This window comes from Bradyrhizobium sp. S69 (assembly GCF_009766005.1).
Lineage (GTDB): Bacteria > Pseudomonadota > Alphaproteobacteria > Rhizobiales > Xanthobacteraceae > Bradyrhizobium.
The window spans coordinates 286,469-344,139 of the sequence record NZ_LMUK01000042.1 but is presented as its reverse complement, the minus strand read 5'-3'; the positions used below and the strand labels follow the sequence as shown (position 1 = coordinate 344,139).

General features: G+C 62.9%; 49 protein-coding genes. 22 read left to right on the top strand and 27 right to left on the bottom strand.

Annotated features, from left to right (window positions below):
* Positions 1-75: 75 nt before the first annotated feature.
* Positions 76-306, top strand: coding sequence for a hypothetical protein (locus tag GSQ88_RS21730; RefSeq protein ID WP_159009797.1), 231 nt, complete (start codon positions 76-78; stop codon positions 304-306).
* Between the two features lie 338 nt (positions 307-644).
* Entirely contained in the window at positions 645-998 is a 354-nt protein-coding gene (locus GSQ88_RS21725; protein WP_159009796.1) for a hypothetical protein, read from the top strand.
* Positions 999-1,044: 46 nt separating this feature from the next.
* On the opposite strand, the gene GSQ88_RS21720 is transcribed toward GSQ88_RS21725, so the two are convergent.
* Positions 1,045-1,524, bottom strand: coding sequence for a hypothetical protein (locus GSQ88_RS21720; protein ID WP_159009795.1), 480 nt, complete (start codon positions 1,522-1,524; stop codon positions 1,045-1,047).
* Here GSQ88_RS21720 and GSQ88_RS21715 point away from each other — a divergent pair.
* Positions 1,507-2,886 (top strand): cation-efflux pump, encoded by a 1,380-nt coding sequence (locus GSQ88_RS21715; protein ID WP_159009794.1) that lies wholly within the window; start codon positions 1,507-1,509, stop codon positions 2,884-2,886. The two genes, GSQ88_RS21720 and GSQ88_RS21715, sit on opposite strands and share 18 nt — an antisense overlap.
* 416 nt (positions 2,887-3,302) lie before the next feature.
* Positions 3,303-5,627: a PAS domain-containing sensor histidine kinase gene (locus tag GSQ88_RS21710; RefSeq protein WP_159009793.1), complete on the top strand. Its 2,325-nt coding sequence runs from the start codon at positions 3,303-3,305 to the stop codon at positions 5,625-5,627.
* A gap of 1,636 nt (positions 5,628-7,263) precedes the next feature.
* Here GSQ88_RS21710 and GSQ88_RS21705 read toward each other — a convergent pair.
* On the bottom strand, positions 7,264-8,157 hold the full coding sequence (locus GSQ88_RS21705) for a LysR family transcriptional regulator (protein ID WP_159009792.1): 894 nt from the start codon (positions 8,155-8,157) through the stop codon (positions 7,264-7,266).
* Between the two features lie 246 nt (positions 8,158-8,403).
* Here GSQ88_RS21705 and GSQ88_RS21700 point away from each other — a divergent pair, with 246 nt between their 5' ends.
* The 6 genes from GSQ88_RS21700 (at position 8,404) to GSQ88_RS21675 (ending at position 16,902) form a co-directional block, all read left to right on the top strand.
* On the top strand, positions 8,404-8,880 hold the full coding sequence (locus tag GSQ88_RS21700) for a formate dehydrogenase subunit gamma (protein ID WP_159009791.1): 477 nt from the start codon (positions 8,404-8,406) through the stop codon (positions 8,878-8,880).
* Positions 8,877-10,433 carry a formate dehydrogenase beta subunit gene (locus tag GSQ88_RS21695; RefSeq protein WP_159009790.1) on the top strand — a complete coding sequence of 519 codons (1,557 nt, stop codon included), beginning with the start codon at positions 8,877-8,879 and terminating at the stop codon, positions 10,431-10,433. Before GSQ88_RS21700 ends, GSQ88_RS21695 begins: the two co-directional genes overlap by 4 nt.
* Positions 10,434-10,444: 11 nt before the next feature.
* Positions 10,445-13,321 (top strand): formate dehydrogenase subunit alpha, encoded by a 2,877-nt coding sequence (gene fdhF, locus GSQ88_RS21690; RefSeq protein WP_159009789.1) that lies wholly within the window; start codon positions 10,445-10,447, stop codon positions 13,319-13,321.
* Positions 13,322-13,324: 3 nt separating this feature from the next.
* On the top strand, positions 13,325-14,176 hold the full coding sequence (gene fdhD, locus GSQ88_RS21685; protein ID WP_159009788.1) for a formate dehydrogenase accessory sulfurtransferase FdhD: 852 nt from the start codon (positions 13,325-13,327) through the stop codon (positions 14,174-14,176).
* Complete coding sequence (locus GSQ88_RS21680) at positions 14,160-14,378, top strand: formate dehydrogenase subunit delta (protein ID WP_159009787.1); 219 nt, start codon at positions 14,160-14,162, stop codon at positions 14,376-14,378. The genes fdhD and GSQ88_RS21680 overlap by 17 nt, the downstream gene beginning before the upstream one ends.
* A gap of 214 nt (positions 14,379-14,592) precedes the next feature.
* Positions 14,593-16,902, top strand: a complete 2,310-nt coding sequence (locus GSQ88_RS21675; RefSeq protein WP_159009786.1) for an FdhF/YdeP family oxidoreductase — start codon at positions 14,593-14,595, stop codon at positions 16,900-16,902.
* Here GSQ88_RS21675 and GSQ88_RS21670 read toward each other — a convergent pair.
* From GSQ88_RS21670 to GSQ88_RS35040, 18 genes are all read right to left on the bottom strand, one after another.
* Positions 16,899-19,865, bottom strand: a complete 2,967-nt coding sequence (locus GSQ88_RS21670; RefSeq protein WP_159009785.1) for a bifunctional [glutamine synthetase] adenylyltransferase/[glutamine synthetase]-adenylyl-L-tyrosine phosphorylase — start codon at positions 19,863-19,865, stop codon at positions 16,899-16,901. The two genes, GSQ88_RS21675 and GSQ88_RS21670, sit on opposite strands and share 4 nt — an antisense overlap.
* On the bottom strand, positions 19,862-21,328 hold the full coding sequence (locus GSQ88_RS21665) for a sensor histidine kinase (RefSeq protein ID WP_159009784.1): 1,467 nt from the start codon (positions 21,326-21,328) through the stop codon (positions 19,862-19,864). Before GSQ88_RS21665 ends, GSQ88_RS21670 begins: the two co-directional genes overlap by 4 nt.
* 230 nt (positions 21,329-21,558) lie before the next feature.
* Complete coding sequence (locus GSQ88_RS21660; protein WP_159009783.1) at positions 21,559-22,764, bottom strand: adenylate/guanylate cyclase domain-containing protein; 1,206 nt, start codon at positions 22,762-22,764, stop codon at positions 21,559-21,561.
* A gap of 93 nt (positions 22,765-22,857) precedes the next feature.
* On the bottom strand, positions 22,858-23,952 hold the full coding sequence (locus GSQ88_RS21655) for an OmpA family protein (RefSeq protein WP_159009782.1): 1,095 nt from the start codon (positions 23,950-23,952) through the stop codon (positions 22,858-22,860).
* 60 nt (positions 23,953-24,012) lie between these two features.
* Complete coding sequence (locus GSQ88_RS21650; RefSeq protein ID WP_159009781.1) at positions 24,013-25,026, bottom strand: hypothetical protein; 1,014 nt, start codon at positions 25,024-25,026, stop codon at positions 24,013-24,015.
* A 3-nt stretch (positions 25,027-25,029) separates the two neighbouring features.
* Positions 25,030-25,866, bottom strand: coding sequence for a hypothetical protein (locus GSQ88_RS21645; RefSeq protein WP_159009780.1), 837 nt, complete (start codon positions 25,864-25,866; stop codon positions 25,030-25,032).
* Complete coding sequence (locus GSQ88_RS21640) at positions 25,859-27,313, bottom strand: hypothetical protein (RefSeq protein ID WP_159009779.1); 1,455 nt, start codon at positions 27,311-27,313, stop codon at positions 25,859-25,861. Before GSQ88_RS21640 ends, GSQ88_RS21645 begins: the two co-directional genes overlap by 8 nt.
* Positions 27,314-27,730: 417 nt before the next feature.
* Positions 27,731-28,411 carry a response regulator transcription factor gene (locus tag GSQ88_RS21635; RefSeq protein ID WP_159009945.1) on the bottom strand — a complete coding sequence of 227 codons (681 nt, stop codon included), beginning with the start codon at positions 28,409-28,411 and terminating at the stop codon, positions 27,731-27,733.
* Positions 28,412-28,734: 323 nt separating this feature from the next.
* The gene (locus GSQ88_RS21630) at positions 28,735-30,333 is read right to left on the bottom strand and encodes a Do family serine endopeptidase (protein ID WP_159009778.1); all 1,599 of its coding nucleotides are present in this window, start codon (positions 30,331-30,333) and stop codon (positions 28,735-28,737) included.
* 186 nt (positions 30,334-30,519) lie between these two features.
* Complete coding sequence (locus GSQ88_RS21625; RefSeq protein ID WP_159009944.1) at positions 30,520-30,981, bottom strand: cytochrome c-type biogenesis protein; 462 nt, start codon at positions 30,979-30,981, stop codon at positions 30,520-30,522.
* A gap of 55 nt (positions 30,982-31,036) precedes the next feature.
* Positions 31,037-33,019, bottom strand: a complete 1,983-nt coding sequence (locus tag GSQ88_RS21620) for a heme lyase CcmF/NrfE family subunit (RefSeq protein WP_159009777.1) — start codon at positions 33,017-33,019, stop codon at positions 31,037-31,039.
* On the bottom strand, positions 33,016-33,510 hold the full coding sequence (ccmE, locus tag GSQ88_RS21615) for a cytochrome c maturation protein CcmE (protein ID WP_159009776.1): 495 nt from the start codon (positions 33,508-33,510) through the stop codon (positions 33,016-33,018). Before ccmE ends, GSQ88_RS21620 begins: the two co-directional genes overlap by 4 nt.
* A gap of 27 nt (positions 33,511-33,537) precedes the next feature.
* The gene (gene ccmI / locus GSQ88_RS21610) at positions 33,538-34,641 is read right to left on the bottom strand and encodes a c-type cytochrome biogenesis protein CcmI (protein WP_159009775.1); all 1,104 of its coding nucleotides are present in this window, start codon (positions 34,639-34,641) and stop codon (positions 33,538-33,540) included.
* Positions 34,642-34,799: 158 nt separating this feature from the next.
* Positions 34,800-35,069, bottom strand: coding sequence for a hypothetical protein (locus GSQ88_RS21605; protein ID WP_159009774.1), 270 nt, complete (start codon positions 35,067-35,069; stop codon positions 34,800-34,802).
* Between the two features lie 70 nt (positions 35,070-35,139).
* Positions 35,140-36,528, bottom strand: coding sequence for a hypothetical protein (locus GSQ88_RS21600; RefSeq protein WP_159009773.1), 1,389 nt, complete (start codon positions 36,526-36,528; stop codon positions 35,140-35,142).
* 146 nt (positions 36,529-36,674) lie between these two features.
* On the bottom strand, positions 36,675-38,048 hold the full coding sequence (locus GSQ88_RS21595; protein ID WP_159009772.1) for a sensor histidine kinase: 1,374 nt from the start codon (positions 38,046-38,048) through the stop codon (positions 36,675-36,677).
* Between the two features lie 147 nt (positions 38,049-38,195).
* The gene (locus GSQ88_RS21590) at positions 38,196-38,867 is read right to left on the bottom strand and encodes a response regulator transcription factor (protein WP_159009771.1); all 672 of its coding nucleotides are present in this window, start codon (positions 38,865-38,867) and stop codon (positions 38,196-38,198) included.
* Between the two features lie 365 nt (positions 38,868-39,232).
* Complete coding sequence (locus GSQ88_RS35040; protein WP_174248076.1) at positions 39,233-39,385, bottom strand: hypothetical protein; 153 nt, start codon at positions 39,383-39,385, stop codon at positions 39,233-39,235.
* A 354-nt stretch (positions 39,386-39,739) separates the two neighbouring features.
* Between GSQ88_RS35040 and ku the strand changes: the two genes are divergently transcribed.
* A complete protein-coding gene (gene ku / locus GSQ88_RS21580; RefSeq protein ID WP_159009769.1) occupies positions 39,740-40,735 on the top strand; it encodes a non-homologous end joining protein Ku in 996 nt (331 codons plus the stop codon).
* 52 nt (positions 40,736-40,787) lie between these two features.
* Here the strand turns inward: ku and GSQ88_RS21575 are convergent, their stop codons facing one another.
* A complete protein-coding gene (locus tag GSQ88_RS21575) occupies positions 40,788-40,952 on the bottom strand; it encodes a Flp family type IVb pilin (protein ID WP_159009943.1) in 165 nt (54 codons plus the stop codon).
* A 357-nt stretch (positions 40,953-41,309) separates the two neighbouring features.
* Between GSQ88_RS21575 and GSQ88_RS21570 the strand changes: the two genes are divergently transcribed.
* Positions 41,310-41,489: a hypothetical protein gene (locus GSQ88_RS21570; protein ID WP_159009768.1), complete on the top strand. Its 180-nt coding sequence runs from the start codon at positions 41,310-41,312 to the stop codon at positions 41,487-41,489.
* Positions 41,490-41,675: 186 nt separating this feature from the next.
* A complete protein-coding gene (locus GSQ88_RS21565) occupies positions 41,676-43,310 on the top strand; it encodes a thiamine pyrophosphate-requiring protein (protein ID WP_159009767.1) in 1,635 nt (544 codons plus the stop codon).
* 267 nt (positions 43,311-43,577) lie between these two features.
* Here GSQ88_RS21565 and GSQ88_RS21560 read toward each other — a convergent pair whose 3' ends face one another.
* Both GSQ88_RS21560 and GSQ88_RS21555 read right to left on the bottom strand, forming a co-directional pair.
* Positions 43,578-45,158, bottom strand: a complete 1,581-nt coding sequence (locus tag GSQ88_RS21560; protein WP_159009766.1) for an MDR family MFS transporter — start codon at positions 45,156-45,158, stop codon at positions 43,578-43,580.
* 146 nt (positions 45,159-45,304) lie between these two features.
* A complete protein-coding gene (locus GSQ88_RS21555) occupies positions 45,305-45,835 on the bottom strand; it encodes a YcgN family cysteine cluster protein (protein ID WP_159009765.1) in 531 nt (176 codons plus the stop codon).
* Between the two features lie 296 nt (positions 45,836-46,131).
* Between GSQ88_RS21555 and GSQ88_RS21550 the strand changes: the two genes are divergently transcribed.
* The 3 genes from GSQ88_RS21550 to GSQ88_RS21540 are packed head-to-tail and all read left to right on the top strand — an operon-like array spanning position 46,132 to position 49,645.
* Positions 46,132-48,477, top strand: coding sequence for a transglycosylase domain-containing protein (locus GSQ88_RS21550; protein ID WP_159009764.1), 2,346 nt, complete (start codon positions 46,132-46,134; stop codon positions 48,475-48,477).
* A gap of 2 nt (positions 48,478-48,479) precedes the next feature.
* Positions 48,480-49,058, top strand: coding sequence for a DUF1214 domain-containing protein (locus GSQ88_RS21545; protein ID WP_159009763.1), 579 nt, complete (start codon positions 48,480-48,482; stop codon positions 49,056-49,058).
* Positions 49,055-49,645: a DUF1254 domain-containing protein gene (locus tag GSQ88_RS21540; protein WP_159009762.1), complete on the top strand. Its 591-nt coding sequence runs from the start codon at positions 49,055-49,057 to the stop codon at positions 49,643-49,645. The genes GSQ88_RS21545 and GSQ88_RS21540 overlap by 4 nt, the downstream gene beginning before the upstream one ends.
* Positions 49,646-49,930: 285 nt before the next feature.
* Here the strand turns inward: GSQ88_RS21540 and GSQ88_RS21535 are convergent, their stop codons facing one another.
* Positions 49,931-50,761, bottom strand: a complete 831-nt coding sequence (locus GSQ88_RS21535; protein WP_159009942.1) for an MBL fold metallo-hydrolase — start codon at positions 50,759-50,761, stop codon at positions 49,931-49,933.
* 92 nt (positions 50,762-50,853) lie between these two features.
* Between GSQ88_RS21535 and GSQ88_RS21530 the strand changes: the two genes are divergently transcribed.
* Positions 50,854-51,714 carry a LysR family transcriptional regulator gene (locus GSQ88_RS21530; protein ID WP_159009761.1) on the top strand — a complete coding sequence of 287 codons (861 nt, stop codon included), beginning with the start codon at positions 50,854-50,856 and terminating at the stop codon, positions 51,712-51,714.
* Between the two features lie 48 nt (positions 51,715-51,762).
* Here the strand turns inward: GSQ88_RS21530 and GSQ88_RS21525 are convergent, their stop codons facing one another.
* A complete protein-coding gene (locus tag GSQ88_RS21525) occupies positions 51,763-52,230 on the bottom strand; it encodes a ferritin-like domain-containing protein (RefSeq protein WP_159009760.1) in 468 nt (155 codons plus the stop codon).
* A 229-nt stretch (positions 52,231-52,459) separates the two neighbouring features.
* Between GSQ88_RS21525 and GSQ88_RS21520 the strand changes: the two genes are divergently transcribed.
* From GSQ88_RS21520 to GSQ88_RS21510, 3 genes are all read left to right on the top strand, one after another.
* Positions 52,460-53,650 carry an NAD(P)/FAD-dependent oxidoreductase gene (locus tag GSQ88_RS21520; RefSeq protein ID WP_159009759.1) on the top strand — a complete coding sequence of 397 codons (1,191 nt, stop codon included), beginning with the start codon at positions 52,460-52,462 and terminating at the stop codon, positions 53,648-53,650.
* A 197-nt stretch (positions 53,651-53,847) separates the two neighbouring features.
* Complete coding sequence (locus GSQ88_RS21515) at positions 53,848-54,507, top strand: phosphatase PAP2 family protein (RefSeq protein ID WP_159009941.1); 660 nt, start codon at positions 53,848-53,850, stop codon at positions 54,505-54,507.
* Positions 54,473-55,363, top strand: a complete 891-nt coding sequence (locus GSQ88_RS21510) for an SDR family oxidoreductase (RefSeq protein ID WP_159009758.1) — start codon at positions 54,473-54,475, stop codon at positions 55,361-55,363. The genes GSQ88_RS21515 and GSQ88_RS21510 overlap by 35 nt, the downstream gene beginning before the upstream one ends.
* 21 nt (positions 55,364-55,384) lie before the next feature.
* Here the strand turns inward: GSQ88_RS21510 and GSQ88_RS21505 are convergent, their stop codons facing one another.
* Both GSQ88_RS21505 and GSQ88_RS21500 read right to left on the bottom strand, forming a co-directional pair.
* Positions 55,385-55,525 (bottom strand): hypothetical protein, encoded by a 141-nt coding sequence (locus tag GSQ88_RS21505; RefSeq protein WP_159009757.1) that lies wholly within the window; start codon positions 55,523-55,525, stop codon positions 55,385-55,387.
* Between the two features lie 131 nt (positions 55,526-55,656).
* Entirely contained in the window at positions 55,657-56,241 is a 585-nt protein-coding gene (locus GSQ88_RS21500) for an exopolysaccharide biosynthesis protein (protein WP_159009756.1), read from the bottom strand.
* A gap of 376 nt (positions 56,242-56,617) precedes the next feature.
* Here GSQ88_RS21500 and GSQ88_RS21495 point away from each other — a divergent pair, with 376 nt between their 5' ends.
* Positions 56,618-57,139, top strand: a complete 522-nt coding sequence (locus GSQ88_RS21495; RefSeq protein ID WP_159009755.1) for a hypothetical protein — start codon at positions 56,618-56,620, stop codon at positions 57,137-57,139.
* Between the two features lie 113 nt (positions 57,140-57,252).
* The gene (locus GSQ88_RS21490) at positions 57,253-57,603 is read left to right on the top strand and encodes a hypothetical protein (protein WP_159009754.1); all 351 of its coding nucleotides are present in this window, start codon (positions 57,253-57,255) and stop codon (positions 57,601-57,603) included.
* The last annotated feature ends 68 nt before the right edge of the window (positions 57,604-57,671 follow it).

The window sequence follows — 57,671 nt, the reverse complement described above, 5'->3', positions numbered from 1 at the left end:
AATTACCTCGGACCAGGCCGGATATCTTCGGAACGATGCGGGTCAGCCGGCCTTATCTACCGAGGTATCCAAACCATGGCTGATCCAATGCAAATTGTTCCCGTTGACCGCTCGCTTCCCGTGGACCGCGCGTTGAGAATATATGGCGTGCTCGCCAATCGCGCGGAGACCACAGGCGCGCGTGAAAAGCTCTCGAAGCACCTGATGCAGATGTTCAACGAAGGCGAAAAGGACCAGCATCGCCTGACGGTGAACGGCTTATCGTACCTTCAGAAGCTTGACCGGGAACGCGACTCCCGAAATTGAGCCCGCTATTTTTGCAGCGCGTTGGCCTTTTGCGCTTTCCGCTGTTTCCGCAGCGAATTTTGCCGCGAGATTTGGGCGCTCTCCGGGCTCAGCGGTTGATGATGGCGAGGCTGGCCCTTGCCGACTGGCGGTTTTGGCGCAGCGGTCGGCTGCCTGCCAGCTGCTGGCATCACGGGTTGCGTTTGAGTAGGGATCGTTTTCCAGTTCGCAGCAGGTTGCGTGGTCATGGGGCCGCAAAGCGGTTTGCGCTTGGACATTCGAGGTAACGCGCCCGAGACGTTTTAGTTCGAAGTCTTTTCAGTTCGAAGCTGCTTTGGAACAGCGTAAGGCGAGGCCGAATGACGACCCCGATCCGCGAAAACCGATATTCAGGGCTGCGGCATCACGCGAGGGTTCACTCGTTCCGAATCTTTACCGTGGTGCTGGCCTGGCTATGCATCGGCGCGGCATTTTACCAAAAGCCTGAACTGCTGACCGGACTTCAGCGCGCCATCCAGCGCGGCATGGAGACCGTTGGCGATACCATCCCGCCGCCATGGGGACCGCGCATCGAGTTTGTGTTCCGGGAAATCGGCGGCTTTATCTGGCTGCAGATCACCCTGATCGTTGTGTTCCTGCGAATGCTGCTGTCCGGGATCGCGGCGTTGTGGCGTTTGCTGCGAAGCAGAGATACCGAGCCAAATGACGCCTGACCCACGCAGCATTTTCAATTTGATCAAGGATATCGCTTGAAAGCATTTATCGCGGGTTTTCGGGGGTCGCTTCCGACGGGCTGCTGGCTGGAGGCGGCACCGGATTTATGATGGTTGATTCCGGCATTCCGGCCGGCCCCGGATTGCTTGCAACATGAGTTGTGCTCCCGGGTCCCAGTGCGAAAATGGCGAATGCCACGATAAACACAGCGACAATTGCAACTAACGTTCGACCACCTAGCCTGCCTTCGCGATCGTTGTTCGGCATGCAGCTTTCCTTCATTTTGAACGAAGCGCCTGTTTGGCGCCGGCACCCCTCCAGGGTTAAAGGTTGAGTTCGTCCATCGTTCCACCGCTGTGCCGCGCGCGGCTTCATGCCTGCCGCCAACTTCGCTGCTTCAAACTTAAAATCGGAACAATTCGCAACAATTTCGCTTCTGCAAATGAGTAGCGATTGCGTGGTGGATGCGAGCTTTGACGTGACATGATCGGCTGCTAAAGCATCGCCATGAGCCGATTTGTTCACTCCGAAAAATCCCGCGTCGCCGCGATCTCGATGATCGCCAGCGCCAGCATGGCCGCGGCCAAATTCGTCGTCGGTATCTCGATCGGCAGTATCGCGCTGATCTCCGAGGCGCTGCATTCCTCGGTCGATCTCGCCGCGACCATCGTCACCTGGATGGTGGTGCAGGTGTCCGACAAGCCGGCGGACGAGGAACATCATTACGGCCACGGCAAGATGGAGAGCCTGTCGGCGCTCGGCGTGATCGCGATGCTGTATGTGCTGGCGGGCGGCATCCTGGTCGCCTCCTATGGCCGGTTGCGCGACGGCGCGCCGCCGCCGACCCTCTCGGTGATCCCGTTCGCGGTTCTCCTGATCGACATCGCGGTCAATCTGTGGCGCGCTTTGGCGCTCCAGCGTACCGCGCGCGCGACCAAAAGCCAGGCGCTGGCCGCCGATGCGCTGCATTTTGCGTCCGACGTACTCGGCTCGATCGCCGTCATCGCCGGGCTCGCGCTGTCCGCGCTTGGATATCGCTGGGGCGACGCGGCGGCCGCGATCGGCGTCGCGGTGGTGATTTCGGCGCTCGGCCTGCGGCTGGCGCGTTCCACCGTGGAAACCCTGCTCGACCGCGCGCCGGACGGCGTCGCCGAGAAGGCGACGGCCGCGCTCAAGGCGGTGCCCGGCATCGTCGATGTCGAGCGGCTGCGGGCGCGCATGGTCGGCCCGACCCATTTCATCGACGCCACCGTCCAGGTGCCGCGCACCTTTCCGATCGATCGGGTCGAAGCCATCAAGCGGCAGGCGCAGGACGCGGTCACCGCAGCGCTCGGCGATGCCGATCTGACCTTCACCCCGGTTCCGATCGCGCGCGACAATGAGAGTGTGCGCGAACGCATCATGGTGATCGCGCGCAATTCGGGCCTCGCCGTCCATCATGTCACCGTCCACGATCTCGGCGGCAAGCTGACCGTCAGCATCGACCTCGAAGTCGACGGCGAGATGGCGCTCGATGCGGCCCACGACATCGCCCACGCATTCGAACACGACATCCGCGAGGAGTTCGGCGACGACGTCGAAGTCGATACCCATATCGAACCGCTGGAACCGGAATTGCCTGTCGGCACCGATGCCGCGCCCGATCGGGTCGAAACCATCCGCTCCGCGTTGGCGGGTTTTGCCGCCGACGGCGCCATCCATGACATCCATAATGTGCGGGTGCGCGACACCGATGCCGGTGAAATCGTCAACTTCCATTGCCGCGCCGCGCCCTCGATGAGCGTGATCAAGGTCCACGAGAACGTCGATGAGATCGAACGCGCCCTGCGCCGCGCATTCCCGACGGTCAAGCGCGTCATCAGCCACGCCGAACCGCCGAAGGCGTGAGGTGGCGGCGACGAGATTGCAAACGTCATCGCGAGGAGGAGCTTGCGAAGCTATTTCCGTCGTCATCCTGAGGTGCGAGCTCTTGCGAGCCTCGAAGGATGGCCGCCGGCACTGCGCTGAACACCATCCTTCGAGGCCCGCCGAAGCCGGCGGGGCACCTCAGGATGACGTCGGAGACAGCTTCACATCCTATCAGGATGAGGTCACAACCGCGAAGCACCCCGCGCGTTCCCGTTTCGGACTCACTTTGTGACATCGTTGACGCCCCGATTCTCCGTTGGACAACATTTATTTGAAATTAACGAATCGTTGACTCTCGACAGCCCGGCAAAACTGGATTCAAATCGCTGTGATTCGGAAGCGAGCGGGGTGCTTCCGGACGTGTTCATTTTGATTTTTATTTGGGGGTGTTAGGCATGGCGCGCGCACACGCGGCGAGCGCGTGCGTCCAATCCGATTCGATCAAGGGATTGGCGCAGTCGATCGCGAAACCGGCCTACCATAGACTGCTGATAGCGGAGCCTGCGCTCCGCCGCGCGGTGCCTACCCTGATCATCGCGTTCCTGATCACCATCTGCCTTGGCGCCTTCGTCCAGGTGGTCGATCAGAACCGGCAAAAGCGCGCAGCCATGAGGCGCGATCTCGCCGCCGTGGCCGACATTCTCGCCGAGCGTATCGACCGCCTCGCGGCCGTGCCACAGCAGCCCCCGGCGTCGTTCGAGCGCCTGCAACTGCTGCTCGCCGATCTCATTCCGTCCTGGGGCCGGGCCAACGGCCGCCATGTGTTCGTCACCAGCGGAAGCCAGCACGTCCTCGCCCGCGCGCCGATCGACGGCGACATCGGCGATACCGCCAATGTCCTTGATATCGTCGGCGCCGCACTGCCGCTGGCCGGCCCCGATCAGCCGTCGGCTGCGACCGATGTCATCCTGCCCAACGGCAACAGCGCATTGGTCATTTCGCGCGTGATCAAATCGCTGGCAGGCCAGGTCATCGTGATCCAGGAAAAGGTCGATCCGCTCTGGGGGTCGGACGCGGCGCTGTCGGTGACGCTTTCCGCCACCACCGGATTTGTCGTGCTGATCCTGGGCTTTGCCTTTCACTGGCAATCGACCCGCGCCCGCGAAGGCGATCTCATCAATGACGCGGTGCGCGGCCGGATCGATACCGCGCTCAACCGCGGGCGCTGCGGCTTGTGGGATTGGGATCTGTCGCGCGGACGAATTTTCTGGTCGCAATCGATGTTCACCCTGCTCGGCCTCGACAGCCGCAGCGACCTCCTGACCTTCGGCGAGGTCAACGCGCTGGTGAAGTCGGACGATATCGACCTGTTCGAGATCGCCAACCAGTTGATCTCCGGGAAACTCGACCACATCGACCAGACCTTCCGCATGCAGCACACCGACGGCCACTGGATCTGGCTGCGGGTGCGCTGCGAGCTCAGCCACGGCCCCAGCGATGCCGGCCTGCATTTGATCGGCATCGCGGTCGACATCACCGAACAGAAGAGTCTCGCCGAGAAAACCGTCGAGGCCGATCTGCGGCTGCGCGATGCGATCGAGACCATTCCGGAAGCCTTCGTGCTCTGGGACGCCGAAGACCGGCTGGTGTTGTGCAATTCGCACTTCCAGCGCCTGCACAAGCTGCCGGATTCGGCGGTCGCACCCGGCACCTCCTATGAGACCGTGATCGAGGTCGGCAGCATGCCGGAGGTCCGCACCCGGTTGCAGGAGACCTCGGCGCAGGCGCCGGGCGCGCGCACCTTCGAGGCCCAGATCGAGGACGGCAGCTGGCTGCACATCAGCGAGCGGCGCACCAAGGACGGCGGTTACGTCTCGGTCGGCACCGACATCACCCGCATCAAGGAACACGAACAGAAGCTGGTCGACAACGACCTTCGGCTGCGCGCCTCCGTGATCGACCTGAAGCGTTCGCAAACCGCGCTGGAACGCCAGGCCATCGAGCTTGCCGACCTCGCCGAAAAATATTCCGACGAGAAGACCCGCGCCGAGGAAGCCAACCAGACCAAATCCAAATTCCTGGCCAATATGAGCCACGAGCTGCGCACGCCGCTCAACGCCATCATCGGCTTCTCCGAGATCATGGGAAGCGGCATGTTCGGGACGCTCGGCTCGGAAAAATACCAGGAATATTGCCACGATATCCTGACCAGCGGCCGCTATCTGCTCGAAGTCATCAACGACATCCTGGATATGTCGAAGATCGAAGCCGGCCGGATGCAGCTCGACATGGAGCCGCTCGATCTGTCGAAGACGCTGCAGGAATCCATGCGCGTGGTCTCCGGGCGCGCCGAGCACAAGAACCTCGTGCTCGACGCCGACATCGAAGGCACCCTTGCGATGGTGGCGGATCGCCGCGCGATCAAGCAGATCATGGTCAATCTGCTGTCGAACGCCGTCAAATTCACGCCCGACGGCGGCAGGGTGGTGGTGCGCGGCCGGATGCGCGAGGATTCCATTCACCTGATGATCGCCGACACCGGCATCGGCATCGCCCCGCAATCGCTGACGCGGCTGGGCCGGCCGTTCGAGCAGGTCGAGAGCCAGCTCACCAAGACCTATCACGGCTCCGGGCTCGGACTTGCGATCGCCAAGTCGCTGACCAATCTGCATGGCGGATCGATGCGGCTGCGTTCGCGGCTCGGCACCGGCACCGTGGTGTGCGTGTCGTTGCCGCGCGACGCGCGGAAAGTGAAGGCGGAGATCTCGGCTGCGGCGTAAGTGGCCAAGACCCTGGATGAGCGTTGCGATTTGAATTTTCAAGCGACCCATCCATAGCTCGTCATTGCGAGCGTTAGCGAAGCAATCCAGGACCAAAGAAAGAGCTGGATTGCTTCGTCGCAAGCGCTCCTAGCAATGACGTTGATGACGATGCTCCACCCATCACCGTCGTCCCGGCGAACGCCGGGACCCATAATCCCTGGCGTTGGTTATTAAAGAAAGCATTCGCCTCAATGCCGAAAACGCGAGTCCTCGCCCTCGCGATGAGCGCAATTGCGCTCACGCTGGGGTCCCGGCGCGGGGCCGGGACGACGTGGGTGGATTGTTCGGATTTCAACATTCAACAAACAACGCTGCTAAGAGACACAGCCTCGCGATCTCACCGCGCGTTGCGCCCGAGGTTTGCAAATTTGTTTCGCCCCGAAAAGAGAGGGCGCAGTGCGATCCCAAGAGGGACGCAGGCGACCCTCAAGAGAGGGCGCAGGGAAGACCGGGTGCGCGCTGCACCCGCGGTCTCATGTGCAAAGCAGATAGCAAAAACGCACATGAGCATACAGGTTCAGCGGAAGCAGTCCGGCCTTCCCTGCGCAATGGTTTTAACGGCCTGTTTCGTGCTCTCCTCGGCGAGACCATGCTTTGTTGTCACCGTCGCCAGCGTGATGCGAAGCATCATCACCGACTTGATGCCGGCATCGGGGCATCAGGACCACACGACTTAACCGTCCGCCTCACGCGCCGTTCGTCAAAAGCGCATCGGCGTCCACCGCTCCCCGCCCCAACGTCAGTGACGATGGCCAACGCCCCCTCTACTTCAGGACGGGATGGGAGGAATAGGCAGGTGATTTGGGTCTGGAGTCAAGGATAATTTCTGAAAATCAGAAATAACGTGGAGATGTGAAGGGATAGTCAGGGCAAATCAGATTAAATCGCTTCAACAAATTCGATTTTGCGCGCATCGGGTTTTTCAGCCACGCGGTCCGTCAACCTATCCTAGGGCGGATTAGCGCAGCGTAATCCGCCACTACCGCTGCAACGGCGGATTACGCCTTCGGCTAACTAATCCGCCCTACGAGCTACGAGCTAAAATTCCGAATTGCTACCGGCTAACAGATTCCCGTCTTAAGTCGAACTCCAAGGGTGACGAGGCTCCAATGGTCAATCTCGCACCTGCATTCCACGCTACCCGCGCCTCTGATCCAACAAGAAATCCCTGCTGCTTTGTGAGGTGCTTACGAAAAGCTCTTGCGACAACGGCAAATAGCCTTTTCGATTCAGGGCCCTCAGATACGGTCCCTATCATCCCGCATAAGACGTCGTTGCCGTACCATCCACCAGGGCGCAAGACGATGCTGTCTGGATTCTCCAGCTGATCAATTGCAAAGCGAATCCCGCCGGCTTTCTGTGGGACATCTCGCACTTTGATTTGTATCGCGGGGCTCGAAAGAAGATACATCGGATTTCCCACCGCGTTAGGGTGAGCCCGTAGGGCGGATTAGCGGAGCGTAATCCGCCATTGCAGCACCTGGGCGGGCGACGTCGAGGAAAGTGGGGCGTTTGGCGAGCGGTGAAACAAGACGGCGGATTACGCTCCGCTAATCCGCCCTACAAGCTAACTCGCCGTCGTGCCACGATCGCCTCACGGCTCCAGCGTCGGCGCGACCTCGCGGGCGATCTGCGCCAGCGCGGCGATCAACGGCGTCAGCGGATCGCGCTGCGGCACCACCAGGCCAACGCTGTAGGTCACCGTGGGATCGACGATGGGGATCATTCGCACCGCGTCCGACAGGCCCAGCGTCTGCGCCAGCTTGGCCGGCATCACGCTCGCCCAGCGCCCGGTCTTGACGTGGGTGTAGAGCACGATGATCGAATTCGACGTCAGCGTCGGGGTCGCCTCCGCGCCGGCGGCTTTCAGCGCGCGATCGATGATGCGGCGGTTTTGCATATCGGGCGTCAGCAGGCACAGCGGCACCTGGCCGACTTCCTTCCAGGTGACCTGATCGCGATCGCCGAACATGCCGTCCGGCGAGGTCAGCAACAGGTAGCTCTCATTGTAGAGCGGGATCGAGCGGACCTTGCCGAGCGGTTCATTCTCCAGATAAGTCAGGCCGGCATCGACCTCGAGGTTTTCCAGCAACCCCAGCACCTCGATCGAGGTGCAGGACACGATGCGGAAGCGCACATCGGGATGGCGGGCGCGGAACGGCGTGGTCAGCGAAGCGACCATGCCGAGCGCGGTCGGGATCGCGGCCAGGGCGATCTCACCGGAAAGGCCTTCCTTGAGCGCGTTGATCTCCTGCCGCATCGCGCGGGCGTCGCCGACGATCCGCCGCGCCCAGTCGAGCGTCCGCTCGCCTTCGGGCGTAAAGCCCTGGAACCTCGAACCGCGTTGCACCAGCATGACGCCGAGGATTTCTTCGAGCTGCTTGAGGCTCGTCGACATCGTCGGCTGGGTCACGCCACAGGCCTCCGCGGCGCGTCCGAAGTGGCGTTCCTTGGCCAAGGCCAGCAGCAATTCAAGCTTGTCGATCAAAAAACGCCCTCACCTCACGAGTCCCCGCGGTGAGCGTATCACGCCCGCTCGCGGCCCAGTACGCCTAAAGGCCGCATCCAATGGGCCCGCCACCGCCGGAATTAGCCATTATTCAGATTTGCGATCAAACGATTTCATATCCGGATCGATCCGGTTTCCGTATCGCAGCATGAGACAGCTTTATTGATGTTTAAATCGATTCCAGCTTTCATAGGTTTACAAATAAGCCTCTGACAGAGAAGGCAAATGGCGCCAGTTTACGAACCATGGAATGCGGACCGGGGCGCGGACATCATCGCCGAGCATGCGCGCCTGGAAGGCGCGACATTGGTGATCCTGCACGCGCTGCAAGAAGCCTTCGGCTATGTGCCGGAGCCCGCGATACCGATGATCGCGCAGGCCCTCAATCTGTCGCGCGCCGAGATCCATGGCGTGTTCACGTTCTATCATGATTTCCGTCATCGGCCCGCCGGCCGGCACGTCCTGAAATTATGCCGCGCCGAAGCCTGCCAGGCCGCCGGCGGCGATGCGCTGGCCGCGCGCGCCGAAGCCAAACTCGGCATCGCGCTCGGCAACACTACCGCCGACGATCGCGTGACCCTGGAGCCGATCTATTGCCTCGGCCTGTGCGCCACTGCGCCATCGGCGATGCTCGATGGCCGCGTGGTCGGTCGTCTCGACGAGGCGCGCATCGACGCGCTGGTGGCGGAGGCGCAGCGATGAAAATGCGGATTTTCGTTCCCCGCGATGCCGGCGCGATTGCCGTCGGTGCAGATGACGTCGTTGCCGCACTCGAGCAGGCAGCCGAACAGCGCGGCCTGCCGATCACCATCGTGCGAACCGGATCGCGCGGGCTCTATTGGCTGGAGCCGATGGTCGAGGTGGCGACCTTGAAAGGCCGCGTGGCCTACGGCCCGGTGAGCCCGGGGGATGTCTCCTCGCTGTTCGAAGCTATCGCCAGCAATGGCCCGCACCCGCTGCGGCTTGGCATCACCGACGAGATTCCCTGGCTGAAGCGCCAGACCCGCCTGACGTTTGCGCGGTGCGGCGTGGTCGATCCGCGTTCGGTCGAGGACTATCGCGCCCATGGCGGCTATAAGGGCCTGGAGCGGGCGTTGACGCTGACCAGCGATGCGATACTGGCCGACGTCACGACGTCAGGATTGCGCGGCCGCGGCGGCGCCGGATTCCCGACCGGCATCAAATGGAAAACCGTGGCGCAAGCCAGCGCCGACCGGAAATATATCGTCTGCAACGCCGACGAAGGCGACAGCGGCACCTTCGCCGACCGCATGATCATGGAAGGCGATCCCTTTGTCGTGATCGAGGGCATGACCATCGCCGGCATCACGGTGGGCGCCACCAAGGGCTATATCTACATCCGCTCGGAATACCCGCATGCCGTCGCAGCGATGAACGCGGCGATCGCGGCTGCCAAACGCGCGAATTTCCTCGGCGAACGCATCTGCGGCTCGGCGCACGATTTTGATCTCGAAGTCCGGGTCGGCGCCGGCGCCTATGTCTGCGGCGAAGAAACCTCGCTGTTGGAAAGCCTCGAAGGCCGCCGCGGCATCGTCCGCGCCAAGCCGCCGCTGCCGGCGCATAAGGGCCTGTTCGGCAAGCCGACCGTGATCAACAACGTGCTGTCGTTCGCCGCGATCCCCTTCATTCTCGCCGGCGGCGCCAAGGCCTATGCCGATTTCGGCATGGGCCGCTCGCGCGGCACGATGCCGATCCAGCTCGCGGGTAATATCAAGCATGGCGGCCTGTTCGAGATCGCCTTCGGCATCACGCTCGGCGAACTGATCGACGATGTCGGCGGCGGCACTTTTACCGGACGCCCGGTTCGCGCGGTGCAGGTCGGCGGCCCGCTCGGCGCATATTTTCCGCGCGAGCTGTTCGACACCCCGTTCGACTATGAATCCTTTGCCGCGCGCGACGGCCTGATCGGCCATGGCGGCATCGTGGTATTCGACGACAGCGTCGACATGTCGAAGCAGGCGCGCTTTGCGATGGAATTCTGCGCCGTGGAATCCTGCGGCAAATGCACGCCGTGCCGGATCGGTTCGACCCGCGGCGTCGAGACCATCGACAAGATCCGCGCCGGCGAACGCGTTGCGGAAAATATCGCTGTCATCGAAGACCTCTGCAACACCATGAAATTCGGGTCGCTGTGCGCGCTGGGCGGCTTCACCCCCTATCCCGTCTCGAGTGCGTTGAAACATTTCCGGGAAGATTTCGGCCCCGCGCCCACGCGCCTGCAGGCCGCGGAATAAAGGAAACAGTCATGTCGCTGATTCAGGAAACCGATTTCGGCACGCCGCGCTCCAAATCCGAAACCATGGTCACGCTGACCATCGATGGTCAGAGCGTCACGGTGCCCGAGGGCACCTCGATCATGCGCGCGGCGATGGAAGCCGGCACGCAGATCCCGAAACTCTGCGCCACCGACATGGTCGATGCGTTCGGCTCCTGCCGGCTATGCCTGGTCGAAATCGAAGGCCGCGCCGGCACGCCGGCCTCCTGCACTACGCCTGCGATGAACGGCCTCGTGGTTCACACCCAGAACGATCGGCTCAAGAAGCTGCGCAAGGGCGTGATGGAGCTCTATATCTCCGATCACCCGCTGGACTGCCTGACCTGTGCGGCGAACGGCGACTGCGAATTGCAGGACATGGCGGGCGCGGTCGGCTTGCGCGACGTCCGCTACGGCTATGAAGGCGAAAATCATGTGTTCGCCAAATCAAGCGGCACGCCCAACGCGGCCTGGATGCCGAAGGACGAGTCCAACCCTTATTTCACCTACGATCCCTCGAAATGCATCGTCTGCTCGCGCTGCGTCCGGGCCTGCGAGGAAGTGCAAGGCACCTTCGCGCTGACGATCTCCGGACGCGGTTTCGACAGCCGGGTGTCGCCCGGCATGAGCGAGAGTTTTCTCGGCTCCGAATGCGTGTCCTGCGGCGCCTGTGTTCAGGCTTGCCCGACCGCGACGCTGACCGAAAAATCCGTGATCGAGATCGGCCAGCCCGAACATTCGGCGGTGACGACCTGCGCCTATTGCGGCGTCGGCTGCACCTTCAAGGCGGAAATGCGCGGCGAGGAAGTGGTGCGCATGGTGCCGTACAAGGACGGCAAGGCCAATCGCGGCCATTCCTGCGTCAAGGGACGCTTCGCCTGGGGTTACACCAACCACAAGGAACGCATCCTCAATCCGATGATCCGCAACAAGATCACCGATCCCTGGCGTGAAGTGTCGTGGGATGAGGCGTTCGACTATGCGGCTTCCGAGTTCAAGCGGATCCAGGCCAAATATGGCCGCGACTCCGTCGGCGGCATCACCTCGTCGCGTTGCACCAACGAGGAAACCTATCTGGTGCAGAAGCTGATCCGCGCCGGCTTCGGCAACAACAACGTCGATACCTGCGCCCGGGTCTGCCATTCGCCGACCGGCTACGGCCTGTCGGCCACGTTCGGCACCTCGGCCGGTACTCAGGATTTCGACTCGGTGGAAGAAACCGATGTCGTCATGATCATCGGCGCCAACCCGGCCTCGGCGCATCCGGTGTTCGCCTCGCGTCTCAAGAAGCGGCTGCGCCAGGGTGCCAAGCTGATCGTGGTCGATCCGCGGCGCACCGAGATGGTGGAATCGCCTCACGTCAAGGCACTGCATTTGCCGCTGATGCCGGGCACCAATGTCGCGGTGCTGACCGCGCTGGCTCATGTCATCGTGACCGAAGGCCTCGTCGACGAAGCCTTTGTGCGCGAACGCTGCGACTGGAGCGAGTTCGAGGAATGGGCGACCTTCGTCGCCGATCCCAAGAACAGCCCGGAAGCAACCGCGATCATGACCGGCGTCGACCCAAAGGCCTTGCGCGAAGCCGCGCGGCAGTTCGCCACCGGTGGCAACGGCGCGATCTATTATGGGCTCGGCGTCACCGAGCACAGCCAGGGCACCACCACCGTGATCGCGATCGCCAACCTCGCAATGGCGACCGGCAATATCGGCCGTCCCGGCGTCGGCGTGAATCCGCTGCGCGGGCAGAACAACGTGCAGGGCTCCTGCGACATGGGCTCGTTCCCGCATGAGCTGCCGGGCTATCGCCACATCGCCGGCGATGCGGTGCGCGAACAGTTCGAGGCGATGTGGAACGTCAAGCTCAACCCCGAGCCCGGCCTGCGCATTCCCAATATGTTCGATGCCGCGATCGAAGGCACCTTCATGGGCATCTACGTGCAGGGCGAGGATATCCTGCAGTCCGACCCGAACACCAAGCATGTGGTGGCGGCGCTGTCGTCGATGGAATGCGTCGTGGTCCACGATCTCTTCCTGAACGAGACCGCGAACTACGCCCACGTTTTCCTGCCCGGTTCGACCTTCCTCGAAAAGGACGGCACCTTCACCAACGCGGAACGCCGTATCCAGCGCGTGCGCAAGGTGGTGTCTCCGCGCAACGGCCTGGCCGATTGGGAAGTCACCATTCGCCTCGCCAAGGCGATGGGCCTCGACATGCCCTATAATCATCCTTCCGAGATCATGGACGAGATCGCGGCGCTGACGCCGACCTTCGCCGGTGTTTCCTTTGCCAAGCTCGACGAGCTCGGCTCGGTGCAATGGCCCTGCAACGAAAAGGCGCCCGAGGGCACACCGGTGATGCATATCGGCGGCTTCGTGCGCGGCAAGGGCAAGTTCATCATCACCGAATACATTCCAACCGACGAGCGGACCGGTCCGCGCTATCCGCTGCTGCTGACCACCGGGCGCATCCTCAGCCAGTACAATGTCGGCGCGCAGACCCGCCGCACCGAGAACGTCGTCTGGCATAGCGAGGATATGCTGGAAATCCACCCGCACGATGCCGAGCAGCGCGGCGTGCGCGATGGCGATTGGGTACGGCTCAAGAGCCGCGCCGGCGAAACCACGTTGCGCGCGGAGATCACCGACCGGGTCGCGCCGGGCGTGGTCTACACCACCTTCCACCACCCCGACACCCAGGCCAACGTGATCACGACCGATTACTCCGACTGGGCGACCAATTGTCCGGAATACAAGGTCACGGCGGTGCAGATATCGCCGTCGAACGGCCCGTCCGAATGGCAAAAAGCCTATGACGAGCAGGCCCGCCATTCGCGCCGCATCGCGCCCGTCGTCGAAGCCGCGGAGTAGTCGTTGCGCGATCCGGTTCGCACAGTCGATCGCAAGGTCTGGCGCGATGGCAGCCTTAATCAGGGCAGCTTTGGCGAAGGCACGCGCATCATTCCGGAAGAGACCGCGCTGGCGCTGACCTATAATGGCGGCACCTATGCGGTGATGATGGCGACGCCACGCGACCTCGAGGATTTCGCGATCGGCTTTGGCCTCAGCGAAGGCATCATCCAGTCGCCCGCCGATATCGACTCGCTCGATATCGTCGATCTCGACGACGGCGTCGAATTGCGGATGTGGCTGGCGCAGTCCAAGGCCGACCGGCTGAGCGAACGGCGGCGGCATATCGCGGGCCCCACCGGCTGCGGCCTCTGCGGCATCGATTCGATCGCGGAAGCCATTCGCCCCGCCGCCACCGTCGCGCCAGGCCGATCCTTCTCGCCGCGCGACATCATGGCGGCGATGCAGAGCATCCCGCCGCTGCAAACCATCAATATCGAGACGCGCGCGGTCCACGCCGCGGCGTTCTGGACGCCGGCGCGCGGCGTCGTCGCCCTGCGCGAGGACGTCGGCCGCCACAATGCGCTGGACAAGCTCGCCGGCGCGCTGGCGCATCAAAAGTTCCCGGCCAGCGAGGGCATGGTGCTGCTGACCAGCCGGGTGTCGGTCGAAATGGTGCAGAAGACGGCCGCGATGGGCGCTCCATTGATGGTCGCGGTGTCGGCGCCGACCGCGCTGGCGGTGCGGATGGCGGAGGCCGCCGGCATTACGCTTGCCGCCATCGCGCGTGCCGACGGATTCGAGATTTTTACCCACCCTGAACGAATTAACTTCGGCGTTGCCGCCGACGGAGCGATCCATGACGTCGTCGCATGACCGGTTGATCTATATGGCCAATCAAATCGGCTGGTTCTTCCGAAGCCAGGGCCACGCGCACGCGGTCTCGGGCATCGCCGACCATATCCATAAATTCTGGGACCCTCGGATGCGCAAGGCGATCTTCGCCCATCTCGATGCCGGTGGCGCGGGCCTCGATCCGAACGTGCGCGAGGCCCTGGAGTCGCTGAAGACCGCCTGAGGCGCCTCGCGCGAGGCCCCGCGCGGCCAATCTCCCGTTAGCCAATTCTGGCTGAGCATCGTCTCATACCTGTGGTCGGTCGACAGCGCCGCCGCAAGCGCGATAGGCTTGCCCTGGTTTCAAGGTGGAACCCACAGGGCAGGCCGCAACTTGTCGCTTGGCCGATCGGCCTGCGCCGGCGCTATGTGGATCCCTCGATGCGGACGGTGACCCGATGACCAGGAAGCAAATCAAAGGCGTTGAGGATTATCAGGGCGCGGCCGCCGGCTGGGGCGCGCTCAAAGCCGTGGCAGATGCGGTCCGCGGCCAGATGGCCGTCGGCAAGGAGACTCATGGCCTTCTGACCATGAACCAGCCTCAAGGGTTCGATTGCCCAGGTTGCGCGTGGCCGGACCCAAAACACACCTCTTCATTCGAATTCTGCGAGAACGGCGCCAAGGCGGTATCATGGGAGGCAACGGCAAAACGAACCACGCCCGAGTTCTTTGCCGCGCATACCGTCGGCGAGCTCTGGAACTGGCCCGATTTCGATCTCGAAAACGAGGGTCGGTTGACCCACCCCATGGTGTACGACCGCGCCACCGATCGGTATCTGCCGATTTCATGGCAGGACGCGATGAGCCAGATCGGCGCCGCGCTGCGCGCCTTGCCCGATCCGAACATGGCGGAATTCTACACCTCGGGCCGGGCCTCGAACGAGGCCGCCTTCATGTATCAGCTGTTCGTGCGGGAATACGGCACCAATAATTTTCCCGATTGCTCCAACATGTGCCACGAGGCCACCAGCGTCGGCCTGCCGGAATCGATCGGGGTCGGCAAGGGAACGGTGACGCTGGAAGATTTCGACCACAGCGACTGCATCTTCTGCATCGGCCACAATCCCGGCACCAATCATCCGCGCATGCTGACGACGCTGCGCGAGGCCTCCAAACGCGGCGTGCCGATCGTCGCGATCAATCCGCTGCGGGAACGCGGGCTGGAGCGCTTTACGTCGCCGCAGAGCCCGATTGAAATGCTGACGCTGGAGTCGACGCGGATCGCATCGTCCTATTATCTGGTCAAGGTCGGCGGCGATATCGCGGTGCTCAAGGGGATGATGAAAACCCTGCTGGCGCTCGATGCCAAAAGCCTCGCCGAAGGCGGCCCCGGCGTGCTCGACCGCGAATTCATCGCAGCTCACACCAGCGGCATCGACGCCTTGCTGGCGGATCTCGAGGCCACCTCGTGGGAGACGATCGTCGATGCCGCGGGCCTGTCGCGGTCCGATATCGAGGCCATCGGCAACGTCTACGCCAAAGCCAATCGCGTCATCATCAATTACGGCATGGGCATCACCCAGCACCGTCATGGCACCGGCAATGTGCAACAAATCGCCAACCTGCTGATGCTCCGCGGCAATATCGGACGCGAGGGCGCCGGCATCTCGCCGCTGCGCGGCCATTCCAACGTCCAGGGTGATCGCACCGTCGGGATTACCGAGATTCCGAACCAGGCCTTGCTCGACGGCATCGTCCGAATCTTCGGCTTCGAGCCACCGCGCGCGAAAGGCCACGATGCGGTCGAAGCCATCAAGGCCATCCGTGACGGGCACTCGAAGGCGCTGGTCTGCCTCGGCGGCAACCTCGCGGTCGCGATGTCCGATCCCAAGGCCACCTTCGAGGCGATGCGCAGCCTCGATCTCGCGGTCCATATCGCAACCAAACTCAACCGCTCGCACCTGCTGCTGGCCAAACAATCCTTCATCCTGCCGTGCCTGGGGCGCACCGAAATCGACATGCAGGCCACAGGGGCGCAATCGGTCACGGTCGAGGATTCGATGTCGATGGTGCACGCGTCGCGCGGCGGGCTGAAGCCCGCCTCCGAACATTTGAAATCGGAGCCTGCGATCATCGCCGAAATGGCGATGGCGACATTGCCGAACACAAAAGTGCGCTGGGCCGAGTTGATTGCGGACTACAGCAGGATTCGCGACGGCATCGAAGGTGTATTTCCCGCCTTCAAGGATTTCAACGCGAGCATCCAGCATCCCGGCGGCTTCCGGCTTCGTAACGCCGCATCGGAGCGCGAATGGCTGACACCGAACAAGAAAGCCAATTTCCTAGTCTATCCCGGCCTCGAAGAAGATCCGAGCAATGCGGACGCGCTGACGCTGACCACGATCCGCAGCCACGATCAGTACAACACGACGATGTATGGGCTGAACGACCGCTACCGGGGAATCACCGGACGTCGCGACGTGATCTTCGTCAACGAGCAGGATCTATCAAAGCGCGGCTTGAGCCATGGCGACGTCGTCGACGTCAGCGTCGATGATCCCTCCGATTCTGGCCTCAGCGAGCGCATCATGCGCGGGCTGACCGCGGTCGCCTACAAGATCGCCGAAGGATCGGTCGCGGCCTATTACCCCGAGGCCAATGTGCTAATCGCGCTCGATCATTATGACGCCAAATCGGGCACGCCGTCGTACAAATCGGTTCCGGTGCAGATCAAGGCGGCTGCCGATGCACCGAAGCCGCAGCATTAACTGCCGTTACCGACCAGCGCGGAAAACACCCGCCGCACTTCGCCCTGGGTCTCGCGTACCCGCGCTTCCAGCGACGAAAAGTCCGGGGCGTCGCCGGCGCGCGCCATCACCCGCAGAAGGTCGTCTCCGGCGACGTCCGACTTGAATTTACCGGTGACGCAGAGCCGCAGGATTTGCGTCAAATCATGATAGAGGCGGCCGGCGGAACGCAGGATTTCCACCGAGGCCTGCGGCAACACACCGAGCCGCGCGGAATTATCCAGCACCTGCAGCGTGCTGACGTCGAGAATTTCCGGGGTGCGGGCGGCGTGAACGAGCTGGAGATATTGCGCGATGAAATCGATGTCGACGAGACCGCCCGCGGCATATTTCAGGTCCCAGATATCGCCCTCGCCCTTCTCCAGCGCCACGGCGCGGCGCATGTCCGCGACGTCGGTGGCCACTATTGCCGCATCGCGCGGCCGGGTCAGCACCTCGCGAATGACCAGCTCGATCTCGCGGCGGAACGCCGGTGACGATGAAATGACCCGGGCCCGGGTCAACGCCATATGCTCCCAGGTCCAGGCTTCTTTCTCCTGATATTGCGCGAACGAATCCAGCCGCGATGCCACCGGACCGGCCCGGCCCGAGGGCCGCAACCGCATATCGACGTCGTAAAGCCCGCCGTAATTGGTCCGCGTCGTGAACGCGCTGATCAGCCGCTGGGTGAAGCGGGCGAAATAATGCGCACCACTCAGCGATCGCGCGCCATCGGAATCCGGCGTGTCATGATCAAAATCATACAGCAGGATCAGATCGAGATCGGAGGTTGCGGTCATCTCGCGGCTGCCCAGCCGGCCCATCGCCAGAACCGCGGTTTGCTGCTCTTTGATGCGGCCGTGCTGCGTGGCGAACGAATCCGTCACCAGGCCGTGCACGGTATTGACGATGCCTTCGGCGACATCGGCAAACGCAATGCCGGCCTGCGAGGCCGACACCGTACCGGAGAGGATGCGGGTGCCGATCAGGAAAAGGCTTTCCTGGCCGAACAGGCGCAATCGATCGAGGAATTCCTCGTAGGAATTGGCGTCCGCCAAGGTCGCCGCGAGGCGCGTCGACAATTCGCGCTGGTCCGGCATCGCGCCAAAAAAACGCGGATCGATCAACCCGTCCATCAGCTGCGGCTGCCGCGCCAGCATGTCGCCGAGGCGAGGTGCCGCGCCGAGAATCAGCGCCACCAGCGCGACCAGATCGCGGTTCTGGCTGAGCAGGGAAATCAACCTTCCGCCACGCTGTAGCGCCGCGAGGAAACGGTCGAACGCCGTCACCGCATCGTCGGGCTCTTCGGCATCCGCCAATCCTGCGATCAGCGCCGGAACGAATTCGACAAAAGCGCTGCGAGTCGCTTCCGCGCGGAACACGCGATAATCGCCGACCATCCATTGCTGGATCGTCTTGGCCGCCGCAGCCGGCTTCTTGAAGCCAAGCGAGGTCAGATGCGCGATCAGACGGGAATCGTCCGGGCCCGCGTTGTAATCGGCGGCAGGCAGTTGCGCGGTGCCGGTCGGATCGCCCTCGAACAGCTTGCCGTAATGCTTCTGCACGGTATTGAGATGGCCGAGCAGATCGTCTGCGAAGGCGGCACGGCCTTCATAGCCGAAAAACCGGGCGAAGCTCTCCATCGCTTCCGCGCTATCGGGCAGGGTGTGGGTCTGCTCGTCGGCCACCATCTGCAGCCGGTGTTCGACCCGCCGCAAGAACAGATAGGCCGCGGTCATTTCGTCGCGCGCCTCGAACGTGATCCAGTTGCTCGACGCCAGCACCTCGAGCGCCTCCAGCGTCGGCCGCGCCCGCAATTGCGGATGGCGGCCGCCGGCGATCAATTGCTGGGTCTGCGCGAAAAACTCGATTTCACGGATGCCGCCGCGGCCGATCTTGACGTTGTGCCCCTCGACCGCGATGCCGCTCTGGCCGCGATAGGTCTGCATTTGCCGCTTCATGTCGTGCACATCGGCCAATGCCGCGAAATCCAGATGCTTGCGCCAGACGAACGGCGCGATATCCGCGAGCAGCGCCTCGCCGGCTTTGGCATCGCCTGCGCAAGGCCGCGCCTTGATCATGGCGGCGCGCTCCCAGGTGCGCCCTTCCCGCTCGTAATAATGCAGCGCCGCCTCGGTCGAGATCGCGACCTGCGTCGAAGCCGGATCCGGCCGCAGCCGCAGATCGACCCGGAACACATATCCATCGCCATTGCGCTGTTGCAACAGCCGCGACAGGCCCTGCGTGACCCGCACGAAAAACGGCTGCGGTTCGATGTCCGGCGCCAGGGTCGGCGCATCCATATTGAAAAATACGATCAGATCGATGTCGCTGGAGTAGTTCAGTTCGCCGGCGCCCATCTTGCCCATCGCCAGCACGATCAGGCCGCTGTTTTCCTCCGGATATTCGAGGCTCGGCGGCGATATCTTGGCGCGCGCCGCCTCCTGCCGCAGCAGATACCGCAGCGCCGATTGCACGGAACGGACCGCAAGCTCGGTCAGCGCCGACGTCACCCGCATCACCGGCCAGACGCCGCCGATATCGCATAGCGCGATCAGCAATGCGGCTTCCGATTTCATGCGGCGGAGCCGTTGCATCACCTCGGCCTCGGCGGCGGCAGCCTGCACGTCGCGGCTGGTGTCTTCGATGAGCTGTGCCAGATGGCGGTCCGGATCGCAGTCGAACAGCCGGATCGCACGCGCGGCATCGGCGCGCATCAGGTCGAACAAATAAGGCGATGCTTCCGCGATGCCGAGAAGAAGTTCACGGGCCCGGGGAAATTGCGTGGTGCGCTGGCTGATCGCAGCCGCCTGCCCCTGATCGAGATCGGCGAGCCAGCCTGCCAGACGTCGTTCTGCTTCAAGAGGGGCGGACAAACGCGGCCCGTCGACTAGTCGCGCGGCCAGACAGCGTTGGTCCGCGGTGTCGGATGCGGAGGGACTCATGCCACCTTCTGTGGCACATCCTGTGTTTGGGCCGCAACCCGGTCGCTGACGCCGCTGCGCGCGGGGATAGCGAGCGTGGCGCGCAATCCGGGATTGGCATCGCCGAGCCTCAGATCGCCGCCGTGCAGCGTCGCCACCGCCGACGCCAGGCTGAGGCCAAGCCCGGAGCCCGGCAGGGTACGGCTCGCCTCGAGCCGCACAAACCGCGCCACCGCATGACCGCGATCGGCTTCCGGAATACCCGCCCCATGATCGGTGACGCTGAGCAGCACGGAATCGCGGTCGCGCCGTGCTTCGATCAGGATCTCCCGGGAACCGGCGGTTGCATCCGCGCCGAGCGGCATCGCGGCCGGAACCGGCTTGCCGTATTTGATCGCATTCTCGACCAGGTTGGCCAGCGCCTGGCTGATCAATTCGCGATTGCCGTGCAGCGGCGCCGGCGAGCTCTTGACGTGCAGCATCATGTCGTCGTCTTCGGCCAGCGGCTCATAGAGCTCATGGATGCCATTGGCGACATCAGCGGCATCGAAGTCGGTCATATTGTCGCGCGCCTGCCCTGACTCGGCGCGCGCGATCATCAACAGCGCGTTGAAGGTCCGGATCAAGCCGTCCGATTCCTCGATGGTCCGCTCCAGCGCCGAGCGATATTCCGCCTCGTTGCTCGACTTCGCCAACGCCTCCTCGGCGCGGTTGCGCAGCCGCGTCAGCGGTGTCTTCAGATCGTGGGCGATGTTGTCGGAGACTTCCTTCAGCCCGACCATCAAAGCTTCGATCCGTTCCAGCATGGCGTTGAGGTTTTCCGCCAGCCGATCGAGCTCATCGCCGCTGCGCCCGACCGGCAACCGCCCGCTGAGATCGCCCGCCATGATGCGCTGCGTGGTGCCGGTCATGGCGTCGATACGCCGCAACACCCGGCGCGCCACGAAGATGCCGCCGCCGAGGCCGAGCACGATGACGATCAACACCGACCATTGCGCCGCCTTGGCGACAATGCCGAACAGCCGCCGGCGTTCGTCCAGATCGCGGCCGATCAATAGCCTGAAGCCGCTGGTCAGCTCGGTGACGCGCACCAGCGCGCGGTGATCGGTATTGTCCTGGTCGTCAAGCCGGCGATAGGCGGTCTCCGACCAGCCGGAGGACCCCATGACGCCCGGCGCCAGCGAGCCGACATTGCCGGCGATGGCCTGCCCGTTCGTCGTGGTCACGAGGTAAAGGTTGGCGCCGGGGCGCAACGCCCGGTTCTCGATGGTGAAGACGAGGCCGCGCAATCCGCGGCGCGCGAAGATGTCGCTGATCTCGCCGGTTTCCGCGTTGACCGTGCCGGTGATCTGTTCGGTGATCAGGCGGCGCGTGTTCCAGGCAAAATAGCCCAGCAGCGACGCCGCAAACAGCGCAAACAAAAACAGATAGACCAGCGTCAGGCGGAACGCCGTGGTGCGTATGAGCTTGCCGAATGCCGTCACAATTATCTACCCATTCTGAGCGCCGCGCCCGCTGGCGCCGGCCATCCTCTCTTCGAATTTCCCTGCAATTCCAATTCTTTAGCGGCATCTTCGCTGATCTAATATCGCCAAAACCGACGAATGCCGCAGGCCGCCACCGTAAACGGCAGGCTCAAGGAAGACGTTAAAGCGCCGTTCCGTTCCAACCAAATTAAATCCCGGCAAGATGGCGCGGATGCGGGCGGCAGCCTTCAGCCGTGAAACGCAAACAGCTCGATCGGGTCGTTGAAGCCGCGCACCGGATATTCGCCGACGCGCTCCAGATCGAACTCGTCCTTGACGAAATCGGCGAAGGCGCGGGACAGCAGCACCGGCTTGCCGAGCTGTTTGGTCAGGGTCTCGAGCCGCGAAGCCATGTTGACCGCGGGACCGATGACGGTGAAGTCGAGCCGGGTGCGCGACCCGATATTGCCGTACATGACGTCGCCGACATGGACGCCGATGCCGTAGTTCAGCGGCGCGCGACTGCTTTCTTCGCCATTCTTTTGGTTCAGGGCAGCCATGGCCTGACGGGCTTCGGATACGGCATGCAACAGGTTTGCGCACGCCTGCGGCTCGCTGAGCGGAAAAATCGCCAGCAGACCGTCGCCGATGAATTTCAGGATCTCCCCGCCATGTCGCTCGATCGGCTCCGACATCGCGTCGAAATAGCCGTTTAAGAGATCAATCACGTCATCGCGCGGCCAGTTGTCGGAGATCCGGGTGAAATCGCGCAGATCGCAGATCAGGATCGCGGCGCGTACCGTCGTTCCGGTCCCGCGCCTGGTGGCGCCGGCCAGAATGAGTTCGCTGGCATGCGATCCGACATAGGTTTCGAGCAGCGTTCGCGCCAGCCGGTTCTTGACGCGGATTTCGCTGACCAGCGCCAGCACCGGCAGCAGTTTCAAGAGCGCGGCGATATGCGCGTCCTCGAAACCACCGGGCCGGTCGGTTGCAAAGGTCACGAAATGCCGCTTGCCGAGCGTATGGTAGAACGGCCACGCCACGTAATCGGTCAGGCCTTTGTTCCGCATCTCGTCAAAGACCGCGTGCTTGCGGCCGAGCGCGGGATCGCGTTCGAGATTCTCGCGCACTTCCGTCGCGCCGTCATGGATTTCGTTGGCCGGACTACCGATGTATTCGGAGCGCTCCCTGACATCGTAGTCGAGCCTCGCAATCTCGGCCTCGTGCATCCCGTCGGCCCAGACGAAGCGGGCGCCCAGCCATTGCGGATGGTGGATCATGATATGAAGCGTCGCCCGCTTGACGGGAATGTTGGCCTGCTGGATCCGGACACACAGCTCGGCGAAAATATTGTCCAGGAAGCGCTCGTCGCGGGTGTCGTTGGTCAGCCAGCGTACGAGTTCGTCGCTGTCAGAATGCGCACTGACGGGACCGATCTTTGGAGGCGCGTTCATTTCTTGCTCCTGAGCAGGGACCTGGCCCAACAATACAGCATATGTCGTGTCGGCGCTCGACGCCGTCAATGGAGACCAGAGCCCCGTTCCGGTTCAATAGGTATGGAAAAGGCTCGGGGGCGGCAGCACCGCCGGCGCGGGATTGATGCTTGCCGTCGGGTCGCTTGGGACCGATTTGCGCAGGCGAATTTCAATCCGGCGCCGTTGCTGAATATCGCCCGGCGATCCCGATATCGACAGCGTCTCATCGATGTTCACGAGTTGGGCTGCCGACATCGGGATCAGCTTATATCCGGCCAGCAGCGGGCTCTGGCGCAATACGCTCACGACCGCGACGGCACGCGCGAGCCCAAGTCCCGCGTTATCGACAGGGATAAGGCTGCCGACGCTGGCCGTGCTGTTGAGAACCGACGGCAGGTCCCGGTCGAGATTGGAATACTGCCGCAGCCCGATCGGCCGTTCGTCGGTGTGGCCGACCACCTCGACCACGTCGACGTCGTACTTCTTGATGTAGGTGAGAATCTCGGCCGGTGTCTTGCTGACAAGCGTATCGTGAAAGGCCGCGGACAATTCGGCGCTTCCGGATTTGAAGAAATAGCCGTCGGCCTCGCTCATCCTGATGATCGGAGGCCATTGGTTGGCGCCCGATCCCGGCCCCGCCGACCCTCGCGCCAGGGTATCGAGGATGGCCTGCGTCGATGGCTCCGGTTGCCCCGGCTTGGTCATCGCGCGGTTGATCGCGGCGACGATCTGCGCATTGCGAATGGCCGTGTCGACGTCGATGCCGTTGGAACGCAGCGTTGCAACGGTTGCCATGCCTTCACGGAGTTGGTTGAGCGACACGCCGCTCTTCTCGATATCGGTCACCGCGGCCCGGCTATCCACCAGCTCGCGCCAGTACTGGTCGATCGCCTGGGGGTCGCTGAGGCCGGACTGGCTCAAGAGCTTCTCGGCCAGATCCGCATTCTTGCGAAGCTCGGCGACGACGCCGCGATTGCGTTCATTCTGCTGCTTTTGCTGCTGCAGCTCCTGTTCGGCGGCAACGCGCTTGGTCTCTTCCCGTTTCAAAAATGTCGCCATCGCGATCAGCAGGCAAAACACCAGCAAGATCATGATTTCGGCCATCGTGAGCCCGAGAACCAGACCTTGCCGGTACGAAGAGCGCTGCTGCAATATCTGCCCGTTCATGACCACACTCGCTATCCAAAACTCAGCATGCTTCAATCCACTTGACGCATGCTCTAGGAATTATCTGTCGCGACCCTTCACACTAAAGGTCCCCGCGGCGGGGCGCGCCGTCTCGACCGTGCGGATTTCCCGCAATAGCTGGTTGACGGCGACCACGACGCTGTGGGTTTGCCTGAGATTGATGTCGATGTTTTCCGACTGCGCTTCCGCGCTCGTGTTGAGCTTGTCGACCACTTGCGTCAGGTTTTCAATCAAGGGCGCCAATTTGTCTTCGGCGGCTGTTGCCGGGGTTCGCAGCGATCCGAGTTCGGCCAGCAGCGAGTCGATCGCCTTGACGACGCTGGCCGTGCTCTTGGCGAGCTGTTCGCCCTCCTGGACCAAGTGCCTGGATACTTCGAGGATCTGCACGGTCCTTTCGTTCATGCCGTCGAGCGTTTCGGAGGACCGCTTCGATGCATCCTCGAACGGCTGGCCCTGGGTCAGGACGAACTTCTCGATCTCGCCGGCCAGCTTCTCCCGCGCGCGGCCGATGCTCTCGCGCACTTCATCCACCGCGTCGCTGGCCGATTGCTGGGTCATGCGGCGAAAATAACCGAATTCGAGGATGGTGCTCTCGAGTTCGCGCTTCACCCGCCGCGAGGCTTCGGCCAGCTCCATCCGTGCCGAGGCTTCGACCTCGATCGGATCGCGCCGCATCTGGTTGAAGAAGATGCGCATGCTGATGCCCGCGATCGTAGACGCAATGGCGATACCGAAGTTCTGGACGATCTGCTCGGCGGAACCGGCCGCGGAAAACTGATAGAGCGAAACCGCGAGGCTGGTGAGGGTAAACAGGAAACCCATGTAATAGAGGTTATCGCCGGACTGGTCGTCGCGCAGCCGGAACGGTCGCGCCGCAAGCAGGACGGCATATCCGATCATGACCAGAACCGGCACCGCCGTCACCGCCACGGCGCCGAAGTCGTTCAGCTTGGAGAAAATAATGTAGCCAACGCCTGTGACCACCACGGCAAAGAACAGCAGGCCATTGACCAGGCCGGGCGGCAGATTGGGCATCTCTCTGTTGATAGCCACGTCTTAAGCCCCCTGGAGCCGCTTGGCTCCGCCAAATAGGCCCCGGTTGTCCTCGATCCAGGCTTTCCAGAACTCCATGTGTTTCGTGCCGTCCACCACAGGCTGGCCATTCGACTGACGCGTTACGTAGCGGATGATGACGGTCGCGCCATGCAGGTCGGTGCGAAACTTCAGATAGGCCGGAGATTGCTTGTAGCGCTGGAACGTCAGATCCCCGGCCTTAGGATATTGGCTATAGTCCCGGGTGTATTCGATCATGTCGGAAATCACGTAAAGCGTTTTCCTGACGTCCTGGCTCGCCGCGCTGGAAAACTCGCCGATGGCGATATCCTGGATCGCGGCCATGATCGGCGAGCTATTGGCCTTGGCGGCGGCGATGCTGTTTTTCACGGCATCGGCGGCAGGTTTTCGAAAATCCCCGATCCACCGCAAGCGGGCGATGCGCGGATTGTCGGTCCACTGGCTCAAGCCCGCGCCGTCGCCGGGATTGCATTTCGAGAACAGCGAGCGGCTACGCCCGGCCGCGATATCGAGAACCCGGATGTCGAGCCTGTAGAACGGCGGCAGCGTCGTGATCATGTCATCGAGCTGCCCCAGCACCTCGCGCTGTGTCGTCGCGGGAAGATCGTCCGACGTATCGACCAGAACCACCGTAATACCCTGCGGGCCGCTGACCGGACAGAGGCTCTCGGCGTCGAGGATCGGTCGCGCCGGCGTCGAAAAATAGAAGTAGGCCAGCGTTGCGCCGGATACGATCGCCAGCAACAGCAGCAAGCCGCCGGCAACCCCCGACCAACCGAGGCCCGGCCCGCTCCGCTGCCTCGGACGCCGTCTAGCCACTCTTCTTCTCCGGCAGCAGCTCGTCGATCTCGCGATAAGTAAGCACGGCGTTGTCGAAGGCGTCGTGGATGGCCTTGATCTGCTGGCTCAGCAGTTGCTGGGTATCGGCAATCATTTGTCGGAGGGTCTCGCGCGCGGTCGAATCGGGCTCCGCTCCGGTATAGCTGATGCGCTCCATGGTGTAGGCTTTGGCAAAATAGTCCGGCGCCGGAACCGAGCGGGCTCTTCGGTTGGCTTCGCGATAGATTTCGAGCAAGGCACGGCAGGCCTGCTCGATCTGGTTTTGATGCTGGCTGAAACGCTGGGCGAGACGTCCGCGGCCCTGCAAAAGCGAGTCAAACTCACTCCGCCGGACCGAGAGGTCGCGCGCGGCCTCGTTCATGGTTTCAGTCGCATCTTCACGAATATCCCGCAGCCGTTCGATCAGTTCACTTCTCGCATTGGCAAACTGCCTGCTGGCGTCGATCCAGCGCCGCTCGAGGCCGGCATAGCCGATATAGGGGTCGAAAAACAGCAAACCATCTGCCATCGCGATCAACGAGAAAATAAGGCCGATCGAGAAGAAAACCCATGAATTGACGTCGGTGAGCGCGTAAGGCGCGGTCAACAGCCGGTGCAGGACCTCCTGGCCGACGTCGCCACTGACGCTGACGCTGGGCGGAATCTCGCGAAGATGTGACAGCGTCAGGTTAAGCGTCACCGCGAATACGAAATAGGCCAGGAACGACAGCAGGCCGATCAGCTTGAGGAAGTAGTTGCGGCGGTTTACCAGCCTGATCAGCACCATCCCCCAGAAAAAACTGGCGATGATATTCAGCGCGGCGAACGTCACGGCCTGGGCGGCGCCGCCGAGCAGGCCGCCGACATTGGCCTTTGCGAGAAAGCTGCCGTTGATGACCACCTCGATGATGAACAGGATCGCCAGCACGCCGATCTTCAGCACGACCTTGCCCGGGCTCGCCAGCCGTGCCGGCCGCTCGATCCGGTGACGTGCGCGAAACCGCTCGCGCTCGATCTCGTTTTCATTGAGGCGGCGACGCAGCACGAACAGCTCGTCGCGCCCCATTGTGGCCTCGGCGCGAAAGTCGCCCACCGCTTCGGGAGCGGCTTGCTGAATGGTCGCAAAACGCTCCTCGAAACTCAGCGCGGTGATGCGTTCGTCGTAGGTGTGGAGCTGATCGAGATAGATGGAATGCCCATCCTGCTTGTGGGCCTCTATCCGTTCGACGACCTGATGCTCCACGTCATCGAAGGTTTGCGCATCGGCCGTCGGCCGGTTCTCCGAGCCGCGCTCCGTTCCGCGCGCCACGAGCTGCAATTCCTCGGCGACCCGATCGACGTTCAAATCGAGGAAAATCGTGGTCGCCGGGCGATAGGAATGGGTGGGCTGGTTCAGCAACGCCCGGATACGCGCGATGGCAGATGGGCGGGTTCCGGGGACGCTCATGGTGATCTCGGCCTGCGGTTAGAACCCGGCATGGCGGCAGCCCACCGCCTCGACTTCGCGATCACGCCGAAGCGCGCGATCTCAACTGCCTGATTCGTCGGGGTGAAGTATAGGTGGTGCACAGGCCCTATCCGAGGCGACTGACGTCGTGTTGGCAATCTAGGTCTTTGTTAAGACGCGTTTCTTCACGCGAACCGGTGCCCACGGAGCCTGTCATCGGGCGCGCATTCGCGCGACCCGTTGGCTCGAAAACGCTTTGGCGGGATTGCGGGCGGTGGCAAAGGCTGCCACGGCCCCCTTTTGCGAGGCGATCGGCATCGAGGATCTCAAAGGCGAGAAATATGGCGGGCATGCGGACGCCGGCAAGCGAAACGAAAAAAGCCCCGCTTTAACGGGGCTTTTATCTTCCGGCGGAACCTATCTGATGCCGTCACGAATCATATACCCCGCGCCGCGGATGGTATGCAGCAAGGGCCGCTCAAAGCCCTTGTCGATCTTGGAGCGCAGCCGGGAAATGTGGACATCGATGACATTGGTCTGCGGATCGAAATGATAGTCCCAGACGTTCTCCAGCAGCATGGTTCGCGTCACCACCTGGCCGGCGTGCTTCATCAGATATTCCAGCAGCCTGAATTCGCGGGGTTGCAAGGTCAGCTCATCCTTGCCGCGGGCCACCCGATGCGACAGCCGATCGAGCTCGAGATCGCCGACGCGATAGGTGGTTTCCTCGGCCGGGCCGCCATGGCGGCGTGACAATACCTCGACCCGTGCCAGAAGCTCGGCGAATGAATAGGGCTTCGGCAGATAATCGTCGCCGCCGGCGCGCAATCCCTTGATGCGGTCATCGACCTGCCCGAGCGCCGACAGGATCAGCGCCGGGGTGCGATCGCCCTTTTCGCGCAAGGTGCCGATCAAGGACAGGCCGTCGCGCTTCGGCAGCATGCGGTCGATCACCAGCACGTCGTAATCGCCGCTCTCGGCCAGGGTCAGCCCCTCCTCGCCATCGCTGGCGAGATCGGCGACGTAGCCGACTTCACGGAACGCCTTGACCAGATAGTCGGCGGACTCGCGGTCGTCTTCTATGATCAAGAGGCGCATATGGGGATCGGTTGCGGTCAAGTGGGCCAGCCTTCTGTCACCATGGCGCGGGCGGCATCATCATGCAAGGCGACCCGGCGCCTCTAACCTCATGTTTGAACATGATCCGGAAAACCGGTGCCGGCTGTTCCGGACCATGTTCAAGGTGAAAAAGCGGGCGGTGAAGCTGGGGGGACCTCACCGCCCTTTGACCTTCCGACGGAGGGGGGCGGATTCCACCGGAAGGAACGTGAGGGAGCGAGCTTTTGACCCGCCCCCCGGAAAGAGCCGTCGGCGGGGGCGACTGTGCCGGCGACGCCTTCCATCTCGAGAGAACGTCGATCTCAGCCTTTCGCCAGCGGCACCGCGACGAAGCGCGACGACCCGCCGCTCTTGACCCGCATCAAAACGCTATTCTTGTTGTCGGCGCGCGCGGCGTTGATCGCCTCGCGGACTTCACCGGCATTGGCAACGGTCTTTCCCGCGACTTCGAGAATCACGTCGCCTTCCTTGAAGCCGCGCTCCGCCGCGGCACTCTTCGGATCGACCTCGGTGACGATGACGCCTTCCTTGCCGGCGCCGGCAACGCTGTTGGCGGGCGCTACCGTCATGCCGAGCTTCGGCACGTCGGTGCCCTTGGTCGCGCTGCCCTTGTCGTCACCGTTGTTGTCGGTGTCGGCCTTGGCTTCCAGCGTATTCGGCAATTGGCCGAGCGTCAGGTTCACGACCTTGTCGGTGCCCTTGTGCAGGACGTTGAGCTTGACGGAAGCGCCGGGAGCCAGACCGCCGATGGTGCGGGCGAGCTCGCGGGCATCCTTGACCGACTCGCCATTGACCGACGTGATCACATCGCCGGATTCGATACCGGCCTTGGCTGCCGGGCCGTTGGCCTGCGGCTCCGCGACCAGCGCGCCTTCCGCCTTTTTGAGGCCGAGGCTGTCGGCGATGTCGGCCGTAACCGGCTGAATCTGGACACCGATCCAGCCGCGGCTGACCGTGCCCTTGTCCTTGAGCTGCGCGATCACGCTCTTCACGGTCGAGGCCGGGATCGAGAACGCGATGCCGACGCTGCCGCCGGAAGGCGAGTAGATCGCGGTGTTGACGCCGATCACTTCACCTTCGGTGTTGAAGGCCGGGCCACCGGAGTTGCCCTTGTTCACGGGGGCGTCGATCTGGATGAAATCGTCGTAGGGGCCGTTGCCGATGTCGCGGCCGCTGGCCGAGACGATACCAGCGGTGACGGTGCCACCGAGGCCGAACGGATTGCCGACCGCCAGCACCCAATCGCCGATCCGCGGCTTGCCCTCGGAAAGCTTGGTGAACGGGAAGTCCGAACCACCCTCGACCTTGATCAGCGCCAGATCGGTACGCGCGTCGGTGCCGATCACCTTGGCCTTGAAGACCTTGCCGTCATCGGTCGTGACTTCGACCTTGTCGGCGCCGTCGACCACGTGGTTGTTGGTGACGGCGAAACCGTCAGCGGAAATGAAGAAGCCAGAACCCTGGCCGGTCACCGCGCCGTGTCCACCGCGCGGATTGCCGCGCATGCCGGGGGGCAAGCCATCCGGTCCACCGAAGCGGCGGAAGAAGCGCTCCATCGGCGAGCCCGGCTGGAACGGCGAATCGTCGTTGTTGTTGCTGTCGTCCTTGGCAGAAACCTTCTCGGTGATGTTGACCTTCACCGAGATCACCGATGGCTTCACATGCTCGACAATGTCGGCAAAGCCGATCGGCTGTGCGACCTTGCGGACCTCATTGTTGACCTGCGCATGCGCCGGGCTCGTGAAGATATCGACCTCGCCCTGCGAGGACAGGCCGTAGGCGGCAACGCCGAGGCCGGCGACGACCGAGGCCATCAATGCAAATCTACGCGCCGAAAACAGCGAACGCCGTGGCGACTGATAGGACGGAAGCGAGGAAAGATCGGTGGGACGGTCGGTCATTTAAAAAGTCTCCGGAGCCTGAAAAGAAGGTGCCCGGGGCAAGCACCCCTGTGAAATCCAACATGGGTATTTCCGCCTTACAGTGCGCTGGCGGCGGGGTTAAACTTTTGTAATAAAGGCCAAAACCAATGCGGCAGTTTAGCGCAGGGTGAGAGGCGGCCTTGCCGTACGCTTACAAAGCGGGCTTTAAACCGGACGGTCCGGCAACGGCTCTTCCGCGATCAGCTGTTGCAGCCGCGCTTCTTCGTCCGCCGTCAATTCGACCGTGGAACCATCGCCCGCGGCCGCCGATTTCGAGCGACGCCGGCCGTTGATCCACAGCGCCACCCCTCCTCCACCCAGTGCCAGCGGCGGTAACAGCCACAACAACAAGGTGTGAGGCTCGACGCGGGGTTTCAGCAGCACGAACTCGCCATACCGCGCTACCAGGAAATCAAGCACCTGCGCATCGCTATCGCCGGCCGCGATCCGCTCGCGCACCAACAGCCGCAAGTCGCGCGCCAGCGGCGCCTCTGAATCATCGATCGACTGGTTCTGGCAGACCATGCAGCGCAGTTCACGCGACAAATCCCGCGCCCGCAATTCCTTGGCCGGGTCCGACATGATCTCGTCGGGCTGCACCGCGTGGGCGGCGGAGCATCCGAGCATCACCGACACCGCGAACAAGCAGGCCAACAACTGAGCGGGGATTTGCTTCAACGGATCATTCCGCCGGCTGCAATTGGCGCGGCGCTCGCGCCGGTTTCGGCGCGCCGACCCGCAGCCGCCGGTCCGACAGCGACAGCATGCCGCCGAACGCCATCAGCACCGGACCGAACCAGATCAACAGCACCATCGGCTTGTGGTAGATGCGCACGGCGACCTCACCATCGGCCGCGGTCTCGCCGAGCGAGATATAAAGCTGGCTGGCGCCGCGCGTCAGCAGCGCCGCTTCGGTGGTGGTCGATCCGCGCGTGGTAAAGTTGCGCTTCGACGGTGTCATCACGCTCAATCGCTCGCCACCGAGGCTGACCGTGAACTGCGCGATCATCTCGCGGAAATTCGGTCCTTGCTGCTGCCTCACGCCGTCGAGCGTCAGCGCATAGCCGGCCACATGAGCTGTGTCGTGGGGCTTCATCGAACCGATATATTCGGTGTTCCAGGTGGTCTCGCAGACAATTCCGATCAGCGCTACGCCGACACCGGCATGTGCGAATACCGTGCCCCAGGACGAACGCGGCAATCCCCGCGCGCGCCGCAACGTGGTTCCGAACGGCAGCCGGAACAAACCGGTACGCTCGGCCAAATCGCTCAACGCGCCGGCGATGACAAAGACCGCGAGCCCGATCGCGAGTGGCGCCAGCGTACTTCCGCCCAATGTCCATGCCCACAACAGCGCGATCGCGATCAGCGCAACGACACCGGCGGCAACCAGTCGCTGCGCGGCGCCGAGCAGATCGCCGCGCTTCCAGGCCAACAGCGGACCAAACGGCACCGCGATCATCAAGGGAACGAACAGCGGCGCAAAGGTCAGATTGAAAAACGGCGCGCCGACCGAGATCTTGTCGCCGGTAATCACCTCCAGCGCCAGCGGATACAGCGTGCCGATGAACACCGTGGCGCAGGCGGTGGTGAGAAACAGATTGTTGAGCACCAGCGCGCCCTCGCGCGAGATCGGCGCGAACAGTCCGCCCTGCTTCAACGCGGAAGCCCGCCATGCATAAAGCGAAAGACTGCCGCCGATGAAGATGCAGAGGATCAGCAAGATGAAGACGCCGCGCGTCGGATCGGTCGCGAACGCATGCACCGAGGTCAGGACGCCCGAGCGCACCAGGAAGGTGCCGAGCAGCGACAGCGAGAAGGTCAGGATCGACAGCAGGATGGTCCAGACCTTCAACGCATTGCGTTTCTCCATCACCACGGCCGAGTGCAGCAACGCGGTGCCGGCAAGCCATGGCATCAGCGAGGCATTTTCGACCGGATCCCAGAACCACCAGCCGCCCCAGCCCAGTTCGTAATAGGCCCAATACGAACCCATCGCGATGCCGAGCGTCAGGAAGATCCATGCCAGCAGCGTCCACGGCCGCACCCAACGCGCCCACGCCGCGTCTATCCGTCCTTCGAGCAAGGCCGCGACCGCAAACGAAAACGAGATCGAAAACCCGACATAACCGAGATAGAGCATCGGCGGATGCACCGCGAGGCCGATGTCCTGCAGCACCGGATTGAGATCGCGGCCCTCGATCGGCGGATTGGCAATCCGCAGGAACGGGTTCGAGGTGATCAGGATGAACAGATAGAATGCGCTGGCGATCCAGGCCTGCACCGCCAGCACATGGGCGCGCAGCGACAGCGGCAGATTGTTGCCGAAGGCCGCGACGAGGCCGCCGAACAAGGCCAGGATCGACACCCAGAGCAGCATCGAGCCTTCATGATTGCCCCACACGCCAGTGATCTTGTAGATCAGCGGCTTGAGCGAATGCGAATTCTCGAACACATTGACGACGGAGAAATCGGACGTGACATGCAGCGTGACCAGCGCTGCGAACGAGCCGCCGACGAACAACAATTGCGCCAGCGCCGTCGAGCGCGCGACATTCATCAAGGCCGGATCGTGCCATCGCGCCCCGAGAATCGGCACCGTCGACTGAATCAGTGCCAGTGCGAGCGCCAGTACCAGCGCGTAATGTCCGGCTTCCGCGATCATTGCGGCACTCCCTTCGGCGCGCTTTGATCGGCCTGCGCCGCCTGCGATTTGTCGCCGTAATCGTCCTTCCAGTGGCCCTGCTTCTTCAGCGCGTCCGCGACATCCTTGGGCATGTAGGTCTCGTCATGCTTGGCAAGCACGGTGTCGGCTCGAAATACGCCTGACACATCGAGCGCGCCTTCGGCGACCACGCCCTGCCCCTCGCGAAACAGATCGGGCAATATCCCCTTGAAAGAAACCGGCAGCGTGGCGCCGCCATCGCCGACCTTGAACGTGACGGCGAGATCGGCGCCGTGCACCAGCGAACCCTTCTCAACCAGGCCGCCCAGCCGGAACCGCCGGCCCGCCGGAATATGTTTCTCCGCCACCATCACTGGTGTCGAGAAAAACACGATTGAATCGCGCATCGCGTTCAGCACCAGCCCTGCCGCAACCGCGAGCACCGCGAGCGAACCGCCGATCATCGTCAACCGCCGCTGCTTGCGCGTCATGCGTACTCTCTAAGCTTCGGCATCATTCTATCCATCAAGCCCGAGATTTTTCAGGCCTTCATTGAGTTGCCGCAGCCGTTCGGCGTCATTGGCGACGGCCTGACGGGCATCCGCCTGCGCGCCTCTGGCCTTATCGCGATCGCCCATCACCATATAGGCCCGCACCAGCCGCAGCCATCCCTCGACATCATCGCCATTCTGCTTCAACCGGCTGGCCAGACGATCCACCATGGTGTGGATCATCGCACCCCGGTCGGCCTCGCTCATATCCTTGGCCGCGGCCATCGCGCCATCCGGCAGCGCCGGCGCGGCAGCACCCCCAACCCGGACCAGGGCTGCCTGAATCAGCGGACGCCACGGCGCATCCGGCGGCGCCTTTGCCAGCATCGCGTTCCAGATCGAGGCGGCGTCGGCACCGCGGCCATCCTGCTCGGCCACCACCCCTAAGAAATAGCGCGCCTTGACCTCGTCGGCGTCGAGCGCCACGGCGCGCTCGAATTCGGCCTTGGCCTCCGACGTCACCACGCCACCCGCGGCCCCGGCCATGGCTTCGCCGAGATCGGCCCGGCGGTCGGCACTGTCGCCGTTGTAAGTGATCGAATTGTGATAGGCGCGCACCGCGTCGTCGTAACGGCCGAGCCGTACCAGCACCGGTGCGAGCACGTTCCAGCCCCGACCGTCGGTCGGGTTTTTCTCCAGATGCGCCTCGACCTGCGCGACCAGATTGTCGAGCGGCTGGGTGGCGTCAGGCGCATGGATGCGCGCTGCCAGCGGGAAATCGGCCAATCGCGGCGAACCCAGCGGAAGGTAAAAAGCCACCGACAGGATCGGCAGCCCCACCAGGGCGATCAGCGCAGCCGAGCGACGCAGCCTGAGGCTCGATGCGGTCGGAGGCTCGCGCCGATGGTCGACCGCGGCCAACAGACGGCGGCTGATTTCGACGCGCGCGGCCTCGGCCTCGGGGGCGCCGATCAGTCCCGCGGCGAGATCACGGTCGATCTCGACAAGTTGATCCTTGTAGACCGTTGCCTCGCTGGCGTCGTTTCGCGGCTGGCCGCCGCGGCCCAGCGGCCAGAGCACGGCGAAAATCGCCGCTGCCGTCATCAGCGCGAACACAAACCACAGCGTCATCAAGCGGGTTCCGGTGGCGCCCAAAACATGCGCCGATGCGCCGCTTTACACCACGGGCGGCAAGCCCGGCAATTGGCAATTATTGCGCTGAATTTGCTATCGCGGAGATCCGGCGAAGCCGACAAAATCCCGATTAGCCCATGACTTAGCCGATGGACCTAGCCCACGTAGAACTCGGCGCTTTGCGCCGCGGGCTCGCCACGCCCGTTCAGAGCCTTCAAATAATAAGCCCCCGACTTGATGGAATCCGGCAGCCGGATCCTCAACAACCCGGCGGGGGCCGGCGAAGCGATCGTGGTGACGGGATCCGGCAACGGCTCGCCGCTGGCCTTGTCGACCAGCACGACCTTCGCCTTGATCATGAGGTTGCGATAGGTCGCCGAGATGACGCGGTTTTCAAGTTCGATGAAATTGATGATCGAGTTCATGGCCACGACGGTACGTGCGTCGCTTCATGTCGTCAACTACAAATAGTATTTCGAAGTTTATGCTATCTTTTTACCCGGCGCGGGAAGATTTGCGTTCGCCGGTCACCGCGTTCTCGGCCGCCCGGCTCATCAACGAGGCGTAGTCATGGCCGAACAGCAATTCGCAGAAGCGGATCGCGGCCTGGACCTGCATCTGGCGGTAGGGACGCGTCTTGAGATCGCCACTGCGCAGCGATTGCACCAGCGCCTCGGTGGATTGTTCGACGTATTGCTGCAAATCGGAATAGGTCCGCAACGTCACTTCGTTGATCGCAAGCTCGCTGGCATAGATGCGGCACACCGCGACGAAATCGATCAGTGCCGCCGCTTCATCGACCTCGGTGGAATCGACCCTGGTGGCTACCGAAATATCCTTGTCGGCGCGCTGGCGCAGGATGCGCCGGACGCGGCCGGGTACGCTGTCGATTTCGGATTGCAGCGCGTTGGAAATTTCCGCCCGGATCGACGTCAGTTGCTTGCCCCAGGTCGAATCATTGCGCAGGTCGAGTTCGGTCCGCAAGCCGCGGACGCCGTCATGCAGCGTCTTGAGCAGTTCGGAGACGTTGTCGAACTGGCCTCGCCTGATATCGGTGCGCAACACCGCGGCCAAATAAGACAGCTCGTGCAGCGCGATCGAGACGGCGACGCCGTAAGGCGTGGCGGCAACGCGGATTTCATCGTCGGACGCGGCCATCTTGATGGCGAGGCGGATGATTTGCCAGGGCGCCGACAGCCGCTGCATCACCAGCGACAACGCGAACGGCAATAATTGCGGCGTCTGCAACGTAGGGACGTTGAGCGCGGCTGAGACCGATGCGATCTGCGAATCCGCGAAAAGCCTGAACTGGGCAGGCAGCCGCCCGTTGAGCGTGTCGATCGCGTCACGCCCCTGCAGGATCGAGCCGATCGGCACCAAATCCTCGAGTACGTCGGGGCCGCCGACACGCGCCATCGCCCGTCGGTCGCCGTCGGCAATCAGCTTGGCGATCGCGTCGGCCGCCGCGCGCTGGAAGGTGCGGACCGCGGCTTCGACAGCCGCCGAGGTTTCGGTGTCGCGCGCCCGGTCGAGTGCTGCTTCAAATTCGTGGGCCTGGTCGGGCGCGCCATCGCGGATCAGCCATTGCCACATCGGCAGCAGCGAGGCGCGGCGGATCTGACCCGGCCGCCTCGGAAAATTGCCTTCGATCAGAAAAGGCTCCAGCGGGCGGAACAGCAGCCGGGCCGGATCGTCGGTGCGCGGCCGTGTCGGCTCGTCGGACCCGCGCACGATCTGGCGCAATTGTTCCAGCACGAAGTTCGCGACCACCGCGTCTTCGCCACGCTCGATGGCGCGCTCGAACTCCCGCATCAGCAGCGCCTGCGACTGCGGCGGAAGCTGCGCGAGATACTCTCTCAGCCGCTCATTCGATGTCTGGCTCATGTGCCCGGGTGCACGTTTCGTATCGGCGGACGGCCGATGTGTCCACTGATCATCATAAAAGCCGCGGCGTTAAGAAGTCGTTTAGGAACAATCGACCGAACGGCAGCTTCGGCGGCGCTTTTGCCGGGTTTCGGCAACATCCAGGTTCAAACCCCAGGCAACGCCAATTCCGCCCGCAACCCTCCGATCGGCGCGTTGCCGAGCACAAGGCTGCCGCCATACAGCGCGGCGAGGTCGACCACGATCGAAAGCCCGAGCCCGGAACCCGGCTTCGACTCATCCAGCCGCTGGCCACGGCGCGCGACCTGCGCGCGCTCGGCCGCTGAAAGCCCGCGTCCGTCGTCGTCGACGATGATCCGCAATATCGGGCCGGCACCCGGCTCGACCGGCCGTTCCACCCGCATTTCGATGAACACGCGGGAAGCCGCCCATTTGCAGGCGTTGTCGACCAGGTTGCCGGCCATCTCCTCGAAATCCTGCCGTTCGCCGCGAAACTTCGCCTGGGGATCGGCCTCGACCTCGATGACAATGCCGCGATCGCGATGGATTTTCTCCATGGTCCGGCGCAGCGCCTCGATCGCGGGCGCGACCTCGGTGACCGTACCGACGATGGTGAGACGGGCCGCGATCCGCGCCCGCTCCAGATGGTGCGCCACCTGGTCGCGCATCACATCGGCCTGCTCCAGCACCTTGGTCGCGAACGGATCGGCGCCGTGCGCGGATGCCTCGTTGACGATGACCGATAGCGGCGTCTTGATGGCATGGGCAAGGTTGCCGACATGGGTCCGCGCGCGCTCGACGATCTCGCGATTGGCGTCGATCAAGGCGTTGGTCTCGCGCGCCAGCGGCGCGATTTCGACGGGGAACTGACCCTCGAGCCGTTCGGCGCGGCCGGAGCGAATATCGGCGATCGAGTCCGAGATTCGTTTCAGCGGCGCCAGGCCGAAGCGGACCTGGAAGATCGTGGTCAGCAGCAGCACGATGCCGAGCGCGGCGAAGGTGCCCCCGAGGTAATAATCGAAACTGCGCGTTTCATCGAAAATCTCGGTGGCATCGCCGGCCACGCTGACCAGGAACTTGCCGTCGGCGCCGAGATCGACCGGCCGCTCCACCATTCGCAGGTCCTGGCCTTCCGGACCATCGACATAGCCGAGGCGGACCCCGGCGGCGGTCAACTCGGCGCTCTCGTCGAGCTTCGGCAGCTTCTTGTCCCACAGCGAGCGCGAGGCCCGGGTCTCGGCCTTTTCGGTATCGGTACGGGTGATCTGCCAATACCAGCCGGACAGCGGCAGCTCGAACAAAGGCTCGCCCAGCGACTGGAACTGGCGGTCCGGCGGTTCATCCGGGGTCGCGACTTCCGCGATCAATGTCCGCAGATAAAGGTTGAGGCGGCGGTCGAAAGCCCGCTCGGTGGCATCGCGATAGACCGACGACAGCACGAAGCCGGTGATGATCAGGATGACCACCACCCACGCGGTCGCGGACAGGAACAGCCGGGTGGCGAGCGAAGAGGCGCGCATCAGCCCACGGCCCCGAAAATCAGGTGCGCGGGCGCGGGCCGGATCGATCGTGGCCGGTTTTCAGACGGGATCATGCCCGAACAAGAGGGCAAGTCCGGGACCCGATCAATACCCGATCGTCAAATGGCCCAAGATCAAGCATTGGGATCAAGCATTGGGCGCGGGCGGCGTCAGCAGATAGCCAAGCCCCCGCACGGTCTGGATGATGTCGACGTCCAGTTTCTTGCGGATGCGTCCCACGAAAACTTCGATGGTGTTGGAGTCGCGATCGAAGTCCTGGTCGTAAAGATGTTCGACCAACTCGGTGCGCGACACCACGCGCCCGGTGTGGTGCATCAGATAGGCCAGCAGCCGATACTCGTGCGAGGTCATCTTGATCGGATTGCCGGCCACGCTGACCCGGCCGGTGCGGGTATCGAGCGAAACCGGGCCGCAGGTCAGTTCGGACTGCGCGTGGCCCGTCGAGCGCCGCAGCAGCGCGCGAATTCGAGCCAGGATTTCTTCGAGATGAAACGGCTTGGCGACATAATCGTCGGCGCCGGCATCGAAGCCCTGCACCTTGTCGCTCCAGCGGTCGCGCGCGGTGAGAATCAGAACCGGCATCACGCGCCCGTTGCGACGCCAGGCCTCCAGCACCGAAATGCCGTCCATCTTCGGCAGGCCGATATCAAGCACCACCGCGTCATAGGGTTCGCTGTCGCCGAGGAAATGTCCTTCTTCCCCGTCGAAGGCGCGATCGACCACATAACCGGCGTCGGTCAGGGCTGTGGTGAGCTGGCGATTTAGATCGGGATCATCTTCAACGACAAGCAGGCGCAAGCTGATCTCCAAATGTAAGCCGCACGATATCTGAACTCCAGAAGAGCCTCACGCGCGTGAACGAGCAATGAACAGAGCACATACCGCAATGTTACTTTTTCTTCACACGCGCGATTTGTTCACCACCGACTTAAAACCGGTTTCCGGCCACGCCAAATGCGTTCGGCCGGCCGTGGCGCGGAAACTCCCGAGGGTTCCGGCGCCCGGCCCAAAACGCCTAACACAGCGAATCGAAAGCCCCAATAGATTGCGGCTTTGGAAATTCCGACGCGTCGGCAACCAGGCAATCCCGCTCTTGCTCGCTCCTGCTCGCGCTTGCGGCCATCGCATTGCGACGGCTGCGCGCGATCGGTTATTGCCGATGCTCAGGTCCGAAAGAACACAAACCAGACGATGCCCAGGATCAGCACCGCAAGGCCCGTGGAGACAGTCAACAAGGCAAGCACCGACGGACCGGGCTCGGCCTGGCGTGCTTCGGTCGGGGTTTCGATGATCTGATCGTGTTCTCTGATTGCCATGGGACCTCATTCGATAAGTGCTGCTATAAGTGTCCGCCATGAATGTCGGTAACGCCGGCTGCACCTGTCGAAAGCAACGCATGATCGGGAATGATGTTCCTGATTTTGAGCGCGGCGAAGCCAGGCCCAGACGGCTTGGAAGCCGAGCCGTTGGAGGCCAAACCACCTAAGAACCAGCCACCTAACAACCAAGCGGTCCAAAAGGTCGCAGCCGCCCCTTCCGAACCCTCCCCGTCGGCCACGGTTAACGCAGTTGGCAGATTCCCGGTTCGATCGGTTTAAATCCGCATCTGGCGGTGCTAAGCTTGGCGGTCGCCCGTTGCGTTTCCGAGTATCCTCGTTTCGGAGTGTCCTATGGCCCCCCGCGCCAACTGGAAAGGCTTCCTGCGCCTTTCACTCGTGACCTGCCCGGTTGCCCTGTATCCGGCGACGTCGGATACCGAAAAGGTCAGCTTCAACCAGATCAATCGCAAGACCGGCCATCGCATCAAATATGCCAAGGTCGACGCCGACACCGGCGAGGAAGTCGAAGCTTCCGACATCATGAAGGGCTACAAGGTCGACACCGATACCTACATCGAGGTGTCGAAAGACGAGCTCGACGACCTCGCGCTGGAATCGACCCGCACCATCGAGATCGACGAGTTTGTTCCGAGATCGGATATCGACAGCCGCTATGTGATCCGCCCTTATTATCTGGTGCCCGACGGCAAGGTCGGCCATGACGCTTTCGCCGTGATCCGCGAAACCATCCGCAGCATGGACAAGGTCGCGATCGGCCGCGTGGTGCTGACCAACCGCGAGCACATCATCGCGCTCGAGCCGCTCGACAAGGGCCTGATGGGCACGCTGCTGCGCTATCCCTACGAAGTGCGCAGCGAAACCGAATATTTCGACGACATCCAGGATGTCAAAGTCACCAAGGATATGCTGGATCTTGCCAAGCACATCGTGGAGAAAAAATCCGCATCGTTCGAGCCCGACAAGTTCGAGGATCGCTACGAAACCGCGCTGATCGATCTCATCAATCAAAAACGCAACGGTCTGCCCGCGGCGGCAAAGGCCGCGTCGAAATCCAGCGGCAATGTCATCAATCTGATGGACGCGCTGAAACGCAGCCTGGCCAGCGAGAAGCCGTCCCCGGCACCCGCCAAGGCCAAGAAGCCGAAGAAGCGCATCGAAGGTCAGCGCGAAATGCTGCTGCCGATCACCGGCGGCGGCAAGCGCGGCGCCAAGGAAGTTTCGAAGGAAATTTCAAAGGAAGTTGCCAAGCAGGCCCCAAAACAAGAGCCGAAGAAGGCCGACAAACCGGTGCGCGCGTCCGTGGCCAGATCGAAGAAAGCGGGATAGCTGGAGCGATTGACGGCAAACGCAGATAGCGTGGTGCCAGCCAGGCCCGCGTTTATCTCAGGGACGTGCTGACCGACGAAAATTTGGTGTTGAGCGTGGGGCCGATGCTTTGAACGGCGGTAACGATCGCCACCGCGATACCGCACGCGATCAGGGCATATTCAATCGCGGTGGCGCCGGATTGATCGCTCAGGAATCTTGAAAAGACCTCAGGCATTGAAAACTCCCGCTGACGCTCGATCAAGTCTCCCGCCCGCCTAAATTCGTTCACAGCAATTTCTTCTAAGCGAATTCTTCCGCGCCAATCATTCTACGCGGCTAAATCTGCCACGCCGACGCGATGGAGGGAATTTAAGTCGGATAGGTTTCCGGCGCATTGATGAAGAGGCTGAACGCACGGTTAAGGCAAAGGTCGATTTTTGCGACCATATGCACGCCTGTACCACATCTAACGCCATTTGACGTGAACCCGGTGACCGGATCGGCCGTCATAAAGAGAGCAGAAGCTGCTTTTCGATTTTGCCTTGGCTTGGCTCGACGGCGAAATCGAAAATCCCCGCGGGTAGGAATCAGCATGTCAGCGCGAGCGCCGGACTCGAAAAAGAACTTTATCGCGATCCTCAGCAAAGCAACCGAACGGCGCAGCGTCGAAACGCCGCCGCAAAAATCGCAGGCCGTATCCGATCGGCTTGTCAGCCGCCTACTCGTCGGCCTCATGACCGCGCTGCGCAGTCGCGCGGCGAAAGCCGGGTAATTTGCCCGAGCTGTTTGTCGAGACCGCGACCTTCGCCACAGCCGCGATGACGACTGGCCGAGATGCAAAACCGGATGGCAGAGCCTCAAAGCTGAGCCGCGCCCACGCTTTACCGATCGGCGGATTCCTGTTCCAACTGTCGCATCTGGGCCGAGACCAACATCGGCCGATGTGGGAGGAACTGCCATGAAGCTCGGCACCGCGATCGCGGAAATCATGAAGCGCGAAGGCATCGAGATTCTTTGCGGCTATCCGGTCAATCATATCATCGAGCACGCCGCCGCCGCCGACATCCGGCCGGTGATGGTCCGGCAGGAGCGGGTCGGCGTGCACATGGCGGACGCGATCTCGCGCGTGACGTCCGGGCGCAGCATCGGCGCCTTCTGCATGCAGCATGGACCCGGCGCTGAAAACGCCATGGGCGGCGTGGCGCAGTGTTACGGCGAATCCGTGCCGGTGTTGATCCTGCCGATGGGCTACGCGCGGCGGATCGCCAATATCGACCCGAATTTCAATTCCAGCCAGGCCATGAAGGCGTTTGCCAAATCGGCCGAGCCGATCAATATCGCCGCTGAAGTCTGCAATATCTTCCGCCGCGCCTTCACCAAGCTCAAGAACGGCCGCGGCGGCCCGGTCATTGTCGAAATCCCCTCCGACATGTGGAACGAGGAGGTGCCGGAACCGCTGGACTATACGCCGGTGCTGCGCACCCGCTACGGCGCCGACCCCGTCGATGTGAAGCGGGCGGCGGCGCTGTTGACCGGCGCCAAGCGGCCGGTGATCTATGCCGGCCAGGGCGTGCACTATGCGCAGGCCTGGCCGCAACTGAAGCGGCTGGCCGAACGGCTCGCGATCCCGGTGACCACGAGCCTCGGCGGCAAATCGTCATTTCCGGAGACGCATCCGCTTTCGCTGGGCTCGGGCGGCCTCGCGGTGCCGCGCGCTGTGCCGAAATTCCTCGGCGACGCCGACGTGATCTTCGGCGTCGGCTGCTCGTTTACCGAAACCTCGTTCGGCATCGCGATGCCGAAAGGCAAGACCATCATTCATTCGACGCTCGATCCCGCGCATCTCAACAAGGATGTCGAGGTCAAGATCGGGCTGGTCGGCGATGCCGCGCTGGTGCTCGATGCGCTGCTCGAAGAGATCGGCAAGACGGTCACGTCGGATCGCGACGCTACCGCCGTCGCAGCCGAGATCGCCGCGTCACATAAGGAGTGGCTGGCCAAGTGGATGCCGAAGCTGACCCACAACGACGCGCCGCTCAACCCCTATCGCGTGCTGTGGGATTTGCAGCACACGGTCGATATCAGGAACACCATCATCACCCATGATGCCGGCAGCCCGCGCGACCAGCTCTCGCCGTTCTGGAAAGCGGTCGAACCGCTGTCCTATATCGGCTGGGGCAAGACCACCCAGCTCGGTTATGGCCTCGGCCTCGCGATGGGCGCCAAACTGGCAAAGCCCGACAAGCTCTGCATCAACGTCTGGGGCGATGCTGCGATCGGCTTCACCGGGATGGATTTCGAGACCGCGGTGCGCGAACGGATTCCGATCATGTCCGTTCTCCTGAACAATTTCAGCATGGCGATCGAACTGAAGGTGATGCCGGTCTCGACCGAGAAATACCGCTCGACCGATATTTCCGGCGACTACGCCGCCATGGCGCGCGCCTTCGGCGGCTATGGCGAACGGGTGACAAGGCCGGAAGACATCATTCCCGCCATCAAGCGCGGCATCCAGAAGACGCAAGAAGGCATCCCGGTGCTGCTGGAGTTCATCACCTCGAAAGAAACCGAGGTTTCACGGCCGGGGACCTGAGAGGCTATGAAGCTGTCTCGGACGTCATCCTGAGGAGCGGCGTCTTCGCCGCGTCTCGAAGGATGGCCGCAAGCACGGCGCTGAACACCATCCTTCGAGGCGCGCCGAAGATGGCGCGCACCTCAGGATGACGTCAGAGATAGCTTCACAGGCTCTGAGGAGCGGCGTCGGAGTTTATCATCGGGCCGCGCGGCTGCGCGGACCCGGTGGCAAGCTCCTCAGGATGAGGTTCGTAACCGCGCGCAGGCGATAGACGGCCGTGGCGCCCTATTCCGTGATCGGCACGGCCTTCTTGGCCGGGCCGGCCAGCGGCCGTTCTTCCATCAGCACCATGCTCAGCGCGCCGATGATCAAAAGCACCGAGGCGGCGGCGAACACGTAGCGGAACGCGACGATCATGTCGGCGGCCGAAATCGAACCCATCGCGCCGTGATGCTCGCTGCCCAGCGAAATATCGGCGCCGAGCGCCATCAACAGGATGCCGCTGAACGCCGCCACGGTAAACGACGCCATCAGCGCCCGGAAGAAATTCATCGCGCCGGTGATGGTGCCGACCTGCGAACGCACCACCGAATTCTGCAGCGCGACCACGCTGATCGGAAAGGTGGTCCCGAGCCCGAGCGCAAACAGCGCCAGCAACACCAGCAGCGCCCACAGCGGCAGGGTCACGAAGGTGAAGATACTTCCAACCAGCGCCGCGCCGGTCAATCCGATGATCGCCACCCGCTTGTAGTGGGTCGCGCGCGCCATGGTCTGGCCCGCGATCGCAGCACCCCCGGTCGATATCGCCGCCAGCGGAATCAGCGCAAGTCCCGCCTCGCTGGCACTGAGGTGGTAGACCACCTCGTAATACAGCGGCAGATGCACGGTCAGCCCGATCATCGCGCCCATCGCGCAACCGCCCGCGGTCATCGCATAGGGCGCCACGGTTCCACGCAATAGCGACAGCGGCAGGAACGGCTCATCGGCATTTCGGGCGTGCCAGACAAACGCGAACGCCAGCGCGATCGACGATCCCAGCATCGCCATGATGGTCGGCGACAGCCAGAGGAAGCGGCTGCCGCCCCAGGTCAGCACCAGCATGAACACCACCGCGGACGCCATCAGCAACACGCCGCCGACCCAGTCGACCTTGCGCATGCGGTGGAACACCGGGATCTTGCCCATCTTCGGCAGCAGCATCGCCAGCGCGCCCAATCCGAGCGGCACGTTGATCCAGAACACCATCGACCAATGCAGATGTTCGGCAAACACTCCGCCGAGCACCGGCCCGCCGATGCCGGCTGCGGTCCACACGCCGCTGAAATAGGCCTGGTACTGGCCGCGCTCGCGCGGCGTCACGACGTCGGAAATCACGGTTTGCACGATCGGCATGATGCCGCCGCCGCCGAGGCCTTGCAGGCCGCGCGCCAGGATCAGGACCGGCATGTTCGGCGCGATCCCGCACAGCACCGATCCCGCGATGAACAGGCTCAACGCGGCGATGATCATGGCGCGGCGGCCGTAAATATCGCTCAGCGTACCGAATACCGGGGCGACCGCGGTCGATGCCAGCAGATAGGCCGTGATCACCCAGGACAGGCTGGAGACGTCGTGGAACTGGCGCCCGATGGTGGGCAGCGCGGTCGCGACGATGGTCTGGTCCAGGGCGGCCAGGAACATCGTCAGCATCAGGCTCATCAGGATGGTGCGGACCTCGCTCTGGGTCAGCGGCGCGCGCGGGGCAAGCGGCGGCGCGTCACTGAGATCGAGGACCTCGGTCGTGATGTGGGAGAGCTCGCTGGCGAGTTCGTCGGACAATAACTGGTGGTCGGCAGCTTGGCTGCTCTGCCGTTCGAATTTGTTCATCTGAAGCGAATAATTTGCTGCGTGGCGCGGAAAAGCGCGGGGGAATCGTTCTACCGAACGTTATTTAGGCGACAAATTGCTCTCGGGGCAGCGGGTCAGGCGCATGGGTGCGTCCCGCCCAACACAATCGCAATCGCGTGATCGAATCAGTCGGGTTTTTTGAGGGGTGTTGGCCGCTTCTTGAGTCGCGCCCGCTTCGGCAACAGCGCCGGCCATTGCACGATATGATCCTCGAGGTCAGCGTCGGCGATCTCGTTTTCAGTGCCCTGCACCCGCCCGCGCACCGAAACCCCGGCTTCATGCACGGTATCGGGATCGCCTGACACCAGCGGATGCCACCAATAGAGGTCGCGCCCCTCCGCCACCAGTTTGTAGCCGCAGCTCGGCGGCAGCCAGTTCAGGGTGCGGACGTTTTCCGGGGTCAGCCGGACACAGTCCGGAACCTGGTCCGAGCGGTTTGGGTAGTCCTTGCAGCCGCAGGTGCCGGCATCGAGCAATTTGCAGGAAACGTGGGTGAAATAGATCTTGCCGGTATCCTCGTCTTCCAGTTTCTCCAGGCAGCAGCGCGCGCAGCCGTCGCACAGGCTTTCCCATTCGGCGCTGGACATCTCTTCCAACGTCTTGGTTTTCCAGAAGAATCCCTCTTGGCCCGAGGGCGGCTTGGACGCGGCGGTCATGCTGTCAAAGTTCCGGGGAGTAACGGCTTGGAGCCCTTCTAGGAGGTGCAGTGGCTAGGGAGCAAGTGGGGTTGGCGGACGGCCCGCAACAGCCGGGGATCAAATTAGCTTTGCCGATGGATATCGCAGCCACACCATTGGTTTATCGCCCCCGCTCGGCTACAAAACCACGAGGGCTCCCGATGTCGCAACTGCGCCTTGTAAATGCGCCTTGGGTTTGCCGTAACATTCCCGCAAGACGTCTCGACGGTGCCCTGCCGGGTACGCGAGCGGCTTCGAACTGACCAAGGGCCCCGGTGCCTCAGATCTTGCCACCGAGATGGAAGCAAAGGATCCAGCATTTCTTTCTGGATCTGGACGCGCGCATCGACTCGACCCTGTTCTCGTCGGGCAAGGGCGCGCGCGAGCTCTATGAGCGGTACTCGACGTTCATGGACCGCTTTTATGTCGGCCGCTGGAAGCGCTGGGTATTCATCGAGCCGCTGTCGGAGGCGGCCACCATCGGGCTCGGCGGACTGATCCTGATGCTGGCGCTGGCGGTGCCGGCGTTTCGCGAAACCGCCGACGAAGACTGGCTGAAAAAATCCGATCTCGCGGTGACGTTCCTCGACCGTTACGGCGCCCCGATCGGCAGCCGCGGCATCAAGCACAACGATTCGATTCCGCTGGAGGATTTCCCGGACGCCCTGATCAAGGCGACGCTGGCGACCGAAGACCGCCGCTTCTACGAGCATTTCGGCATCGACTTCCCCGGATTGGCGCGCGCGCTGGTCACCAACGCGCAGGCCGGCGGCGTGCGCCAGGGCGGCTCGTCGATCACGCAGCAATTGGCCAAGAACCTGTTTCTCAGCAACGAGCGCACCATCGAGCGCAAGGTCAACGAGGCGTTCCTCGCGATCTGGCTGGAGACCCGGCTCACCAAGAACGAGATTTTGAAGCTCTATCTCGACCGCGCCTATATGGGCGGCGGCACCTTCGGCGTCGACGGCGCGGCGCATTTCTACTTCAACAAGTCGGCGCGCGACGTCACTCTGGCGGAAGCCGCGATGCTGGCCGGGTTGTTCAAGGCGCCGACCAAATACGCCCCGCACATCAACCTGCCCGCCGCCCGCGCCCGTGCCAACCAGGTGCTGGACAATCTGGTCGATGCAGGCTTCATGACCGAAGGCCAGGTGTTCGGCGCGCGGCGCAATCCGGCCACCGCGGTCGATCGCCGCGACGAGAATTCACCGAACTACTATCTCGACTATGCGTTCGACGAGATGCGCAAGCTGGTCGATACTTTTCCGAAATCCTACAATGAGCGCGTCTTCGTGGTGCGCACCTCGATCGACATGAACGTGCAGCATGCCGCCGAAGATGCCATCGAAAACCAGTTGCGTCAGTTCGGGCGCGATTATCACGCGACGCAGGCCGCGACCGTGGTCTCCGATCTCGACGGCGGCGTTCGCGCGATGGTCGGCGGACGCGACTACGGCTCCAGCCAGTTCAACCGCGCCGTCGATGCCTATCGCCAGCCCGGCTCATCGTTCAAGCCCTATGTCTACACCACAGCACTGCTCAACGGCTTCACGCCAAAATCGGTCGTGGTCGACGGCCCGGTCTGCATCGGCAATTGGTGCCCGCAAAATTACGGCCATTCCTACTCCGGCGCGGTGACGCTGACCGAAGCAATCACCCATTCGATCAACGTCGTTCCAGTGAAGTTGTCGATCGCGATCGGCCAGAAACTAGATCCCAAGTCAAAGAATCCGGCCAAGGTCGGCCGCGCCAAGATCGTCGAGATCGCGCGCCGCTTCGGCCTCACGGCGCCGCTGCCGGATACGCCGTCACTGCCGATCGGCGCCGACGAAGTCACGGTGATCGAACATGCCGTGGCCTATGTGACGTTCCCCAACCGGGGCCGAGCCGTGACGCCGCATTCGGTGCTGGAAGTCCGCACCGGCGCCGGCGATCTGGTCTGGCGCTTCGACCGCGACGGTCCGAAGCCACGGCAGGCGATCCCGGCCTCGGTCGCCGCCGACATGGCGGGCATGATGAGCCACGTCGTCAGCGAAGGCACCGCGCGCCGCGCCGCGCTCGACGGCATTCCGACCGCCGGCAAGACCGGCACCACCAACGCCTATCGCGACGCCTGGTTCGTCGGCTATACCGGCAACTTCACCTGCGCGGTCTGGTACGGCAACGACGATTATTCGCCGACCAACCGCATGACCGGCGGCGCGCTGCCGGCGCAGACCTGGCACGACATCATGGTCGCGGCGCATCAGGGCATCGAGATCAAGGAACTGGTGGGCGTCGGGATGGGCACCAAGCTGCCGACCCCGCCCGCCGGTGCGGCAACGGTCGCAGCCAATGGCGCCGCGCCAAAGGTGATCGACATCAAGCCCGGGCCGCCGCCGGTCCTCACCAAGCGTGGCGCGGACATCCTGGTGCAGGTGGAGAAGATGCTCGACGACGTCGCCAAGACGACTGGAAGTACGACGGGAAATACCACGGGAAGTGCCCCGCCGAGCGATCCGGCGAAACCCGCCAAGCCGATGTCATCGACGTCCCTCGCCCTGCCGGAAAGCTTCGCGGCGGCGACGCCCGGTAATCCCGCGACGTCAGTCGCCGCGACGTCAGCCGCGCGCAAGAACTGACCGTGCGGCTGATCTTCACCACCTTGCTGGCGCTCGTTCTGGCCTCCGCCGTCGGCCTCAGCGCGACATGGATGACGGCGACCCGCGGCACCAATTTCGGCACGCTCAAGATCGGCGCCTGGACCGCCCGCCCCAAGACCGGCACCGCCGATGTCGATCCCTATTCGCGCGCCTCGATCGCCCGCAGCGGCGATCTGCCGATCGGCCAGGGCGACGGCGTGTCGTTCCTCGCCAACACCGATGACCGCAAGAAGCCGCTCGACGGCCGCTGCGACGTGATCGTCAGCGGCGTGACGCCGGCCGCGCGGTTCTGGACCCTGACGCTCTACGACCTCAAGGGACATCTGGTCGCGAACGCGCTGCAACGCTACGGCTTCACCAGCGAGGAGATCATCCGCGGCGCCGACGGCGCGTTCGAGGTTCGGATCGCCTCGCGCTCACGGGCGGGCAACTGGCTGCCGACCGGCGGCATCGAGCGTTACGCGCTGATGCTGCGGCTGTACGACACGCCGGTCGGCGTGGCGACGCGCACGCCGCGCGATGCGCCGATGCCCACGATTGCGACCGCGGGGTGCCCATGATCCGCCTGCTGTTCACGATCATCGCGGGCGTGCTGCTGGGCGGCGTCGTGCATCTCGTCAGCGTGCTGGCGTTGCCGCGCATTGCGAGCCAGGACGCCTATTCGCGGCTGACGCCGATCACCAAGCTCAATGCGGTGACGGCGCTGCCGCTCGCCGAACCCGGCAATACGCTGATGCCGTTCATGGACCCGGCGTTCGCGACCGCGATTTGCCGCTACGATTTGTCGGGAGGCCCGATCAAGCTCGCGGTCCCCGTTACCCAGTCCTACACCTCGGTGTCGTTCTACACCCGCAGCGACGTCGCCTATTACGCGATCAATGACCGGTCGGCGGGCAAGAAAGTGATCGAGCTCGATCTGATGACCGAGGACCAGCATGCCGATCTGCCGGAAGACGAAGACGTCACCGCGGCCGACCGGCTGATCATCGACTCGCCGGCCTCCACCGGCCTGATCGTGTTGAAGGCGCTGGCGGCGGAGCCCGGCCTGATGCCGCAGGCGCAGGCAGCACTTGCCGCCGCGAGCTGCAAGGTGCAGAGCGACGCGCCGACGACACCGGCGAAACAAGGCCCCGCCGCGAAGCGCTGAACAGATTTCGACGTCATCCTGAGGTGCGAGCTCTTGCGAGCCTCGAAGGATGGCCGCACGCACGATGCTGAACACCATCCTTCGAGACGCGGCGAAGACGCCGCTCCTCAGGATGACGTCCGAGATAGCTTCACAGCACGTAGGATGGGTGGAGCCAACGGGTCCGGCCTGCGGCCGGCCCGATGATAAACTCCGCGAACCCCATCAGTTGCATGGCGAAGGTGATGGGTTTCGCGAAGAGCTCAACCCATCCTACAAACTAGCTGCTTCCGCGCGCCCCCGGCTTCAATGCCGGCCGCAACGGCAGCTTTCATAATCGACCGGATCGTGACTGTTGAAGATCGTCACGGCATCGCCGTGACGGCTTTTCAGCAGGCGCAGTCGCTCTTGATTGGCGAGGCGCGTCCTGGAATCCATATCGGCCTTGCGTTGAAAGATACCGAGCACGAACGGCGTGCGAACCGGCGGCGTCTGCATCTGGCCATGGAAGAAGTAGCTGTCGCCGGCGTGCAGCAGCCATTTGTCCTTGCCGCGCACCGCGATGCCGCAATGACCCAGCGTGTGGCCCGGCAGCGGGATCATCAGGATGTCCGGCTCGCGATCACCGAGCGCGCGCACGCCCTTGAAGCCGAACCAGTCTTCACCGCCCTCGCCGTAAAATGCCCAATCGGGCCCATGCTGCCATTGATCGCTGATGTAGCGTCCCTTCGGTGCGGCGATCTTGTTCAGCACCGCCATCTCATGCTCGCGGCGGTGGACATGCACTTTGGCGTTGGGAAAATCCGGAATGCCGCCGGCATGATCGCGGTCGAGATGCGTCAGCAGCAGATGCCGCACCTCGCTCGGTGAATATCCCAGCGCCTTGACCTGTTGCAGCGCCGTCTCGGCGGGATCGAGCCGCGGCGCCGTCTGCCGAACCCATTTCGGACCAAGCCGCCGCGATTGCGCGATGTCGTCCAGCCCAATGCCGGTGTCGACCAAGGCAAGCCCGTCATTGGTCTCGAGCAGCAGGCAGTGGCAAACCATCCGCGCCCTCTGGAAGATGCCGCCGGTGCCGTTCACGAAACGACGCCCGATCGGGCACATCGTGCCGGTGTTGAGATGATGAATCCGCATCGCGAGCCCTTTCGTGACCAAGGAGGCTCTCTTGCCAGCGGTTATGATATAGGTAAAATATCGTTATCTGATATCATCGATAGGCTAAGACTATGGATATTCGCGAGCTTCGCTATTTCGCGGCGGTATTCAAGGAGCGCAATCTGACGGTCGCCGCCCGGCGCTGCTTCATTTCCCAGCCCTCGGTCTCGCTCGCCATCACCAACCTGGAAGCCGAGTTGGGGACGACGCTGTTCATCCGGCACAAGAAAGGCGTGATGCCCACGGCATCGGCCGAACAGCTTTATTCGGTTGCCCGCCGCATCATCGACGACACCGAGGCCGCACGAAATCTGTTCAGGAAGCCACCGGTGCGGCACCGGCTGACGCTCGGCCTGATGCGTACGCTCGATATTCCGCGAACCGTCGCACTGTTGAAGCCATTGACCGCGGCGTCGGATGTTCATCTTCGGCTGGTCGGCATCGACGAGGCCGCCGATGCGCGGATTGTCGCCAAGAGCTTGGTCGACGCCAACGAACATTTCGTTCCGCTCTGGACCGATCGCTATGTCGCGGCGCTGCCGTCGTCGCACCCTCTGGTCCTGAAAGACCGGCTCCGCACCTCGGACTTCGCGGGTGTCGCCATGGTCGACCGATGCCATTGCGAGCAAAGCGAATTTTTCGGCCGCAACGCGCCGGCGCGCAACGTTGCCGCGATCGCAGAATCGGAGGATTGGGCGATGGCGCTGGTCGCGGCCGGCGTTGGCGTTGCGATCGTTCCGGAAGCCGTTGCGCGCGCCAATCCCGATGTCGTGGTGCGCGAGATCGAGGTCGACGTAAAGCGGCAGGTCGGGCTCGCCTATAACGCTACCCGCCCTGCTTCAGATGTGCTGCGGGATTTTATCGCGAAACTCGAACAACAGCACCCGACCGCACCACGCCGCAAACGTGCCGCCGCCGGCACGCGACGATAACCGGCCGCGCGCCATGCGACGCCATATCGGTTGCCAATGGCGGACCACTCAGTCCGCGATACCGGCGTCGGGAGGATCGACACCGAGGGCGGTTGCCAAGGCGATGAGGTGATCCTGCTCCTGCACCAGAATGCCGCGAAGGCTTTCCGCGATCGCAAACTCGTTCAAAAGATCCGCCTGCCTGACGCGGCGCCGGTAATGACGAATAGTTTCCTTTTCATTCTCAAGATCGAAGCGAAGCATGTCTTCGGCTTTTTCCGACGTCTTGACCGGCTTCGGCGTGACCGAGGGCATGCCTCCGAGGTAATCGATATGATTTGCGACCTTGAGCGCGTGCTCGAGTTCTTCCTTGGCATGAACCGCCAACTCGTCCGCGATGTTCATGTAGGGCGCGCCCTTCAACACCTGCGAATAATTCACATAGGAAATGATCGCCTGATACTCGCGCGACAGGTCTTCATTGAGTCCTTCGATGAGAACCTTGCGGGTGATCTTTTCTTCCTCGGATTTTGCCATGTCGTTTTCCTCTAGGCCTTGTTCTGAAATGTGCGGCGCGATGCCTCATGAAACTCGATCCCATGCAGATGTCGCCGAGACCTACTCTAATGGCGTCCACCGGCTTTAGTTCCGACCAGGGAACACATTGCTGCCGGGCTCGTTTGGGAGAGGCCGAACATGAAGCCGACTTGCGAAAACGAGGTGAGCCATTAACGCTTTTGATCCAGACGATACCGAACAGGCAGATTTGCACGGCGGCCGATCTCCGTGGCTCGGGAGCGCTCAACGCCCGGTCTCGCTTGTCCGCGAAAGCCTCAAATGCGACGCGCTGATCGTCGGCGCCGGCATCACCGGCTCATTGATTGCCGAGCGGCTGACCCGACAGGGCCTCGATGTGGTGTTGATCGATCGCGAGCTTCCGGGCCGCGGCTCGACGACCGCCAGTACGGCCATGCTGTTGTGGGAAATCGATCGCTCTTTGTCGCAATTGACCGAGGCTTACGGCTTCGAACGGGCGTCGCGGGCTTATCGGGCTAGCTTGGAAGCCGTCGCCGGGCTGAAATCCCTCGTTCTTCAGTTCGGGCTATCCTGCGAGCTGCGCGACAAGAACTCGCTTTATCTCGCGGCCGGCTACACCGCCAAGGATCTGTTTGACGAGCATCAGCTTCGCGCCCGCGCCGGCCTGCCCGGTGATTTTCTCAGCCATCAGATGCTGCTTGAACGCTACGGCGTAGCCCGCGCCGGCGCGATCGTGTCGCCGGGGGCGGCGGACGCCGATCCGGTGCAATTATCCCTCGGCCTGCTCAGGATCGCGGTCGCGCGCGGCGCGAGGCTGTTCGAGGGCGAGGCCGTCGAATACGACGCGGCGTCGCGCGCGGTTTGCGTTGGATTGGATGGCGGCTGCCAGATCGAGGCCCGCTCGGTGATCCTTGCGACCGGCTATGTCATGCCCTCGATCGTCCGTAGCAATATCCAGACGACCTCGTCCAGTTGGGCCATTGCAACCAGGCCGCAGCCACAGAACCTCTGGAAAGACGGCACGCTGATTTGGGAAGACAGCAAGGACTATCTGTATGCGCGAACGACATTGGCCGGGCGGATCATCATCGGCGGGGAGGATAGCGATCGCGCGATCACCCCCGAGGCGCGCGATCGTTTGATCCCCGAGAAGTCGCGTCGGCTGCGGCAAAAACTTGCCGCGCTCTGGCCCATGGCTGACACCGAGATCGAATTCCGCTGGGCCGGAACGTTCGACACCACCAGCGACGGCTTGCCCTTGATCGGCCCGGTGCCCGGCGCGAAGGGCGTTTACGCCGCCTATGGTTATGGCGGCAACGGCATCACCTTCAGCTTTCTGGCCGCGCAACTGATCGGCGATCTGATTGCCGGATCCGGCTCGCCGCTTCTGGGTGATTTCGCGCTCGATCGCGATGGCTGATCTTAGTTAGGCGATCCGTGACGGGGGAACCCGGGAGATCGCGGCGAGTTAGATCACCCGTTACATTGGTAAGCTAACAACACATCAAGCTAACAAAACATGGAGGCTGCTATGGGCTTCGGTCGAGGTGCACTGCTTTGGCTAATCGGCGTTCCGCTGCCGATCATTCTGCTGCTCGCGCTGTTCATGCATCACTAATGGCGTCGGTGACGGTCCAGCCTACCAACACAGATGTCTCGATCGCCAACGCGATCGCGTCGCATACCGGACCGCGCATCGAGAAAATCGCGAAAGCAACGACCTGGGGCGCGGATGAGCATATCCTGTCCGCGCTTGCGATCGGCTGGTGGATCTACGCAAGAAACAAAAGCGCGGAGCAGCGGCGTATCAGCAACCATGTACTGCTGACGACGGTCGTTTCGTCCGCACTGCCTCATCTCTTGAAAACAGTATTCGATCAGGAGCGCCCGGATCGGCTGACCGTTCGCGGTCATTGGCGAGGTGTGCCTTTTTCCGGCAAGCGGCTGGATGCGTTTCCGTCCGGCCATGCCGTTCATGTCGGCGCCCTGGTGTCGGTGGCGAGCGTGCTGCCGGGCAAACCAAGAGCCGTCATCTGCGGCGTCGGCGCAACCCTGGTGCTGACACGGATAATTCTGCTGGCCCATTGGACCAGCGACGTCGTCGCCGGCCTCTGCGTCGGAGCCCTCGTCGAACGAATGCTGCGCCCGATCACGGGTTACGGCAGCCGTTCGCGCCCACCAAACAACCCGATGAAATCGATAGATCGGAAAATCGACCGATCGATCGGGAGGAGACCAACCGATGAACGAACGCGTGCTGCAAAATCCACGGCATAGATATCCGACGCCACCCTACAAACGGCAGACCCAGCCCTGGCCCGGCCTCGCCAGCAAGATGGAGCCGAGACCGGATCATGGCGAGACGAGCTATCGCGGTTCCGGCCGACTGGCAGGCCGCAAGGCGCTGATCACCGGTGGTGACTCCGGCATGGGCCGTGCCGCCGCCATTGCCTATGCGCGCGAAGGCGCCGATGTCGCGATCAATTATTTTCCGAGCGAAGAACCGGACGCCAAAGAGGTGATCGACCTGATCAAGGCCGAAGGCCGGATCGGGCTCGCCATACCCGGCGATTTACGTGATGAGGCATTCTGCCGCCGGCTGGTGGAGGAAGCCGTCAAGGGATTGGGCGGGCTCGACATCGTCGTCAACAACGCCGGCCGGCAACAAGCCCGCGAATCGATCCTTGAATTGACCACCGAGGAGTTCGACGCGACAATGAAGACCAACATCTACGCGCCGTTCTGGATCATCAAGGCCGCGTTGCCGCACCTGAAGCCCGGATCGGTCATTATCGGAACGTCATCCGAACAAGCCTACGATCCGTCTCCGGAACTGTACCATTATGCGCAGACCAAGGCCGCGACGATGAACTACGTCAAGTCGCTGGCAAAGCAACTCGCGCCGAAGGGTATCCGGGTCAATGCCGTGGCGCCTGGACCGATCTGGACACCGCTTCAGGTGTCGGGCGGCGCCTCGATGGAAAAGCTGGAGAAGTTCGGCGCCCAGACACCGCTCGGGCGCGCCGGTCAGCCGGCTGAACTGGGCTCGATCTACGTTCAACTGGCGGCGGCCGATGCGAGCTATGCTACGGGGCAAGTGTACGGTTCAGCCGGCGGTTCCGGGCAGCCGTAAGCATCACGACGACTTTCTCGTCTAATGCGCGGAGTCTGCGACCGCGCGGGAGATCACATCGACCGGCGCGGTAACGCTTCCGCTCATCAGCACGTGGTCCGAATATACCTCGCCGGCCACCGCGATCAGCGCCAGCAGGAAAATAGCTGTTATCGTTCTCATGAGATCGAGTGTCGCTTTTGATTGCGGCCTTAGAGGTCAGAGATTCGTACTTCTTTGAGGCGGCCGCCGTGGTGGCGGACCGGTATGGCGAAGCTGTCTTGCAAGGCTGTCCTGGGAGCTCTCTTGGCGCTTCAGCGCCCGATCCAGCCGATCAGGGCTTCGGCCGACGTCCAAAGCGTCCAACCGAGGCCGAACAGGCAGACCAGGGCAGCCGCTATCCCGATCGCCAGCAGCAGGCCGTCATCCTGGAGATAGGCGATCGCGATCAGGACCACCACCATCCCCGGAATCACGTTCACCAGCGGCAGCGGCCAACCCGCGGACAAAGCCAGCAGAAACACCACCAACCCGACGAGGCGGTCGGTCAAATGGTGACGCGCGTTCCAGCGCGGCCGGCTGACGCTCTCGATCGCTTGCAGCAGCGGACGGGCCCGGACCGTGAACGCCTTGAAGCGCGTGAAGTCGAACTGCCGCTTCGACAGGAAGCGCGGAAACGATGGCGCGCTCCAGCCCAGCATCATCTCGACCGCGGGAAACAGCAGCGCCAACGTCGCGATGGTCGCGATGCCGGGGATGATGACCAGCAATCCCAGCAACAGCAGCAGAAGTCCGAACGCGCGCTTGTCGAGACGGCCGAGCAGCCATTCCAGGTCGACGGGGCCGTCCGGTGCCTTTGCGATGAGTTCTTCGAGCAGTTCAGAGGTATGCGATGCCAATGGAGTTCCAGACGCGGGGGCCTACTGGCCAGCGTGGCCAAGCCTGGCCTCGATTGCAACGGCTGGCGAGGCCGCCTATAGCCTTTTCGAGCCAACGGGTCACGCGAATCCGAGGCCGAAGCAGGCTCCGCCTGTCCCGGACTCGATCCGGGGATGCCGGTTTGCGTCAAGAAAACGCGTTAAAATAACAATCTGGAGCGTTTTCAAGCCAACGGGTCGCGCGAATGCGCGCCCGATGACAGGCTCCGTGGGCGCCGGTTCGCGTAGCAATCTGCGCAGATTGCGTAGACTTATCTGCGGTAGAAAACGCGTCAAAACAAAAGACGAGAGCCCCGTTCCGATTCCATCGGAACGAAAAAGGCTCTAGGAAGTCCCCATGAGCAACGATTCCGATCCGACCTGGCAAGGCCATTCGCCGTTAAGTCCCCTGCCCGCGCCCCGCCGTCGCTGGCCGTGGCTGCTGCTGTTCGTCATTCTCGCTTTGGCTTGCGCTGGCGGCGTTTATGCCTGGCCGGAAATCGCGACGTTGGTCCCCGCTCTGGGTCACGAAGCGTCCGGCGGAGCAATGACCGCCGGCGACAAGGAGACCGTGCCGGATCTGCTCGCGGCCCAGCAAAAGGGCGAGGAAGACCTCGCCGCCCTCGGCCGGACGGTCGCGGACCAGCAGGCGCTGCTGAAGACCATCACCGACCAGTTGGCGGCCCTGACGTCGAAGCTGGACGCACTACAGCGCACAGCTCCCGCCCCGGCCCCTGTCCCGCCGCCGGTCGCTGCCGCCCCGGTCGCACAGGCCGCCCCGAAGCCGAGAAAGCCGCCAGTCCGGGCTCCGAAGCCTTCGGGCTCCATTTCGGTCGGCGGCGCGCCGTTGAACGCAGCGCCCGGTGACGCAGCTCATTGAGCGTTTGGTACGATGGCTCTTCGAGCCGGTTACCCGGCGCCGGCTCCTTTCCATCCCCAGCCTGAGCGACGGGCCCCTTTTGGTTTTGGGGGCGGCCGCTATTGGTTCCTACCGTGAATCCGGTACTGGCCTGTTTCCGGCCGCAGTGGCCTGGTTTGAAATTGGCAGCGGCCTATTTCGCAGAGCGAAACAATTGGTTGTGGACTTTATGGCAATGCGGGCGCGTAGTCCGTCGAATGGAAGACCTGAGCGCGAAGCTTGAAAAGCTGCTCACTGAAGCTGACGATTGCGAACTGATCGGCAAGCTGGCCACCGACCTCAAAAAGCGCGAACTTTTCAAAAAGCTGGCAATCGATCTTCGGAGTATGGCGCATGATATTCAGGCCATGATCTCTACACGCAAGCAGGAAGCAGTCAGTCACAAAATCGAAGCTGGCCGCATCATGCCCAAGGCAAGCCAATAAAGGCAACCCAATAAAGCCGCCTCAGTTGGCTTTATCCGATATGTGTCCCTTGCCCAGGCAGGCCTTGC

Bases quoted from the DNA above. Each gene is read 5' to 3' on its own strand.
- GSQ88_RS21710 (WP_159009793.1), top strand. From the start codon at position 3,303: ATGGCGCGCGCACACGCGGCGAGCGCGTGCGTCCAATCCGATTCGATC.
- GSQ88_RS21560 (WP_159009766.1), bottom strand. From the start codon at position 45,158: ATGAACAAATTCGAACGGCAGAGCAGCCAAGCTGCCGACCACCAGTTA.
- GSQ88_RS21575 (WP_159009943.1), bottom strand. From the start codon at position 40,952: ATGCCTGAGGTCTTTTCAAGATTCCTGAGCGATCAATCCGGCGCCACC.
- GSQ88_RS21605 (WP_159009774.1), bottom strand. From the start codon at position 35,069: ATGAACTCGATCATCAATTTCATCGAACTTGAAAACCGCGTCATCTCG.
- GSQ88_RS21725 (WP_159009796.1), top strand. From the start codon at position 645: ATGACGACCCCGATCCGCGAAAACCGATATTCAGGGCTGCGGCATCAC.
- GSQ88_RS21670 (WP_159009785.1), bottom strand. From the start codon at position 19,865: ATGAGTCCCTCCGCATCCGACACCGCGGACCAACGCTGTCTGGCCGCG.
- GSQ88_RS21505 (WP_159009757.1), bottom strand. From the start codon at position 55,525: ATGAGAACGATAACAGCTATTTTCCTGCTGGCGCTGATCGCGGTGGCC.
- GSQ88_RS21660 (WP_159009783.1), bottom strand. From the start codon at position 22,764: ATGAACGCGCCTCCAAAGATCGGTCCCGTCAGTGCGCATTCTGACAGC.
- GSQ88_RS21565 (WP_159009767.1), top strand. From the start codon at position 41,676: ATGAAGCTCGGCACCGCGATCGCGGAAATCATGAAGCGCGAAGGCATC.
- ccmI (WP_159009775.1), bottom strand. From the start codon at position 34,641: ATGACGCTGTGGTTTGTGTTCGCGCTGATGACGGCAGCGGCGATTTTC.
- GSQ88_RS21555 (WP_159009765.1), bottom strand. From the start codon at position 45,835: ATGACCGCCGCGTCCAAGCCGCCCTCGGGCCAAGAGGGATTCTTCTGG.
- GSQ88_RS21540 (WP_159009762.1), top strand. From the start codon at position 49,055: ATGATCCGCCTGCTGTTCACGATCATCGCGGGCGTGCTGCTGGGCGGC.
- GSQ88_RS21640 (WP_159009779.1), bottom strand. From the start codon at position 27,313: ATGAGCGTCCCCGGAACCCGCCCATCTGCCATCGCGCGTATCCGGGCG.
- GSQ88_RS21595 (WP_159009772.1), bottom strand. From the start codon at position 38,048: ATGCGCGCCTCTTCGCTCGCCACCCGGCTGTTCCTGTCCGCGACCGCG.
- GSQ88_RS21515 (WP_159009941.1), top strand. From the start codon at position 53,848: ATGGCGTCGGTGACGGTCCAGCCTACCAACACAGATGTCTCGATCGCC.
- fdhF (WP_159009789.1), top strand. From the start codon at position 10,445: ATGTCGCTGATTCAGGAAACCGATTTCGGCACGCCGCGCTCCAAATCC.
- GSQ88_RS21630 (WP_159009778.1), bottom strand. From the start codon at position 30,333: ATGACCGACCGTCCCACCGATCTTTCCTCGCTTCCGTCCTATCAGTCG.
- GSQ88_RS21620 (WP_159009777.1), bottom strand. From the start codon at position 33,019: ATGATCGCGGAAGCCGGACATTACGCGCTGGTACTGGCGCTCGCACTG.
- GSQ88_RS21625 (WP_159009944.1), bottom strand. From the start codon at position 30,981: ATGCTCGGATGCTCCGCCGCCCACGCGGTGCAGCCCGACGAGATCATG.
- GSQ88_RS21535 (WP_159009942.1), bottom strand. From the start codon at position 50,761: ATGCGGATTCATCATCTCAACACCGGCACGATGTGCCCGATCGGGCGT.
- GSQ88_RS21680 (WP_159009787.1), top strand. From the start codon at position 14,160: ATGACGTCGTCGCATGACCGGTTGATCTATATGGCCAATCAAATCGGC.
- ku (WP_159009769.1), top strand. From the start codon at position 39,740: ATGGCCCCCCGCGCCAACTGGAAAGGCTTCCTGCGCCTTTCACTCGTG.
- GSQ88_RS21600 (WP_159009773.1), bottom strand. From the start codon at position 36,528: ATGAGCCAGACATCGAATGAGCGGCTGAGAGAGTATCTCGCGCAGCTT.
- GSQ88_RS21655 (WP_159009782.1), bottom strand. From the start codon at position 23,952: ATGAACGGGCAGATATTGCAGCAGCGCTCTTCGTACCGGCAAGGTCTG.
- GSQ88_RS21530 (WP_159009761.1), top strand. From the start codon at position 50,854: ATGGATATTCGCGAGCTTCGCTATTTCGCGGCGGTATTCAAGGAGCGC.
- GSQ88_RS21635 (WP_159009945.1), bottom strand. From the start codon at position 28,411: ATGCGCCTCTTGATCATAGAAGACGACCGCGAGTCCGCCGACTATCTG.
- GSQ88_RS21510 (WP_159009758.1), top strand. From the start codon at position 54,473: ATGAACGAACGCGTGCTGCAAAATCCACGGCATAGATATCCGACGCCA.
- GSQ88_RS21700 (WP_159009791.1), top strand. From the start codon at position 8,404: ATGGCGCCAGTTTACGAACCATGGAATGCGGACCGGGGCGCGGACATC.
- GSQ88_RS21730 (WP_159009797.1), top strand. From the start codon at position 76: ATGGCTGATCCAATGCAAATTGTTCCCGTTGACCGCTCGCTTCCCGTG.
- GSQ88_RS21715 (WP_159009794.1), top strand. From the start codon at position 1,507: ATGAGCCGATTTGTTCACTCCGAAAAATCCCGCGTCGCCGCGATCTCG.
- GSQ88_RS21495 (WP_159009755.1), top strand. From the start codon at position 56,618: ATGAGCAACGATTCCGATCCGACCTGGCAAGGCCATTCGCCGTTAAGT.
- GSQ88_RS21525 (WP_159009760.1), bottom strand. From the start codon at position 52,230: ATGGCAAAATCCGAGGAAGAAAAGATCACCCGCAAGGTTCTCATCGAA.
- GSQ88_RS21675 (WP_159009786.1), top strand. From the start codon at position 14,593: ATGACCAGGAAGCAAATCAAAGGCGTTGAGGATTATCAGGGCGCGGCC.
- GSQ88_RS21570 (WP_159009768.1), top strand. From the start codon at position 41,310: ATGTCAGCGCGAGCGCCGGACTCGAAAAAGAACTTTATCGCGATCCTC.
- ccmE (WP_159009776.1), bottom strand. From the start codon at position 33,510: ATGACGCGCAAGCAGCGGCGGTTGACGATGATCGGCGGTTCGCTCGCG.
- GSQ88_RS21695 (WP_159009790.1), top strand. From the start codon at position 8,877: ATGAAAATGCGGATTTTCGTTCCCCGCGATGCCGGCGCGATTGCCGTC.
- GSQ88_RS35040 (WP_174248076.1), bottom strand. From the start codon at position 39,385: ATGGCAATCAGAGAACACGATCAGATCATCGAAACCCCGACCGAAGCA.